The 42,335-nt window shown below is 57.8% G+C and carries 34 protein-coding genes (1 of these 34 only partly in view); 14 read left to right on the top strand and 20 right to left on the bottom strand.

The features are described 5' to 3' along the window. Window positions 1–66: 66 nt before the first annotated feature. The 3 genes from betA to betI are packed head-to-tail and all read right to left on the bottom strand — an operon-like array spanning window position 67 to window position 3,823. On the bottom strand, window positions 67–1,731 hold the full coding sequence (betA, locus tag ABLU80_RS21180; RefSeq protein WP_047063626.1) for a choline dehydrogenase: 1,665 nt from the start codon (window positions 1,729–1,731) through the stop codon (window positions 67–69). 14 nt (window positions 1,732–1,745) lie between these two features. Beyond that, window positions 1,746–3,218 carry a betaine-aldehyde dehydrogenase gene (gene betB, locus ABLU80_RS21175; protein ID WP_260841662.1) on the bottom strand — a complete coding sequence of 491 codons (1,473 nt, stop codon included), beginning with the start codon at window positions 3,216–3,218 and terminating at the stop codon, window positions 1,746–1,748. An 11-nt stretch (window positions 3,219–3,229) separates the two neighbouring features. Beyond that, window positions 3,230–3,823, bottom strand: coding sequence for a transcriptional regulator BetI (gene betI / locus ABLU80_RS21170; RefSeq protein WP_015367796.1), 594 nt, complete (start codon window positions 3,821–3,823; stop codon window positions 3,230–3,232). Between the two features lie 128 nt (window positions 3,824–3,951). Between betI and betT the strand changes: the two genes are divergently transcribed. After that, window positions 3,952–5,985 (top strand): choline BCCT transporter BetT, encoded by a 2,034-nt coding sequence (betT, locus tag ABLU80_RS21165; protein WP_015704693.1) that lies wholly within the window; start codon window positions 3,952–3,954, stop codon window positions 5,983–5,985. 73 nt (window positions 5,986–6,058) lie between these two features. Here the strand turns inward: betT and ABLU80_RS21160 are convergent, their stop codons facing one another. Beyond that, window positions 6,059–6,469 (bottom strand): hypothetical protein, encoded by a 411-nt coding sequence (locus tag ABLU80_RS21160; protein ID WP_047081053.1) that lies wholly within the window; start codon window positions 6,467–6,469, stop codon window positions 6,059–6,061. A gap of 443 nt (window positions 6,470–6,912) precedes the next feature. On the opposite strand from ABLU80_RS21160, the gene ABLU80_RS21155 reads away from it, so the two are divergent. Next, a complete protein-coding gene (locus tag ABLU80_RS21155; protein WP_260841664.1) occupies window positions 6,913–7,278 on the top strand; it encodes a hypothetical protein in 366 nt (121 codons plus the stop codon). Between the two features lie 79 nt (window positions 7,279–7,357). On the opposite strand, the gene ABLU80_RS21150 is transcribed toward ABLU80_RS21155, so the two are convergent. From ABLU80_RS21150 to ABLU80_RS21105, 10 genes are all read right to left on the bottom strand, one after another. Continuing rightward, window positions 7,358–8,389: a methionine synthase gene (locus tag ABLU80_RS21150; RefSeq protein ID WP_015704695.1), complete on the bottom strand. Its 1,032-nt coding sequence runs from the start codon at window positions 8,387–8,389 to the stop codon at window positions 7,358–7,360. A gap of 26 nt (window positions 8,390–8,415) precedes the next feature. Further along, the gene (locus tag ABLU80_RS21145) at window positions 8,416–9,396 is read right to left on the bottom strand and encodes a DUF1852 domain-containing protein (RefSeq protein ID WP_047081055.1); all 981 of its coding nucleotides are present in this window, start codon (window positions 9,394–9,396) and stop codon (window positions 8,416–8,418) included. 307 nt (window positions 9,397–9,703) lie between these two features. Further along, complete coding sequence (locus ABLU80_RS21140) at window positions 9,704–10,489, bottom strand: SDR family oxidoreductase (protein WP_047081056.1); 786 nt, start codon at window positions 10,487–10,489, stop codon at window positions 9,704–9,706. Between the two features lie 88 nt (window positions 10,490–10,577). Beyond that, window positions 10,578–11,375 carry an SDR family oxidoreductase gene (locus ABLU80_RS21135; RefSeq protein ID WP_320944413.1) on the bottom strand — a complete coding sequence of 266 codons (798 nt, stop codon included), beginning with the start codon at window positions 11,373–11,375 and terminating at the stop codon, window positions 10,578–10,580. A 62-nt stretch (window positions 11,376–11,437) separates the two neighbouring features. Beyond that, on the bottom strand, window positions 11,438–12,505 hold the full coding sequence (locus ABLU80_RS21130) for an ABC transporter permease (RefSeq protein ID WP_348850446.1): 1,068 nt from the start codon (window positions 12,503–12,505) through the stop codon (window positions 11,438–11,440). A 17-nt stretch (window positions 12,506–12,522) separates the two neighbouring features. After that, window positions 12,523–14,067 (bottom strand): sugar ABC transporter ATP-binding protein, encoded by a 1,545-nt coding sequence (locus ABLU80_RS21125; protein ID WP_046884120.1) that lies wholly within the window; start codon window positions 14,065–14,067, stop codon window positions 12,523–12,525. 1 nt (window position 14,068) lies between these two features. Continuing rightward, on the bottom strand, window positions 14,069–14,689 hold the full coding sequence (locus ABLU80_RS21120) for a DUF2291 domain-containing protein (protein WP_058674156.1): 621 nt from the start codon (window positions 14,687–14,689) through the stop codon (window positions 14,069–14,071). A 43-nt stretch (window positions 14,690–14,732) separates the two neighbouring features. Beyond that, a complete protein-coding gene (locus tag ABLU80_RS21115; protein ID WP_015367786.1) occupies window positions 14,733–15,668 on the bottom strand; it encodes a D-ribose ABC transporter substrate-binding protein in 936 nt (311 codons plus the stop codon). Between the two features lie 170 nt (window positions 15,669–15,838). Then, on the bottom strand, window positions 15,839–17,359 hold the full coding sequence (locus ABLU80_RS21110) for an FGGY-family carbohydrate kinase (protein ID WP_348850445.1): 1,521 nt from the start codon (window positions 17,357–17,359) through the stop codon (window positions 15,839–15,841). Window positions 17,360–17,707: 348 nt separating this feature from the next. After that, on the bottom strand, window positions 17,708–18,658 hold the full coding sequence (locus ABLU80_RS21105) for a sugar-binding transcriptional regulator (RefSeq protein ID WP_015367784.1): 951 nt from the start codon (window positions 18,656–18,658) through the stop codon (window positions 17,708–17,710). 372 nt (window positions 18,659–19,030) lie between these two features. Between ABLU80_RS21105 and ABLU80_RS21100 the strand changes: the two genes are divergently transcribed. Next, on the top strand, window positions 19,031–19,861 hold the full coding sequence (locus ABLU80_RS21100) for a transketolase (protein ID WP_047739968.1): 831 nt from the start codon (window positions 19,031–19,033) through the stop codon (window positions 19,859–19,861). Continuing rightward, entirely contained in the window at window positions 19,854–20,795 is a 942-nt protein-coding gene (locus tag ABLU80_RS21095) for a transketolase C-terminal domain-containing protein (RefSeq protein WP_047080568.1), read from the top strand. The genes ABLU80_RS21100 and ABLU80_RS21095 overlap by 8 nt, the downstream gene beginning before the upstream one ends. A gap of 44 nt (window positions 20,796–20,839) precedes the next feature. Here ABLU80_RS21095 and fepA read toward each other — a convergent pair whose 3' ends face one another. After that, window positions 20,840–23,068 (bottom strand): siderophore enterobactin receptor FepA, encoded by a 2,229-nt coding sequence (gene fepA, locus ABLU80_RS21090; protein ID WP_348850443.1) that lies wholly within the window; start codon window positions 23,066–23,068, stop codon window positions 20,840–20,842. A 236-nt stretch (window positions 23,069–23,304) separates the two neighbouring features. Between fepA and fes the strand changes: the two genes are divergently transcribed. Genes fes through entF form a run of 3 tightly spaced genes read left to right on the top strand, consistent with a single transcriptional unit; the run spans window position 23,305 to window position 28,672 of the window. Then, window positions 23,305–24,573, top strand: a complete 1,269-nt coding sequence (gene fes, locus ABLU80_RS21085; RefSeq protein ID WP_227505466.1) for an enterochelin esterase — start codon at window positions 23,305–23,307, stop codon at window positions 24,571–24,573. Between the two features lie 3 nt (window positions 24,574–24,576). Continuing rightward, window positions 24,577–24,780 carry an MbtH family NRPS accessory protein gene (locus ABLU80_RS21080; RefSeq protein ID WP_015367778.1) on the top strand — a complete coding sequence of 68 codons (204 nt, stop codon included), beginning with the start codon at window positions 24,577–24,579 and terminating at the stop codon, window positions 24,778–24,780. A 10-nt stretch (window positions 24,781–24,790) separates the two neighbouring features. Continuing rightward, the gene (gene entF, locus ABLU80_RS21075; RefSeq protein ID WP_213795574.1) at window positions 24,791–28,672 is read left to right on the top strand and encodes an enterobactin non-ribosomal peptide synthetase EntF; all 3,882 of its coding nucleotides are present in this window, start codon (window positions 24,791–24,793) and stop codon (window positions 28,670–28,672) included. Window positions 28,673–28,759: 87 nt separating this feature from the next. Here entF and fepC read toward each other — a convergent pair whose 3' ends face one another. Genes fepC through fepD form a run of 3 tightly spaced genes read right to left on the bottom strand, consistent with a single transcriptional unit; the run spans window position 28,760 to window position 31,547 of the window. Next, on the bottom strand, window positions 28,760–29,554 hold the full coding sequence (fepC, locus tag ABLU80_RS21070) for an iron-enterobactin ABC transporter ATP-binding protein (RefSeq protein ID WP_015367776.1): 795 nt from the start codon (window positions 29,552–29,554) through the stop codon (window positions 28,760–28,762). Then, window positions 29,551–30,540, bottom strand: coding sequence for an iron-enterobactin ABC transporter permease (gene fepG / locus ABLU80_RS21065; RefSeq protein ID WP_015704707.1), 990 nt, complete (start codon window positions 30,538–30,540; stop codon window positions 29,551–29,553). The genes fepC and fepG overlap by 4 nt, the downstream gene beginning before the upstream one ends. Further along, entirely contained in the window at window positions 30,540–31,547 is a 1,008-nt protein-coding gene (gene fepD / locus ABLU80_RS21060) for a Fe(3+)-siderophore ABC transporter permease (protein WP_015704708.1), read from the bottom strand. Before fepD ends, fepG begins: the two co-directional genes overlap by 1 nt. Window positions 31,548–31,659: 112 nt before the next feature. Here fepD and entS point away from each other — a divergent pair, with 112 nt between their 5' ends. Further along, on the top strand, window positions 31,660–32,901 hold the full coding sequence (gene entS, locus ABLU80_RS21055) for an enterobactin transporter EntS (RefSeq protein WP_285178151.1): 1,242 nt from the start codon (window positions 31,660–31,662) through the stop codon (window positions 32,899–32,901). Window positions 32,902–32,959: 58 nt separating this feature from the next. On the opposite strand, the gene ABLU80_RS21050 is transcribed toward entS, so the two are convergent. Together ABLU80_RS21050 and fepB are read right to left on the bottom strand one after the other, a co-directional pair. Then, window positions 32,960–35,089 (bottom strand): glycosyl hydrolase family 18 protein, encoded by a 2,130-nt coding sequence (locus ABLU80_RS21050; protein WP_285178152.1) that lies wholly within the window; start codon window positions 35,087–35,089, stop codon window positions 32,960–32,962. 228 nt (window positions 35,090–35,317) lie between these two features. Then, on the bottom strand, window positions 35,318–36,277 hold the full coding sequence (gene fepB, locus ABLU80_RS21045; protein WP_285178153.1) for a Fe2+-enterobactin ABC transporter substrate-binding protein: 960 nt from the start codon (window positions 36,275–36,277) through the stop codon (window positions 35,318–35,320). A 187-nt stretch (window positions 36,278–36,464) separates the two neighbouring features. Between fepB and entC the strand changes: the two genes are divergently transcribed. From entC to cstA, 6 genes are all read left to right on the top strand, one after another. Continuing rightward, window positions 36,465–37,640 (top strand): isochorismate synthase EntC, encoded by a 1,176-nt coding sequence (gene entC / locus ABLU80_RS21040; protein WP_348850441.1) that lies wholly within the window; start codon window positions 36,465–36,467, stop codon window positions 37,638–37,640. Window positions 37,641–37,649: 9 nt separating this feature from the next. After that, window positions 37,650–39,257, top strand: a complete 1,608-nt coding sequence (gene entE / locus ABLU80_RS21035; protein WP_348850440.1) for a (2,3-dihydroxybenzoyl)adenylate synthase EntE — start codon at window positions 37,650–37,652, stop codon at window positions 39,255–39,257. A 13-nt stretch (window positions 39,258–39,270) separates the two neighbouring features. Beyond that, window positions 39,271–40,122, top strand: coding sequence for an enterobactin biosynthesis bifunctional isochorismatase/aryl carrier protein EntB (gene entB, locus ABLU80_RS21030; RefSeq protein WP_015367768.1), 852 nt, complete (start codon window positions 39,271–39,273; stop codon window positions 40,120–40,122). Further along, window positions 40,122–40,877 (top strand): 2,3-dihydro-2,3-dihydroxybenzoate dehydrogenase EntA, encoded by a 756-nt coding sequence (entA, locus tag ABLU80_RS21025; protein WP_063443207.1) that lies wholly within the window; start codon window positions 40,122–40,124, stop codon window positions 40,875–40,877. The genes entB and entA overlap by 1 nt, the downstream gene beginning before the upstream one ends. Continuing rightward, window positions 40,878–41,291 (top strand): proofreading thioesterase EntH, encoded by a 414-nt coding sequence (entH, locus tag ABLU80_RS21020; protein WP_015704714.1) that lies wholly within the window; start codon window positions 40,878–40,880, stop codon window positions 41,289–41,291. It begins immediately after the preceding gene. A 268-nt stretch (window positions 41,292–41,559) separates the two neighbouring features. Then, window positions 41,560–42,335 carry the start of a pyruvate/proton symporter CstA gene (gene cstA, locus ABLU80_RS21015; protein WP_015367765.1) on the top strand. 1,330 nt of this gene lie beyond the right edge of the window, so the window shows 776 of its 2,106 coding nt (coding positions 1–776); its start codon is at window positions 41,560–41,562; the stop codon falls past the right edge of the window.

Here is a 42,335-nt window from a genome sequence, read left to right as displayed (position 1 = left end):
CGGGGCTACAGCGCTGTGCGATTTGGTAGCCCGGATTAGCGCAGCGCAATCCGGGGATCTGCTCGTTTAGCGGCGAACCGGCGCGTCGCCGGCGACATAGTAGGCCGCGGTGCTGCGCGGTAACGGCTGACGCCCGCGAATGGCATCGGCCATCTTCTCGCCAATCATGATAGTGGTGGCGTTCAGGTTGCCGGTAATAATCTGCGGCATAATCGACGCGTCGACGACTCTCAACCCTTCCAGACCGTGGACGCGGCCTTCTCCGTCGACCACCGCCATGTCGTCGTACCCCATCTTACAGGTGCCGCACGGGTGGAACGCGGTCTCGGCGTGATTACGCACAAACTCATCTAACTCTGCATCGCTCTGGCACTCAACGCCAGGACTGATTTCGCGCCCGCGATATTTATCCAGCGCCGGCTGGTTCATGATTTCGCGGGTAATACGGATGGCGTCGCGGAACTCCTGCCAGTCCTGGTCGCTCGACATATAGTTGAACAGGATTGCCGGATGGGCATGCGGATCGCGCGATTTCAGACGCACGTGACCGCGGCTTGGTGAACGCATCGAGCCAACGTGGCACTGGAAACCATGCTCTTTAACCGCATTGGATCCATTGTAGTTAATCGCCACCGGCAGGAAGTGGTACTGAATATTCGGCCAGGCGAATTCCTCGCGGCTGCGGATAAATCCGCCCGCTTCAAACTGGTTGCTGGCGCCGATCCCGGTGCCGCCGAACAGCCATTCCGCGCCGATTTTCGGCTGATTCCACCATTGTAGCGCCGGGTACAGCGATACCGGCTCTTTGCACTCGTACTGCAGGTACATCTCAAGATGGTCCTGCAGATTTTCACCGACGCCGGGCAGGGCGTGGACCAGCGGAATATCAAACTGGCGCAGGAGTTCCGGATTGCCGACCCCGGAACGCTGCAGAATCTGCGGCGAGGCGATGGCGCCGGCGCACAGCAGCACTTCTTTATTGGCCATTGCTTTCGACGGTGCGCTGCTGTCGCCTTCCAGCCACTCGACGCCAACGGCGCGTTTGCCGTCAAAAATAATGTGATCGGTCATGGCATGGGTGCGGATGGTCAGGTTCGCGCGGCTGCGGGCCTGATCGAGATAGCCGCGGGCGGTGCTGGCACGGCGCCCTTGTGGCGTCACGGTGCGATCCATCGGGCCAAACCCTTCCTGCTGATAACCGTTGAGATCGTCAGTACGCGGATAGCCCGCCTGCACGCCGGCTTCCACCATTGCATGAAACAGCGGGTTATTATTCTGTTTCGGCGTAGCGACGCTCACCGGGCCGTCGCCGCCGTGATAGTCGTTAGGGCCGATGTCGCGGGTTTCCGCTTTCCGGTAATAGGGCAGGCAGTCCAGGTAGCTCCAGTGTTCCAGCCCCGGCGCGGCGGCCCAGTTATCAAGGTCCATGGCGTTGCCGCGGATATAACACATGCCGTTAATCAGCGAGGATCCGCCGAGCCCTTTACCGCGTCCGCACTCCATGCGGCGGTTGTTCATATACGGTTCCGGTTCGGTCTCATAGGCCCAGTTGTAGCGTTTGCCCTGCAGCGGGAAAGCCAGCGCGGCGGGCATCTGGGTACGGAAATCAAAACGATAATCCGGGCCGCCCGCTTCCAGCAGCAGGACGGTGGTGTTGGGATCTTCCGTTAAACGCGTCGCGAGGACGTTGCCAGCGGAGCCGGCGCCAATAATGATGTAGTCAAACTGCAAAAATGACCTCCTGGTTAAAATATGGATTGAAACTGACCCATCTCAACCTGGATGGATTTCACTTGGGTGTAGCTTTGTAGCGTCATCACGCCGTTTTCTCGGCCAATGCCGGAGTGCTTATAGCCGCCGACCGGCATTTCCGCCGGCGATTCGCCCCAGCTGTTGATCCAGCAAATGCCGGCTTCCAGCTGGTGGATGATGCGGTGAGCGCGGTTCAGATCCGGCGTGACGACGCCAGCAGCAAGGCCGTACTCGGTGGCGTTAGCGCGGCGAATCACTTCCGCTTCGTCGTCATAGCTAAGAATCGACATCACCGGCCCGAAGATCTCTTCGCGCACGATAGTCATGTCGTCGGTGCAGTCGGTGAAGACCGTCGGAGCGACCCATGCGCCATTATCGAAGCCTTCGCCTTTCAGCACATCGCCGCCGCACAGCAGGCGAGCGCCTTCGCTTTTGCCGCTCTCGATATAGCGCAGGACATTCTGCCGATGCGGGAAGCTGACCAGCGGGCCGAAATTGGTATCATCGGCAAACAGGTCTCCGGCGCGGATACGGCCCACGCGCTCCAGGATCTTGTGTTCAAATTCGGCTTTAAACTTCGCGGGCACAAACACGCGGGTGCCGTTGGTGCAGACCTGTCCGGAGCTGTAGAAATTGGCCATCATGGCGATATCGGCGGCGAGGTCGAGGTTGGCATCTTCCGCGATAATCAGCGGTGATTTACCGCCCAGCTCCATGGTCACCTCTTTTAAAGAAGAGGCGGCGGAGTTGGCCATGACTTTTTTGCCGCTGGCGACACCGCCGGTGAAGGAGATTTTGGCGATATCCGGATGCTCAGTCAGGTACTGGCCGGTTTCGGCGCCGATTCCCGGCAGGACGTTGAAGACCCCTTCCGGTAGACCCGCTTCGCGGTAGATTTCCGCCAGCTTCAGCGCGGTGAGCGGAGTGACTTCGCTCGGTTTAAAGATCATCGCGTTACCGGCGGCCAGCGCCGGGGCCGATTTCCACAGCGCTATCTGGATCGGGTAGTTCCAGGCGCCAATACCGGCCACCACGCCAAGCGGCTCGCGGCGGGTGTAAACAAAAGAACTGTCGCGCAGCGGGATCTGGCTGCCTTCCAGCGCCGGGATCAATCCGGCGTAGTACTCCAGCACATCGGCGCCGGTCACGATATCGACGGCGGCGGTTTCGCTCAGCGGTTTGCCGGTGTCAAGCGTCTCCAGACGCGCCAGCTCATCGTTACGTTCGCGCAGGATATCAACCGCTTTACGCAGGATCCGCGAGCGCGCCATCGCGCTCATCGCCGCCCACACTTTTTGCCCCTGTTGGGCGCTTTTTACCGCGCGGTCGACGTCGTCACGCCCGGCGGCCTGGACGGTTGCCAGCACTTCCCCAGTGGCAGGGTTGATGGTCTCGAAAGTTTTACCGCTGGTGGCGGCGACAAACTTGCCGTGAATATAAAGCTGCTGTTCGGCCATTCGGGACATGGTTTCCTCCATTATTGCGAAGTCGGTGGCAGATACTGACTGATGAAATGGTCGGCGAGGGTTTCGGCACGCGTTTTGTCGAGCGGTTTACCGCTTAACGCCGCCCGCAGCCACAGGCCGTCGATCAGCGCCGCCAGACCGTAACCTGCTTCCTGCGCCTGCTCGCGGGGTAGCTGACGCTGAAACTCATACACGATGTTCGACAACAAACGCTTACTGCTGACCTGCTGCAGGCGATAGAGCATCGGCTGATGCATACTGCTGGCCCAGAAGGCGAGCCAGGCCTTCATCGCCGCGCCGCTTATCTGGCTGTCATCGAAATTGCCGGCGACGATGGCCCGCAGACGTCGTTCAGCGCTGGCGCCGGGCAGCGCCCGCAGCCGCTGTAACACCGCATGGCGTAGTTGGCCGGTGATGTCGCGCATCGTCGCTTCCAGCAGTCCGTTTTTATCCTTGAAATAGTGGCTGATGATGCCCGTCGATACGCCCGCCCGGCGGGCGATCTGCGCGATGGTGGCGTCATGCATGCCGACCTCATTAATCGCCGCCAGCGTGGCGTCGATCAGCTGCCGCTGACGTATCGATTGCATCCCCAGTTTTGGCATTTCCCGGACCCCATTCATCAGATTTGTTTATCTATTAAAGCGGTTTTTGATTGGACGTTCAATATAAAATGTGTCTTAATTGTTGCCGATTTGCTTTTTAATAGTTGCAATAAATGTAAGGAGAATGGATGACAGACCTTTCGCCGAGCAGAGAAAAGGACAAAATCAATCCGGTGGTTTTTTACACTTCCGCAGGACTGATTTTGTTGTTTTCCCTGATGACTATCTTCTTCAGCGATTTTTCCGCGGCCTGGATTGGCCGTACCCTGAACTGGGTTTCTAAGACATTTGGCTGGTATTATTTACTCGCCGCCACGCTGTATATCGTGTTCGTCGTCTGTATTGCCTGTTCGCGCTTTGGCTCGGTGAAGCTGGGGCCGGAACACTCGAAGCCGGAGTTCAGCGTGCTGAGCTGGGCGGCGATGCTGTTTGCCGCCGGTATCGGCATCGACCTGATGTTCTTCTCGGTCGCCGAACCGGTCACGCAGTATATGCAGCCGCCGGAAGGGGCGGGGCAGACTATGGAAGCGGCGCGCCAGGCGATGGTGTGGACGCTATTCCACTACGGCCTCACCGGCTGGTCGATGTACGCCCTGATGGGAATGGCGCTGGGATACTTTAGCTATCGTTATAATTTGCCGCTCACCATCCGCTCCGCGCTCTATCCAATCTTCGGGAAAAAGATTAATGGCCCCATCGGCCACAGCGTCGATATCGCCGCGGTGATCGGTACGATTTTCGGCATCGCCACTACCCTCGGTATCGGCGTGGTGCAGCTCAATTACGGTCTGAGCGTGCTGTTCCATATTCCTGATTCCCTGGGAGCAAAGGCGGCGCTGATTGTATTGTCGGTGATTATCGCCACCATTTCGGTGACCTCCGGCGTGGATAAGGGCATTCGTATTCTTTCCGAGCTCAACGTGGTGCTGGCGCTGGGGCTGATCTTATTCATTCTGTTTATGGGCGATACCGAGTTCCTGCTCAATGCGCTGGTGTTGAACGTCGGGGATTACGTCAATCGCTTTATGGGAATGACGCTGAACAGCTTTGCCTTCGACCGCCCGGTTGAATGGATGAATAACTGGACGTTATTCTTCTGGGCCTGGTGGGTGGCGTGGTCACCGTTCGTCGGTCTGTTCCTGGCGCGTATTTCGCGTGGGCGTACCATTCGCCAGTTTGTGGTCGGTACGCTGATTATTCCGTTCACCTTCACCCTGCTGTGGCTGTCGGTATTCGGCAATAGCGCGTTATATGAAATTATTCATGGCAATGCAGATTTTGCCGCCGAGGCCATCGCTCACCCGGAGCGCGGTTTCTATAACCTGCTGGCGCAGTATCCGGCGTTCACCTTTAGCGCCTCGGTCGCCACCATTACCGGCCTGCTGTTTTACGTCACCTCAGCGGACTCCGGCGCGCTGGTGCTCGGCAACTTCACTTCGAAGCTGAAGGATATTAATAGCGATGCGCCGAACTGGCTGCGCATCTTCTGGTCGGTGGTGATTGGCCTGTTGACCCTCGGTATGTTGATGACTAACGGCATCTCCGCGCTACAGAACGCGACGGTGATCATGGGGCTACCGTTCAGCTTTGTGATTTTCTTCGTGATGGCGGGGTTATATAAGTCATTGAAGGTGGAAGATTATCGCCGCGAAAGCGCCAATCGCGACACTGCGCCGCGCCCGCTGGGCGTGCAGGATCGTCTGAGCTGGAAAAAGCGCTTGTCACGCTTAATGAACTATCCCGGTACGCGCTATACCCGCCAGATGATGGAGACGGTGTGCTTCCCGGCGATGGAAGAGGTGGCGCAGGAGCTGAAGCTGCGCGGCGCTTACGTTGAGCTGAAAAGCCTGCCGCCGGAAGAGGGCGATAACCTTGGTCACCTCGATCTGCTGGTGCATATGGGCGACGAACAAAACTTCGTCTACCAGATTTGGCCGCAGCAGTACTCGATTCCTGGTTTTACCTACCGGGCGCGCAGCGGCAAATCAACCTACTACCGTCTTGAGACTTTCCTGCTGGAGGGGAGCCAGGGCAATGACCTGATGGATTACAGCAAAGAGCAGGTGATCACCGATATTCTCGACCAGTACGAGCGACACCTGAACTTTATTCATCTACACAGGGAAGCGCCGGGGAATAGCGTCACCTTCCCTGGAATGTAAAACTTTCTTTTGCCAGGGCGTCATGTAATAAATGACGCCCTGGTTTCTGGCGGTCTGGGAGCAGAACTTTGGCTTAATGCTGCTGCCCTAAAATGACGGCTAACTGTAGCTGCGCGGTTAATCGTGGATCGCATTCCCACTTACCATCAGTTTTCGTCAGGTCAAGATTCAGGACGCTCGCGTAGGTATTATCAAATAATTTAGCAGCCCCTCTTTTGAACTGGATTTCGACAGGACAATTTACAGTCTGAGTATTTTTACTGTCAGATTTACATTTTTCGAGCTTCTTGACTTTTACAAATGCTAATCGATTAATGTTATTGGCTCTATATTTTGCTGCGCCGTTAAGCAGGGCATCAGTAGCCTTAAAACGCGCGGATATTGCCGCTGAAATATCATCTTCAGAAGGCTGGTTTGTATCATCACATCCTGAAGTGATGAGGCAAGACATAGCTAAAAGAGTCACGTAGATTAATTTACTCATTTTCATTCCTTTGTTTGATATATTTTTATGATAAATATATATCTACCATTGATTTGTTTTGTTAATTATTATCATCCATGAACCAGATTTCGCTGATGTTATCAGTTGTTGTATTAGTCGACCAGAGAAATCTGGCAAGAGAGTGGGCGGGTTATAAATGTTAGTTTTAAATAATAATTGTGTTATCTCTAATATTAGTGCAGCTAACGGCTTTAATTAATAATTGACAATTCAATGCACTATTTGTGATTATTTATTTTTTTTGTCTGCGTTATTACTGGTTGTCATATAGTCATGGGATATATCTACGCTTAAATATGGTTATTTGAAAATAATGGAATGAAGCAATGAGTCCTCCAGGATTGCATACTGTGGCGACAGCGATATTTCGTTTCTAAACTTGCATAAACCGCGCTATTAACAATCATTACATGAGAAATATAATGGGAAAATATTCAGGGATCATCATTTGGGGGCCATTCTATGCCATGATGGCTGCGGTTATCTTCTGTTTTTCCAGAGGTTTTTTCCTCTACTGGATGATCAAAAGGGATCCTGTAGCGACCCGCGCCAGTATCGTGACTTACTACCCTAAAACGCCAAACGATCGTGGTGAGGTGAGTATTGTATTAACGTATAGCTTTAGTGCCGAAGGTAAAATTTATAGTAAGGCCAATCAGTTTATGACTATTAATACGGTGGATCTCGATAAGGTTTATGTGGGAAAAGAGGTACCCGTGATCTACTACCGGGCTAATCCTAAGTTCAGTCAGTTAGATTATTATCATCAGGAGTTAAGACAGAGATGATAACCTTTGTGAAGGGAATAACAGCAGCCAGGTAGGCCCGGCTCCTGTTGTAGTATCAGAGACAATAAATAGCCGATAACTATTTCGCCGCCAGCTCCCGGCGAATAATTTCCGCCCCGGCGCTTAGCGCATGTAGCTTACCGCCGGCGACCTGACGCGATAACGGCGCCATGCCGCAGTTGGTTGATGGATAGAGCTTGTCGGCGTCAACGAACTGCAGGGCTTTGCGTAGCGTGCTGGCCACCTCTTCTGGCGTCTCAACGGCGTTGGTCGCCACATCGATTGCTCCGACCATCACTTTCTTGCCGCGGATGAGTTCCAGCAGGTCCATCGGTACGCGCGAGTTGTGGCACTCCAGCGAAATAATATCGATAGAGGAGGTCTGGAGTTTCGGGAACGCCTCTTCATACTGGCGCCATTCGGAGCCGAGCGTTTTTTTCCAGTCGGTATTGGCCTTAATACCGTAGCCATAGCAGATATGCACGGCGGTTTCGCATTTCAGCCCTTCAACGGCTCTTTCCAGCGCGGCGATCCCCCAGTCATTGACTTCATCAAAGAAGACGTTAAACGCGGGTTCATCAAACTGAATAATATCTACCCCGGCGGCTTCTAATTCCCGGGCTTCCTGGTTGAGAATTTTGGCAAATTCCCACGCCAGCTTTTCACGGCTTTTATAGTGATTGTCATACAGCGTATCGATCATCGTCATTGGCCCAGGCAGGGCCCATTTAATCGGTTTGTTGGTGAGTTGACGCAGGTATTTTGCATCTTCCACAAACACCGGCTGCTGGCGCTCGACGGCGCTGACAACGGTCGGCACGCTGGCGTCATAGCGGTTGCGAATTCTCACCGTTTGCCGTTTCTCAAAATCGACGCCGCTGAGATGTTCAATAAAGGTGGTGACAAAGTGCTGACGCGTCTGCTCGCCATCGCTGACGATATCAATGCCTGCGCGCAGCTGATCGTCGAGCGATAAACGCAGCGCATCGCGCTTTCCTAATACTAACTCTTCATTCTGTAATTTCCACGGTGACCACAGCGTCTCGGGCTGCGCCAGCCAGGTCGGTTTCGGTAAACTGCCTGCGGTGGATGTCGGGAGCAATGTTTTCATACAGGTGACCTTTATTTTTTTATGATTTAGAGAGCGTAATGAGCTGACCATTGCTCAAGAATATGCTGGTACGGCTTAATAAACTGTTGTTCGGTAAATTTGCCCTGTTCAATCGCCAGGCGGCTGCGCTCTTCGCGGTCATAAACAATCCGGGTCAACGAATGATCCTGATTATTCAGGTTCGGCTGATAGCACTGCCCGGCCGCGGAGTTAGCGTTATAAATTTCCGGGCGATAAATCTTCTGGAACGTCTCCATCGTGCTAATGGTGCTGGCAAGCTCAAGGTTGCTGTAATCGCTGAGCAGATCGCCCGAGCAGAAGAAGGCCAGCGGCGCTACGCTATTGGCCGGCATAAAGTAACGCACCTGCAGGCCCATCTTATTGAAATAGGCCTCGGTCAGCGCCACGCCATCCTGCTGGTACTCGACGCCGAGAATAGGGTGCTGATTGCCGGTCCGGCGATAGGTATGCTTATTGGATACGCTCAGGCAGATGACCGGCGACTTTTTAAAACATTCATGGTATTCGGCAGAGCGTATGAAATGTTTGAAAATATTGCCATGCAGAACGCCATAATTTTCCGGCACGCTGAATGTTGCTTTATCTTTATTATATTCCGGCAGTAATACGCTAAAATCATAATCGCGCACATAAGAGGAGAAGTTATTCCCAACAATACCTTCGATTCGCGCGTTGGTGGCTTTATCAATAATATTGGTTTGCAGAATCTCAATCACCGGGAATGCCGCATTCTGGCCGTTATCGCTAATATTCATTTCGACCGAGATGATATCGAGCTCGACGGAGTAGCGGTCGCCGTTCGGGTTGTCCCACTGCACCAGGTTATTAAAGCGATTATCAATCATTGCCAGCGCATTGCGCAGGTTCTGCTGACGGTTTTCGCCCCGCGCCAGGTTGGCAAAATTGGTGGTAATACGCGTATTTTCCGCCGGGTTATAGTGTTCATCAAAACGACTACGTTTAATCGTAAAGGTAAAGTCTGTCATCGTCTCTTTCCACCCTGGGTTCTGATATAAAAATGCAGGTATTTCACATTCCCAGAATGACCTTGCGATTTATCTGGATTTATTATTCAGTAGCATTCATATTGTCTGCAGTTGCTGAAGACTATTTTTGCCAGAGTCATTGAATGAGTGAAAGAGAGTTAATTTCAATACTGCATGAGCCATCTTCATGATCCATCATGTGCTCTGCATAGATGTGCAAGATGGCTTAAGAAAATAGCGCCGGGAGAGGTGCGTGCGGAAAGAAAACGCCCCGGCTTATGCATCGTTAGCCGGGGCAAGACCGGTTTTACCAGCAGACAAACCCACCGTCGACCACCAGATCCACGCCGGTGCAGAATGAGGCGGCGTCGCTGGCGAGGAACAGCGCCGGGCCGGCCATCTCTTCTACCTTCGCCATGCGCTGCATCGGGGTCTGGCTTTCAAACTCGCGGGTCTGATGCACCATCTCCGGGCGGGTATTCATCGGCGTGGCGGTATAGCCGGGGCTGATGGCGTTGACGCGGATCCCTTTATCAACCCACTCCATGGCCAGGCTTTTCGACAGATGAATAACGCCGGCTTTCGAACAGTTGTAATGCGCCTGATCGAGGCCGCGGTTCACGATAATCCCCGACATCGAGGCGATATTGATAATCGACCCGCCGCCGGACTCCAGCATCAATTCCGCTTCTGCTTTGCAGGAGTTCCATACGCCGGTGAGGTTGATATCGATAACCCGCTGCCACTGCTCGCTTTCCATCTCCAGGGCCGGATTGGCGTTGGCGATACCGGCGGCGTTAACGGCGATATCGAGGCGGCCATAACGGCTTTTGGCCAGCGCAACGGCGGCGCGCAGGTCGGCAAGCTGGCGGACATCGCCGGTATAAGAACACGCCTGGCCGCCGATGGATTCAATATGGCTGACCGTTTCCGCCAGCCCGCCGTCGTCGCGAAGATCAAAACAGACCACCCTCGCGCCGGCGCTGGCGAGTGCGCAGGCGATGGTTTGGCCGATACCGCTGCCGGCGCCGGTCACGAAAGCGACGCGCTCCTGCAGGTTAAACAGCTGCTGTGCAAAGTCTTTGCCGATCATAGTCATTACTCTCTTCAATATAGTGTCGAACGTCGGGAGTGCGGTTTCCCGGATGGCGGCGCGTAGCGCCTTATCCGGGCTGCAGGGATTACGACATAATCAAACCGCCATCGATATTGATGGTCTGCCCGGTGAGGTAACGTGCATCGTCGGAGGCGAGGAAGGCCACCAGCCCGGCTACGTCTTCCGGCTTACCGGCGCGCTTCATCGGGATCCCTTCGACCCATTCCGCCATCAGTTCGCCCTTGCCGTAACGCTTTTGCTCGGTGCTGAGAATTTCTCCCCACACGCGATCGTTGTAATCCCACATTTCGCTTTCAATAATGCCGGGGCAGAAGGCGTTGACGGTGATGTTCCACGGCGCCAGTTCGTGGGCCAGGCTTTGGGTAATACCGATCACGCCCATTTTGCTGGCGGCGTAGTGCGGCGTGTAGATAAAGCCCTGACGCCCCTGGCCGGAAGAGGTGTTAATCAGGCTGCCGTGGTTCTGTTTCACCATATATTTAGCGGCCTCGCGGCAGCACAGCCACACGCCGGTGGTGTTAACCGCGAGCACTTTTTCAAAATCGGCTTTTGGCATCCGATCGTAGTAATCGATGGTGATCACCCCGGCGTTCTGAATGGAGACGTCAATGGTGCCGAAGCGCGCGGCGGCCTGCTCATACAGCGACTGTACCTGGGCTTCGTCGGTCACATCGACCTGCAGCGATAAAATATCCGCCTGATAGCGCTGACGCAGGGTTTCGGCGGTCTCGTGAACGCGATCGGCGTTGGAGACCATCACCAGATTAGCGCCGTCGCGGGCAAAGCGCTCCGCAATACCTGCGCCGATGCCGCGGCAGGCGCCGGTGATAACCACCGTTTTATTATGGAAATCTCGTTGCATATTTTTTCCCTTTCGATAAGCCGGGCGCCAGGCCCGGCGGAATACGTGTATACGGTTGCCGATTAGCTGGAGGTGGCGCCGTTCGGCGGGATGGCGGCCAGCTTCTCTTCGTGGCGGCGCATCAGAATGACTTTGTTCTGCAGCTTCTGCTGGAACTGGTCGACGACAACGGCGGTGACGATCACCAGGCCCTTAATGACCATCTGCCAGAAGTCGCTAACGCCCATCATCACCATGCCGTCGGCAAGGAAGACGATCACGAAGGCGCCGATAATAGAGCCGGTCACCCGGCCGCGGCCTCCTGCCAGCGCGGTTCCGCCGAGCACGGTGGCGCCGATGGCGTCCATCTCAAACATATTGCCGGTCATCGGGTGCGCGGTTTGTAGCTGGGAGGCGACGATCAAGCCGACGAAGGCGGCGCACAAGCCGGAGAAGGCGTAGACGAAAATTTTGGCTTTGACGATCGGTACGCCGGCGAGGCGAGCGGCGGATTCGTTGCCGCCGATAGCGTAGATGTAGCGACCAAGCGGCGTTTTGGTGGTCAGCCAGTAGCCCAGTACCAGGAAGCCGATCATCAACCAGATCGGCAGATAAAGTCCAAGCAGGGTACCGGAGCCCAGCGTGGCGAAACCGGTATTGCCCAACGCTTCCATGCCGTTGAGGTTCGGGTAGGTGCTGCCGTTGTTAAACAGCAGGGCGGAGCCGCGGGCGACGTACATCATCCCTAAGGTGCAGATAAACGGCGCGACGCCGAAGCGGGTAATTACCGCGCCGTTAATCAGCCCCACCAGCACGCCGAAGACCGCGACGCAAAGGATCACTTCCGGGACGTTAAAAAATATGATGTCGCCGTTCCATAGCGGTAGCCCGTTGGTCAGCAACGCGCCCGCGACCATCCCGCAGATACCCGCCACCGCGCCGACGGACAGGTCAATGCCGCCGGTGAGGATCACCAGCGTCATACCGATGGCCAACAGGCCGGTAATCGCCACGTGCTGGGTCATGATCAGCAGGTTAGAGGCGGTCAGGAAGTTCGGTACCATCACGCTGAAGAATGCGATCACCAGCAGCAGGGCGATGAAGGTTCTGGCCTTCAGCAGGTACATATAAATCATATATTTCTGGTTCATGATGGATTCCAGCCTGATTAATCTTGAGGTGTTGAAGCCGCGATTAACTTTTCGCGGGTCACCGCATGGCGCGGTAAATCGGCGGTAATGCGGCCATCGGCCATCACCAGGATGCGGTCGGCCAGCGCCATCACTTCATCCAGCTCCGAAGAGGAGAACATGACCGCCAGCCCCTGCTGGGCCATTTTGCCGATCAGGTGATAGACGTCGGTTTTTGCGCCGACGTCGATACCGCGCGTCGGTTCGTCGAGGAACACCACCTGCGGCTGGGTCATCAGCGCCTTACCCAGCACCACTTTTTGTTGATTGCCGCCGCTCAGCGAGGTGATGGGCAAATTGGCGTCGCTCACCTTGATAGCCAATTGCTGAATCATTTCTTTTACGCAGGACTCTTCTTTCTGCGGATTCAGCCAGCGCCAGGCGCGGCGAAAACCCTGCAGGCTAAAATCAGAGAGCGTCATGTTGGATTGAATCGACATCATCTGCACCACGCCTTCGCCCTGACGGTCTTCCGGCACCAGCGCCAGCCCCTTTTTCAGACGGTGTTGAAAGCGAGATTTGCCGATGCTTTCGCCGTTAAGATGTATCTCGCCGTTCTGGCAGGGCATCAAGCCAACCAGCCCTTTAAACAGCTCGGTGCGCCCGGCGCCCAGCAGGCCGTAAATGCCGATCACTTCGCCTTTGCTGAGGGTAAAGGTGACATCATTGAGTTTGTAGCCGCCGCTCGGATGCAGCGCGGTCAGCCCCTTGACGTCAAGCACCGCGTTGCCTTTTGGCGCGGGCTGATAATCAAAGTGCTTTTTCTTATCGCCGACCATCTGCTCGATGATCCACGGCACGCTGGCGTCGCTGACGTTGCGCTCGCTGATAAAGCGACCATCGCGGAAAATGGTGATGTTGTCGCCAATCTCCATCAGCTCTTCGAGGCGATGCGAAATATAGATAATGGTGACGCCGCGGCGCTTAAGCTGCTCGATGACCTTAAACAGCACTTTGACCTCGGACTGGCTCAGCGCCGAGGTGGGTTCATCCATAATCAGCACGCGGGTGTCTTTTGATAGCGCACGGGCGATTTCAACCAACTGCTGATGGCCAATCCCCAGTTCGCCCAGCTGCGTGTAGGGATCGACGTCGAGCTCCAGCCGCTCCAGTAGCGATTTGGCTAACGCATATTGATATTTTTCGTTGATGCGTCCTTTCTGAAAGAATTCATTAGCCATGAATATGTTGTCCATCACATTCATATTGGGGAATAAATTCAGTTCCTGGAAAATAATGCTGATGCCGAATTTCTCTGCCTGATGGGTAGAGTTTAAAGTCACCGCCTCGCCATCGAGAATAATTTGACCGGAGGAGGGCGTTTCAACGCCGGCAAGCATTTTCATCATGGTGGATTTACCCGCACCATTTTCTCCGATCAGAACGTTAACCTTATTTCGATAGACCCGGTAATTCACGTTATCCAGCGCGGTCACGCCGGGATAAATGCGCGAAAGGCCACGGGTTTCGATAATCACTTCAGATTCGACTGGTTGGGGAGCGACGATATCTTGCGGCGTCATATTATTGACCTCCCGGATGAACGATTTTCGCCGGGGTGATTTCCGGAATAGTTTGTGGAATATCCCAGGCCGAAAAGACGCCATACACTTCTACGTTGTCGCCGGTTTTCAGGTTGGCCGCCTGAATCATTTTGACCGCCTGACTATTAATATTTTTGCTGTATTCGCCAAACAGCACCTGGTCGTTAAAGTCCTGGTAGCTGGCGCCGCGGTAACCGTCGCGCAGCAGGGTGCCGCGCAGGGTAGGGCCAATCTGCACCACCACATTACCGATGCTGCCGTCGGCGAGGGTCATCTTGCCGCTACGCGAGGCGCTATCCAGCTTGCTGACGGCGCCTGTCACCTTAACGTAAAAGATGCACGGGTTTTCGTCCTGGGCGCGGTAGCCCAGCGCTTTGCAGGCGCTATCGATATCTTTTTGCGCCTTCAGCGCGCTCATCAACTCCGCCGCCGGGCGGGCGTTGGCGACCACCTGCGGCACGATGCTCTGCTGCCAGGTTTTATCGATGTTCGCCATATGCGGATTGGGCGGGGATTTCAGGTCTGCCAGCTCCTGCTGCGAGACGATGCGGCAGCCGCCAAGCGCCAGAACGGCCAGCGCGAGACAGGTTTTCTTGTACATAATGCTCTCCTCTGCGCCCCCGCAGGGGCGCAACCACCCGAACTCAGGACTTGATGTTGAAGTCCTGAACTTTATCTGCGTTATCCTGGGTAATCAGAATGCCGCGGAACATCACGCGCTGCTTCGCCGGCTTCTCGCCTTTTTGCAGGTAGTTATCCAGATCGGTAACGCCCTGGGCGGCGATGGCCTGCGCCTGGAGCATCACGGTCGCCTGTAGCGTACCGGCCTTCACCGCATCGCGTTCGTCGTTGCTACCGTCGATACCGACGACGATCACATCGTTACGATTGGCCGCTTTTAGCGCCGCGATGGCGCCAAGGGCCACCGGGCCGTTACCGCAGATCACCCCTTTGACATCCGGGTGAGCCTGGAGAATGCTATCCATTATGCGTTTGCCGTCGATCAGGGTGCCTTTGGCATCCTGTTTTGCCACGCTGACCATATCCGGGTACTGGTCAATCACCTGGTGGAAGGATTTAGAACGGGTGACGCAGTTATTATCGGCGAGGTTGCAGGTCAGTTCGGCGTATTTGCCTTTTTCCGCCATTTTCTCAACAAATACGTTGGCGACTTCTGAACCGGCCTGGAAGTTATTGTGGGTAATTTGTTCCAGCGCGACATCATCAACCGGAATTTCACGGTTAATTAATACCACCGGAATGCCCGCTTTTTTGGCTTTTTCAATGGCGGCGACGCTGGCGGTGGAGTCGGCGTTATCGAGAATAATCCCCTGCACCTTTTTACCAATGGCGGTATCAATCAGCTCATTTTGCTTTTTGACATCTTCGCCATGCGAGAGCACGGTCGTTTTATAGCCGAGGGCTTGCGCTTTTTCGCTGGCGCCTTTGGCTTCCGAGGCGTAATAAGGGTTATCCAGCGAGTTAACCATTATCATAATGGTGCCTTTTTCGGCGCTATGCGCGGCAAAGGAAAAGGCAGTCAGGGTCGCAGCGGTTAAAAGAGTTAAACGTAATTTCATGACTCTGTTCCTATATTTTTATATTCGAACAAATGAGCCCCTGAGCGGGCAGGATTTTACGGTCTGAAATTTCCCCAGAATAAATTCGGGGGTGCGATACATCGTTATGGGCCGGGGTTCTCCTGTAGTGGGTTAATAAGGTTCGTCGCTCAATCTGACGCCGATGGGCATCAGGCTGGCGAATCCGGTTTCCATAATGTTCTGTTTACCGCATGGCGCCACTCCCGCCAGCGCTGCTGTAGTCGCTGGTGGCGGGCCATGTCGGGTTGAAAAGCGCTGTGTTCGGTTAAAAAGGCTTGCAGGTCGGCGGTCTCGCCCGGAGTGAGGGCTTTGCGGGCGAGTAGCGCCGCGCCGATGGCGGACAGCTCCGGGATATCGCTGCGCATTACCGGGCAGCCGAGCAGGTCGGCCTGATATTGCATCAGCCAGTTGTTGTTGGTTGGGCCGCCGTCGACCATTAACGCCGTCAGGGTGAATTCATTGTGGTGGCGCATCGCCGCCACCACGTCGGCGATTTGGTAGGTAATGGATTCCAGCGCGGCGCGGATCAGGTGCGCGCGCTTGACCCCGCGGCTAAGGCCGCAGATTACCCCGCGGGCGCTGTCGTCCCACCAGGGCGCGCCGAGCCCGGTCAGCGCCGGCACGAAGTAGACCCCTAAGGTCGAATCGACGGAGGCGGGCAGGGTATTCAGCTCGTGGGCCAAATCGGCTGCTGAGAGTTCGCTCAGCCCGGTGCTGTCAGCCATCCATGCTACCGCATCGCCGGTATGGGAGATGTTACCTTCCAGCCCCCACACCAGTCGGTCGCCATCGTGCCAGGCGACGGTGGTCGCCAGGGCCGCAATATCGCACTGGGCCGATTTGACCGGCGCCATCACCGAGGAGCCGGTGCCGTAAGTGGCTTTCACACAGCCAGCTTCGCCAAGCGCGTGGCCGAAGAGCGCGGCGTGGGAGTCGCCAATCATCGCCATCACCGGAATACCGTCGGGGATCGCCGCCAGCCCTTTGGTGTAGCCGAAGAGTCCGCTCGACGGTTTAATCTCCGGCAGCGCCGCGCGCGGAATACCAAACAGCGTCAGCATTTCGTCATCCCACTCGCCGCGGTGCAGATTCAGCAATTGGGTGCGGGCGGCGTTGGAATAATCGCAGAAGAAGGATTGTCCGCCGGTTAAATTCCACAGCAGCCAGCTGTCGATAGTGCCGAGGCAAATCTCGCCGCGCGCGGCAAGCTGATAACCATCGGGAGTGGCGTCCAGCAGCCAGCGCATTTTGGAGGCGGAAAACAGCGGCGCAATCGGCAGGCCCGTGGCGTGCTTAATGCGCTGCTCCTGACGATCGCGACGCAGCGTGTCGCAGAACGCGGCGCTGCGGGTGCACTGCCAGGTGATAGCGGCGTTAATGGGTTCGCCGCTGGCGCGATACCAGCCGATGGCGGTTTCGCGTTGATTGCTGATAGCCAGCGCCGCAACGTTTTCCGCGCCGACGTGAGCCACCGCTTTGGCGATCACCGCCAGCGAGGCCGCCATCAGCGCCTCGCCGGATTGTTCCACCCAACCTTCGCGCGGGGTTTGGATCGCCAGCGGCTGCGAGAACTTGACGCTAACCTTGCCTTTGCCGTCCAGCACCACGGCTTTCGCGTTGGTGGTGCCTTCATCAAGCGCAATGATGAACTCTTTGGCTGTCGCCTGCATATGATGCTCTCCTCGGTCACCCATTGTCCTGGAACGGCGGAAACAGAGATGGTCTCCGGCCATTGCATGCGTCTATGCAGGCCATGATGTGACATATCGTTATCGCTTTTTAATCACTGAATATATATTCGATAGTGATTATTTATTTGATACCTTAAGCCACAAACCCGGTGATGGGCTACCTGAAAAATCATCAATTGTGCTGGCAATCACATTTCGCAGATTGGGAATATGACACGAAGGTGGGGAGGGTAGTTGTTTAATGCATTGAATTATAATGAGTTATTTTGCAATCCCTGTTGCTGAAAAACAGCCTCAGGGATTGACGAGGCATAAAACTGCGGAGGATTAGTCGCTAACCAGTAGTCTGGCGGTGGGGTAATCGGTGATTAAAACATCGATATAGCCGCCGGTAAGCGCGCCTTTAATTGCCGCGACTTTGTCGGTGCCGCCGGCCAGCGCGACCACGTTCGGACATTTTTTGACTTTCTCCAGCGCCATGCCGATCACCGGATCTTCATCTTCGCGTAACACCGGCTGGCCGTATTTGTCGTAGTAGTGCAGGCAGATATCGCCAACCGCGCCGCGTGCCGCCAGCACCTGCAGCATATCTTCGTGATAATAGTTACCCGACGTTTTCAGCAACTGGGAAGGTTCGAGAATTCCAATGCCGACAATGGCGATATCGACCTCGTCAAAGCGTGAAACCACGTCGGCGACATCTTTGCTGGCCAGCAGGCGATTGCGCTCTTCCATGGAGCCTTCGATGCTCTGCGACGGCAGCAGCCAGGCATCGCAGTTAAGACGCTGGGCCAGCGTCTGGGTGAGGATCGTCGCCTGCACGTTGCCGTTGGGCCCGACGCCGCCAAGCAGTTGGATGACGCCGCTGGCCTTCAGGTTTTGCGCGTGGACCTCATCAACCATCGCGCGGATGGTCGAACTCCATGAAGAGACGCCAATCAGATCTTTTGGCCGCAGGCGGGTTTCCAGGTAGTGCGCGGCGGCGGAGCCAATCGCCCGCTTGATGGTATGGTCGCTGGCCTCTTCTTCGGTATCGACCACCACCGCCTGTTTTAGCCCGTAGCGATCCTCAAGCCCCTTTTCGAGATTGAGAAAGATATTCGATGGCTGCACGACGCTGATTTTGACGACGCCCTCTTTTTGGCAGCGGGTAATCGCACGAGAGACAAATGACTGAGACAGCGAGAGAAGTTGGGCGATATCAGACTGCTTTCGTCCTTCCAGATAGTAAAGCGTGGCAATCTTCACCAATAGCCGTTGTTCATCCTGCTTAGCCATATTTATCCTCGTAAATCATTTATCGCCTTTCTTCAGGCGTTTAGCTGCAGCCATTATCGTAGTGACTTCTATCATACGCGAAAAAAAATCACACTTAAGTGTGATGGTGGTCAAATTTTTACCACTCATCAAAATCGACTATGGACAAAAACAAAACAGTCAGGCCATAATCGAATAAAGAATCATCATTGAATATATATTCAAGGTGGCTTTGAGTCAACGAGTTTATCCGGGCTTGCCTGGAGCGGGAGGCAGAATGTTCCTGAGTACGGCGCAGTGGTGTAAGGCTAACCACCGACATGGGGATATCTGGTTTTTTTAGTTCCTGATGGAATAAATATTCCATATTGAAAATAAATTCAGAGGTATTAAATGAATCCCTACAGATTTGATATCCAGACGCTTGAGCGCAAAGCGCGCGCCGTGCGCCGCCACATTGTCCGCTTAAACGCCAATAGTCCGGCTGGCGGTCACACCGGGGCTGACCTGTCGCAGGTCGAATTGTTAACCGCGCTCTATTTCCGCGTACTCAATGCGGCGCCCGATCGTCTTGACGACCCGCAGCGCGATATCTATATCCAGTCGAAAGGCCATGCGGTGGGCTGCTACTACTGCGTACTGGCGGAAGCCGGTTTCTTCCCGATCGATTGGCTGGAGACCTACCAGCACGCGAACTCGCACCTTCCCGGTCATCCGGTGCGGCAGAAAACGCCGGGCATTGAGCTTAACACCGGCGCGCTGGGTCACGGTTTGCCTGTTGCGGTGGGGCTGGCGCTGGCCGCGAAGAAAAGCAACAGCCACCGCCGCATCTTTTTAATCACCGGCGACGGCGAACTGGCAGAAGGCAGTAACTGGGAGGCGGCGCTGGCGGCGGCCCATTATGGCCTCGATAACCTGGTCATTATTAATGATAAGAACAATCTTCAGCTGGCCGGGCCAACCCGTGAAATTATGAATACCGATCCGCTGGCCGATAAATGGCGCGCCTTCGGCATGGAGGTCAGCGAATGCGACGGCAACGATATGGCCTCGGTGGTCGCGGCTATCGAAGGGCTGCAGCAGAACGGTAAACCTAACGTCATTATTGCCAACACCACGAAGGGCGCGGGCATCTCCTTTATCCAGGGGCGCCCGGAGTGGCACCACCGGGTGCCGAAAGGCGAGGAAATCGCACTGGCGCTGGAGGAACTGAAAGATGAGTAATGCAGAACACCTGGCGAATGTGATGGTCGAGGCGTTTATAGTCGCGGTGGAAAAGGGCGTCGATCTGGTGCCGGTGGTCGCGGACTCCACCTCAACGGCCAAGATCGCTCCCTTTATTAAGCAGTTCCCCGGACGGCTGGTTAACGTCGGTATCGCCGAGCAGAGCATGGTCGGCACCGCCGCGGGGCTGGCGCTCGGCGGTAAAGTGGCGGTGACCTGTAACGCCGCGCCGTTCCTTGTCTCCCGCGCTAACGAGCAGATTAAAGTCGATGTCTGCTACAACAACACCAACGTCAAGCTCTTTGGCCTTAACGCCGGGGCCAGCTATGGCCCATTGGCCAGTACCCACCATGCTATTGACGACCTGGCGGTAATGCGCGGTTTCGGCAATATCCAGATTTTCGCCCCCTCCACGCCGCGCGAATGTCGGCAGATTATCGACTATGCCCTGGCGTATCAGGGGCCGGTTTATATCCGCCTTGACGGCAAGGCGCTGCCGGAGTTGCATGACGAAGCGTACCGTTTTGTGCCCGGCGCGGTGCTGACCCTGCGTGAAGGCGCAGCGGTGGCGCTGGTGGCGACCGGTTCAACCGTGCACGAAGTGGTGGAGGCGGCGCAGCAGCTCGCCGATCTCGGCATTGAGGCGAAAGTGATCAGCGTGCCGTCGATTCGTCCCTGCGATACGGCGGCGCTGCTGGCGGCGCTGCGGTCATGCCGTTCAGTCATTACCGTCGAAGAGCATAACGTTAACGGCGGGTTGGGGAGCCTGGTCGCCGAAGTGCTGGCGGAAGCGGGCGCGGGGATTGCCTTGCAGCGCCTGGGGATCCCGGATGGCGAGTATGCGGCGGCCGCCGATCGCGGATGGCTGCGTCAACATCACGGTTTTGACGCGGCGTCGATTGTCGCGCGGGTACAGAAAATAGCGCAGGGTTGAAAAAAACGCCCTCCCGGCGGGGAGGGCGTCAGACACTGATATTATCAGAAGTGGGTGTTGACACTCATATACCAGGTACGGCCAGATTCGTTATAGGTCTCCGCGCCAGCGCCGTACATACTCCCTTTGTCGCCGCCGGTGGTTTGGGCGTTACCCGCGCGCCAGTGGCGCTTGTCGAAGACGTTATCCACGCCGCCGGTCAGGCTGACGTTTTTGGTCACGTCCCAGGTCGCGCTCAGGCCGAGGATGCTATACGGGCTGACCTCATTCTTCTCGCTGCCGGTGACCGGCTGGCCTTTGTAGTTGTACTTCTTCGGCTCCTGCTTGCCGTACCAGGTGAAGGTCGATTGCACAGAAACGTCCTGATAAACCTGCCAGCTCAGCGTTGAGTTCAGCGTGTATTCCGGAATAATCGACAGGCGATCGCCGGTCTCTTTGTTCTTACTCTGCAGCATGTAGGTGATGTTGTTGGTCCAGTTCACCGTCTCGCTGACCGGCACGTTCAACGTGCCTTCCAGCCCTTCAACTACCGCTTTCGGCACGTTTTCCCACTGGTACAGGTCGGTACCTTTAGTATTGCGATAAACTGGGGCATATCCCGCTTCAATCTTGTTACGGTAGTCGTTACGGAACCAGGTGACGCCCGCCAGCCAGCCGTCGCGTTTGAACTCCAGGCCGATCTCTTTGTTGATGCTGGTCTCTGCTTTTAAATCTTTATTCCCTTGCAGGTAGCAGCCTTCCTGGCTTGCGTAGCAGCCCTGACCTTTACTGTAGAGAATATAGTTGGGGTTGGTTTGATACAGGCTCGGCGCTTTATAGGCGCGAGCGATACCCATTTTCAGGGTAAAGTCGTCGCCCAGACCCTGCGACAGGTTCAGCGACGGGCTCCAGTTATTGCCGACGATGCTGTGGTGATCGAAACGCAGCGCCGGTGTCAGCATGGTGGTATCGGTCACTTCCATGTTGTTCTCGGCGAACAGCGAGAAGATCTCCGCTTTCGAATACGGGCTGCGGCCGGTGCTGTCATAGCCCGGAATTTCGCCGCCAGACAGAGCTTGGGTATTGGAGGCGTTGTCCTTCATGCGCTGCTGGTTCCATTCACTACCCAGCGTCAGGTTCTGGTTAACCCACAGGTCGAACGGAATATTGACTTCGCTGTGCAGCATCACGTCCGACAGGTCGATATCGGTAAACTGGTTGCTGCTGAAGATCCCCTCGGTGCCGCCCGCCAGGCCTTCGCCTTTACGCGAGTTGCGGGTGTGTTCGTACTGCGCCCAGTTGCTGGTGGTCACGCCGTTATCCCAGCCGCCGTTCCAGGTCACGGAGTAAGTATTGCGATAGAGACGGTTGGTCTCTTTACCGTAGTTCTCTTTCACCAGATCGTTGCTGTTGGTGTTTTGCGTATCACCGGCGTACAGGTTGCCCTGGCGGCTATAGCCAGCTTCAAACTCCAGCGACTGCATCGGCGCGAAATCCCAGCGGACCACGCCGTTGATGTTTTTGTTTTCTACCCCTTCACGCCCGGCGGGCAGGGTATCGGCGTAAATGCCGGTACGTTCAGACTGATGGCCCTGGTTGATATCCCAGGCGTCAGCCTGAGTTTTATCGAGGTTGCCGTACATGCGGAAGCTGAAATCGCCGCCCAGCGGGCCGCTGAGGCTAAAGTCGGTACGCTTGGTCGCGCCTTCGTCTTTATGCTCCGGCATGTTCATGTAGGCGTTCCACGAACCATGCCACTGGTTGTCGAATTTTTTCGTAATGATGTTGACCACGCCGCCCGCCGCGCCGTTACCGTAACGCGCCGCCGCCGGGCCGCGGATAACGTCTATACGTTCGATCATTTCCGGCGGTACCCAGCTGGTATCACCGCGGGTGTCGCGTTCGCCGCGCCAGCCGAGACGAACAGAGTTACGGCTGGTCACGGGCTTACCATCAATCAGGATTAAAGTGTTTTCCGGGCCCATACCGCGAATATCAATCTGGCGATTGTTGCCGCGCTGGCCGCTGGTGGAGTTGCCGGTCAGGTTGACGCCCGGCATGGTACGGATGATTTCAGAGACGTCGCGCGCCGGCGGACGTTTGCGAATTTCATCGGCGGTAATGGTGGAAACGCCCGGCGCCTGTAGGTTTTGCACCTCGGCGGTGACCACCATCGTTTCTTCACCGGCGGCTTGTTTACTGTCGGTGGTTTCTTCCGCCGCGCACAGCGGGAATGCCACCCCGTAGATACCCAGATTGACCATTAAGGCCAGGGACTTAATCCTGTTATTCATTGTAAGTCAGTTCCGCTTTTCTTTGCCGCTTTCCCCAGAAGCCCCTTCCCACCGGGAGAGGAGGCGGCATAAATGTAGCCAGTAGAAGGTGAACGCTTTCCGTAGCCGACCGAGCCAAACGCTCTGAAAAGACCCTCTCTGACCTTGATTTAATGTAATGAGAAGACGCGCTACCCATAGGCGCGTTAATACGCTATTGCAAATGCAAATAGTTATCAATAATATTATCAATAAATATTACCTTTGTTGATAAAAATCACGGTAAACATAGGGTTACTGACGGAATGCAAATAACGGGAAGTGACGACTGGTGGCGGGGGATCGCCGGCCCGCAGACAGAGGCGCTGGGCGACGCATATCGGGTGACCTTCTGGTGGCGCGATCCGGCAGGCAGCGAAACCACGTCGCCGATTCGGCGGGTGTGGATTTACATTACCGGCGTCACCGATCATCACCACAACGCGGCGCCGCAAACCCTGCAGCGCATCCCCGGTACCGATGCCTGGTGCTGGCAAACCACGCTCCCCGCCAGCTGGCGCGGCAGCTACTGTTTTATTCCCTCCGAACGCGACGACGATTTTTCCCCGCAGCTCTTTAACGGTGAAGCGCCGGACCGCGCGCTGCTGCGCGAAGGCTGGCGCAAACTGCTGCCGCGGGCGGTTGCCGATCCCCGCAATCCGCAAAGCTGGAAGGGGGGACGCGGCCACGCGGTCTCAGCGCTGGAACTGCCGCAGGCGCCGGAACAGCCGGGTTGGCATTATCGCGAGCCGGTTTCGCCAGCGCCGCGCTGTATTGAATGGCGCAGCCAGCGATTAGGAAACCAGCGACGAGTGTGGATTTACACCACCGGCAGTGGGGCGGATCGCCCGCTGGCGGTCCTGCTTGACGGCCAGTTCTGGGCCGAAAGCATGCCTGTCTTTGCGCCGCTGGCGGGGCTGACGCGGGAAGGCTGCCTGCCGCCGGCGGTCTATGTGCTGATCGACGTTATCGACAATCAACACCGCGGCGTGGAGCTGCCCTGCAATCGTGATTTCTGGCTGGCGGTACAGGAAGAACTGCTGCCACTGGTGCAGGCCGTGGCGCCATTCAGCGATCGCGCCGACCGGACGGTAGTTGCGGGGCAGAGCTTCGGCGGTCTGGCGGCGATGTATGCCGCGCTCCACTGGCCGCAGCGTTTTGGCTGCGTTCTGAGCCAGTCGGGGTCGTACTGGTGGCCGCAGCGCGGCAGTAGCCAGCCGGGAGTGATACTTGAACAACTGCAGCGCGGCGAGCTTCGACCGCAGGGGCTGCGTATCTGGCTGGAAGCCGGCGTGCGCGAGCCGATTATTTTTCGCGCCAACCAGGCGCTTTTCGCGCAACTACGGCAGACCACGCCGTCCGTTTTCTGGCGCCAGGTTGACGGCGGTCATGACGCGCTATGCTGGCGCGGCGGGCTGACGTCCGGGCTTATCCAGCTATGGCAGCCTTTGCGCCGCGGGCAACAACACGCGCTTAATGAGGAGTGAGAGATGCAATTCAGCAACCCCTTCGACAATCCGCAAGGGCAGTTTTACATTCTGCGCAACGCACAGGGGCAATATAGTTTGTGGCCGCATCACTGCGCGCTGCCGACAGGCTGGACGGTGGAGTGTCCGCCGCAGTCATTAGAGGCGTGTAACGCCTGGCTTGCCGCCAACTGGTCAACCCTTATCCCAGCGCACTACGCCTCCTGAGGAGCTTTCGATGAGTACACGTTTACCGCTGGTTGCGGCGCAGCCGGGAATTTGGATGGCTGAACGCCTCTCCACGCTACCCGGCGCCTGGAGCGTTGCCCACTATGTTGAACTGCGCGGCAATCTTGATCCGGCGCTGCTGAGTAAGGCGATCGTCGCCGGGCTTAAGCAGGCCGATACCCTGAGCATGCGATTTTGCGAAGATAATGGCGAAGCGTGGCAGTGGGTTGATGACGCGCGCGAGTTTGCCGAGCCGCAAAGCGTCGACCTGCGCCAGCAGGCCGATCCGCATATGTCCGCGCTGACGCTGATGCAAAGCGATCTCGGGCAGAATCTGCGCGTCGACAGCGGTAATCCGCTGGTCTGCCATCAGCTCATGCGCGTTGGCGACGACTGCTGGTACTGGTATCAGCGCTATCACCATTTACTGGTCGATGGCTTTAGCTTCCCGGCCATTACCCGCCAGATCGCCGCTATTTATCGTGCCTGGCAACGCGGCGAAGAGACGCCGGATTCACCGTTTACGCCGTTCGCCGAAGTGGTGGAAGAGTATCAGCGCTACTACGGCAGCGAGGCGTGGCAGCGCGATAAAGCCTTCTGGCAGGCGCAGCGTCAGGCGTTGCCGTCTCCGGCCTCGCTATCAGACGCGCCGCTGGCCGGGCGGGCGACCAGCAGCGATATCTGGCGCCTGAAACTGGAGGCCGATCCGGCTGTCTTCAGCCAGCTCGCGGCCAGCGCGCCGCAGTGCCAGCGCGCCGATCTGGCGTTGGCGCTGACGACGTTGTGGCTGGGGCGGCTGTGCGGGCGAATGGATTACGCGGCTGGCTTTATCTTTATGCGCCGCATGGGATCGGCGGCGCTGACCGCCACCGGCCCGGTACTCAACGTACTGCCGCTGGCGGTGAATATCGACGCGCAGGAGACGCTGGCGCAACTGGCGACGCGTCTCTCCGGACAACTGAAAAAAATGCGCCGCCATCAGCGCTACGATGCCGAGCAAATTGTCCGCGATAGCGGTAAAGCGGCGGGCGACGAACCGCTGTTTGGCCCGGTGCTGAACATCAAAGTCTTTGATTACCAGTTGGATATCGACGACGTGCAGGCGCAGACGCATACCCTCGCCACCGGCCCGGTGAATGACCTCGAGCTGGCACTGTTCCCGGACGAACGCGGCGGTCTGTCGCTGGAGATCCTCGCCAATAAAGCGCGTTATGATGAGGCGACGCTGAACCGCCACGTGTCGCGGCTGACCGCGCTGCTGGCGCAGTTCGCCGCCAACCCGGCGCTACGCTGTGGCGAGGCGGAGATGCTGTCGGCGGAAGAAGGCGCGCAGCTGGCATTGATCAACAATACCGCGATGCCGCTGCCGACCACTACCCTCAGCGCGCTGGTGGCGGAACAGGCGCGGAAAACGCCGGATGCCCCGGCGCTGGCGGATGCCAACTGGCGCTTTAGCTACCGCGAAATGCGCCAACAGGTGGTGGCGCTGGCCAACCTGCTGCAGCAACGCGGCGTGAAGCCGGGGGATAGCGTGGCGGTTGCCTTACCGCGTTCGGTGTTCCTGACGCTGGCGCTGCACGGCATTGTCGAAGCCGGCGCCGCCTGGCTGCCGCTGGACACCGGCTACCCGGATGACCGTCTGCGGATGATGCTGGAAGATGCGCGGCCTTCGCTGCTGATTACCTCTGACGATCAACTGGCCCGTTTTAGCGATATTCCGGGACTGACCAGCTTGTGTTATGAGCAGCCGCTGGCTGTTGAAGATGATACGCCGCTGGCGCTGTCAAAACCGGAACATACCGCGTATATCATCTTCACCTCCGGTTCCACCGGACGGCCGAAAGGGGTGATGGTCGGGCAGACCGCCATCGTGAACCGCCTGCTGTGGATGCAAAATCACTATCCGTTAACCGCCTCCGATGTGGTGGCGCAGAAGACGCCGTGCAGCTTTGATGTCTCGGTATGGGAATTCTGGTGGCCGTTTATGACCGGCGCCCAGTTGGTGATGGCGGCGCCGGAGGCGCATCGCGATCCACAGGCGATGCAGCGGTTCTTCGCGCAGTACGGCGTGACCACCACCCACTTTGTCCCGTCGATGCTGGCGGCGTTTGTCGCCTCGCTGGATAGCGATAATGTGTCTTCCTGCCGGACGCTAAAACGCGTTTTCTGTAGCGGCGAAGCGCTGCCGACGGAACTGTGTCGCGAATGGGAGCGCTTAACCGGCGCGCCGCTGCATAACCTGTACGGGCCAACGGAAGCGGCGGTGGACGTCAGCTGGTATCCCGCCTGTGGGCCGGAGCTGGCGGCGGTAACCGGCAACAGCGTGCCTATCGGCTGGCCGGTATGGAACACCGGATTACGTATTCTTGATGCCGCCATGCGCCCGGTGCCGCCGGGCGTGGCGGGTGATTTGTACTTAACGGGCATTCAGCTGGCGCAGGGTTATATGGGGCGACCTGATCTCACCGCCAGCCGCTTTATTGCCGACCCGTTTGCCCCCGGCGAGCGCATGTACCGCACCGGCGATGTGGCGCGCTGGCTGGATAACGGGGCGGTAGAGTATCTTGGCCGCAGCGACGATCAGTTGAAAATTCGCGGCCAGCGCATTGAGCTTGGCGAGATCGACCGGGTGATGGCGGCGCTGCCGGACGTCGCGCAGGCGGTGTGCCACGCCTGCGTCTTCAATCAGGCGGCGGCCACCGGCGGCGATGCCCGCCAGCTCGTCGGTTATCTGGTGAGCGAGTCCGGCCAGCCGCTGGACGTGGCGGCGCTGAAGGCGCGTCTTAGCGAACAGCTGCCGCCGCACATGGTGCCGGTGGTGTTAATCCAGCTGGAATCCTTCCCGCTCAGCGCCAACGGTAAGCTGGATCGTAAAGCGCTACCGCTCCCCTCCTTAAGCAGCGAGCGCAGCGGTCGCCCGCCGCAATCGGCTATCGAAATGGCCGTTGCCGCGGCGTTCAGCCAGCTGCTGGGCTGCGAGGTAAATGATATCGACGCCGATTTCTTCGCCCTCGGCGGCCATTCGCTGCTGGCGATGCGGCTGGCGGCGCAGCTTAGCCGCGAGCTGGCGCGGCAGGTGACGCCGGGGCAGGTGATGGTCGCTTCGACCGTCGGCAAGCTGAGCGCGCTGCTGGCTTCCGACCTGAGCGACGAGCAGGCGCAGCGCCTGGGCTTCGATGCGCTGTTGCCGCTGCGCGAGAGCGACGGTCCGACGCTGTTCTGCTTCCATCCGGCCTCCGGTTTTGCCTGGCAGTTCAGCGTGCTGGCGCGTTATCTTAGCCCGCGCTGGTCAATTACCGGTATTCAGTCGCCGCGTCCGACGGGGCCGATGGCTTCCGCCGCCAACCTCGACGAAGTCTGCGAGCACCATCTGCGCACGCTTTTAGCGCAGCAGCCGCATGGGCCTTACTATCTGTTTGGTTATTCGCTCGGCGGAACGCTGGCGCAGGGGATTGCCGCCCGTTTACGCCAGCGCGGCGAAGAGGTGGCGTTCCTCGGCCTGCTGGATACCTGGCCGCCGGAGACGCAAAACTGGGCGGAGAAAGAGGCGAACGGTCTGGATCCCGAAGTGCTGGCGGAAATCGCCCGCGAGCGCGAAGCGTTTCTCGCTGCTCAGCAGGGGCAGGCTTCCGGCGAGCTGTTCAGCGCGATCGAAGGTAACTACGCCGATGCGGTGCGCCTGTTGACGACCGCGCACAGCGCGAAGTTTGACGGCAAGGCAACGCTATTTGTGGCGGAGAAAACGCGCCAGAAAGGGATGGATCCGCAGGTCGCATGGGGGCCATGGGTTGGCGAGCTGGAGGTGTTCAGCCAGAACTGCGCCCACGTTGAGATTATCTCGCCGCAGGCCTTTGAAGCGATAGGCCCGGTAGTGCGGGAGATTCTGGGGTAACGGTAGAGCTCGGGCTACCCGTTTTTGGTAGCCCGGCTCAGCGCAGCGCATGCCGGGAATGCGATGGTTGAGATGGTATAGAAAAGATTATCGGCGACCCAGCGGCACTACCAGCGGCGTATGCGCCACCGGATCGTCGATGATCGTGCAGCGCAGACCGTAGATACGCTCAATTAGATCCGCCGTGACGATCTCTTTCGGCGCGCCTTCGGCAACGATCTTACCGTCGCGCAGGGCGATCAGATGGGTGGCGTAACGACAGGCCTGATTGAGATCGTGCAGTACCGCCGCCAGCGTATATCCCTTCTCGCGATTCAGCTCGCTTAACAGTTCCAGTAGGTCGATCTGATGGCTGATATCCAGCCAGGTCGTCGGCTCATCAAGCAGCATAATCGCCGTCTCCTGCGCCAGTACCATCGCAATCCACGCCCGCTGGCGCTGGCCGCCGGAGAGGGTATCCACGCTCTGCAGCGCGAGGTCGACAATACCCGTTGCCCGCATCGCGTTATTTACCGCTGCTTCGTCCTCTTTACGCCAACGGGTAAACATCGGCTGGTGCGGATAGCGCCCGCGCGCCACCAGCTCCTGTACGGTGATATCGCCGGGCGTGGTGGCATTCTGCGCCAGCAGGCCAATCCGCTTTGCCACCTCTTTGCTGGCGTAGTGTTGGATCTGCTCGCCATCGAGATAAACGTGGCCGCTGGACGGGGTCATCAGGCGGCTGAGGGTGCGCAGCAGGGTTGATTTACCACAGCCGTTGGGGCCGATAATCGCCGTGAAATGGCCGTCAGGAATCGTGACGTTCAGCGATTCGGCGATGGTCTTTTTGCCGTAGGCCAGGGTCAACTGGTCGCCGCGCAAACGGGAAGTTACAGCGGTCATTTTTTGCGGGACTCCTGAATTAATAACGCGATGAGGTAGATACCGCCAAGACTGACGGTGACCACCCCTACCGGTAACTGATAAGGCATGAACAGGCGCTGGGCGCAGTAATCGGCCAGCGCCAGCAGCAGCGCGCCGCACAGCGCCGACTGGGTTAACCCCCAGCGTGCGGTGCCGCTTATCCGCCGGGCGATATGCGGGGCTACCAGCGCGACGAAAGAAATAGGCCCGGCCAGCGCGGTGGCGGAAGCGGTCAGCAGCACCGCCACCAGCATCAGCAGCAGGCGTGAACGTTCGACTCGAACCCCCAGCGCGCAGGCGGTATCGTCGCCCATCTCCAGCAGTCGCATCCGCCGCGCCAGCAGCGCGCCGCACGCTAACATCAGCAGGATCAGCGGCGCCGATGGCCAGGTTTTGCCCCACGTCAGGCCGTTGAGCGAACCGGCATTCCACAACCCGGCGGAAAGGGCAGTCTCAAGCGACGCGCGCAGCAGCAGCCAGGTATTGAATGCCACCAGCATGGCGCGCACGCCGATGCCGATAATGATCAGGCGGAAGGTTTCAATGCCGTTGCGCCACGCCAGCAGCCACACCACCAGCGAGGTCAGCACGCCGCCAAGCATCGCCGCCAGCGCGATGGCGGTCAGGTTCTGGCCGAACATCACCATCGCCACCAGCACGCCGCTCCAGGCGCCGGTGTTGAAGCCCATCACGTCCGGGCTACCCAGCGGGTTACGCATTAATGACTGAAAAATGGCGCCGCTGACGCCAAGCCCGGCGCCGATCAGCAGCGCCATCAGCACGCGCGGCAAGCGCCATTCGGTGACCACCATGCTGACGTTGCGCGGGGCGTCGCCGAGCAGCGCGGAAACCACCTGTTCAATGCTGAGCGGCACCAGGCCATTACCCAGACCGAGCAGGGACACCAGCAGACTGGCGGCGATCAGCAGCAGGCAGCAGAACATCAGGCGGCGGGAGGGAGCCATCACAGCGCACCTCCTCGCGGCTGACGGCGAACCAGCCAGATCAACACCGGCGCGCCGATAAAGGCGCTGACCACCGAAACGCGCAGTTCACCAGGCACCAACAGGCGGCCAAGCACGTCGGCAAACAGCAACAGGGCGGGGGTGGCGAGCAGCGTAACCGGCAATGACCAGCGGTGATCCGCCCCCACCAGCCAGCGGGCCATATGCGGCATCATCAGGCCGATAAAGGCGATAGGGCCGACCAGCGCCGTCGCGCTGCCGCACAGGACGGTAATTGCCAGCAGGCCGATAAGCTGGGTGCGCGCGACCCGGCTACCGAGCGCGGTGGCGGTGTCGGCGCCGAGGCTCAGGCTGTTCAGCGCCCGGCTAAGAAACAGAGTTACCACGGCGGCAATCAGCACCGGCAGCAGGACGATTTTCAGCGTTTGCAGGGTGCGAATATCCAGCGAGCCGGCCTGCCAGAAGCGCAGCTGGTCATACACGTCCGGGTTGAGCAGGGCGATGCCGTTAGATAAGCCTTCCAGTACCGCCGCTAGCGCCACGCCCGCGAGGGTCAGGCGCACCGGGCTAAGCTGGCCGCCGCCCTGGCTGCCGGTAAACGCGACCAGTAGCGACGCGGCGAAGGCGCCGCAAAAGGCCATCAGCAACTGCTCCTGTGGCGAAGTGATGCCCAACAGCGCCGCACCGAGCACGATGGCGAAGCTGGCGCCGGAGTTGACGCCGAGCAGGCCCGGGTCGGCCAACGGGTTACGGGTGAGGGTTTGCATTAGCGCGCCGGCGAGACCGAGCGCGCAGCCGGCCAGCAATCCGGCCAGCGTACGCGGCAGGCGGGCATCCAGTACGATAGTGCAGTCGGCGCTCTGACAACTGCCGGAGAAGGCATCGACAATCACCGAAGGCGGCAGAGGTTTGGCGCCGATAAGCAGGCTGAGCGCAATCGCGAGAGCTAAAAGTAACAAGAGACCAGGCACGGCGACGGCGCGCACCGTGGTCGTAGAAAACGACATAATTCAAATCCCTGACATGATAATGATATTAATTATCGTTATCGATTTTATTCAGGTATGTTACCATGAGAAACCATAAAAATGGTATGAAAAATAACGACAAGGCCCTTGCATGAACCGACCTTCCCGGCTGCTTGATGTCAGCCTCCTGCGCACCCATCCGGCGTTCCGCGCCGTCTTTATCGCTCGCTTTATCTCTATCCTGTCGCTTGGCCTGCTGGGCGTGGCGATCCCGGTACAAATCCAGATGATGACCCATTCGACCTGGCAGGTGGGGCTCTCGGTGATGCTGACCGGCTGTTCGATGTTCATTGGGCTGATGGTCGGCGGCGTGCTGGCCGACCGTTATGAACGCAAACGCCTGATCCTGCTGGCGCGTGGCACCTGCGGCGTGGGCTTCGTCGGCCTGTGCCTGAACGCTATGCTACCGGAACCCTCGCTGGCGGCAATTTACCTGCTGGGGATCTGGGATGGCTTCTTCGCCTCTTTGGGCGTGACCGCGCTTCTGGCGGCAACGCCGGCTTTAGTCGGCCGCGAAAACCTGATGCAGGCCGGAGCGATCACCATGCTGACCGTGCGTCTCGGTTCGGTGATATCGCCGATGATCGGCGGGTTATTGCTGGCGACCGGCGGCGTGGTATGGAACTATGGCCTGGCGGCGGCGGGGACGTTCATTACCACCCTGACGCTGCTACGCCTGCCGCTGCTGCCGCCACCGCCGCAGCCGCGCGAGCATCCGCTGAAATCGTTGCTGGCGGGGCTGAAATTTCTCTTTAATAGCCCGCTTATTGGCGGCATTGCGCTGCTCGGCGGCCTGTTGACGATGGCCAGCGCGGTGCGGGTGCTTTATCCGGCGCTGGCGGAAGGCTGGCAGATGTCAAATTCGCAGATTGGCCTGTTGTATGCCGCCATTCCGCTTGGCGCGGCGCTGGGGGCGTTAACCAGCGGACAACTGGCGCATACCGCGAAGCCGGGGGCGTTGATGCTGATAACGACGGTAGGGTCGTTTGTGGCGATTGCGCTGTTCAGCGTGATGCCGTTCTGGGCGCTGGGCGCGCTCTGTCTGGCGCTGTTTGGTTGGCTGAGCGCGATAAGCTCGCTGCTCCAATACACGCTGATCCAGACCCAAACGCCGGAAAATATGCTGGGGCGCATTAATGGCCTGTGGACCGCGCAGAACGTGACCGGCGATGCTATTGGCGCGGCGCTGCTGGGGGGATTAGGGGCGGTTATGACCCCGGTGGCTTCAGCCAGCGCCAGCGGCTGGGCACTGGTGATTGTTGGCGTATTACTGATTGGCTTATTGCGCGAGCTACGTCGTTTTCAGCGTCCGGAGATGGTCAGCGAAAGTTAAGCGCGACAATAGCAAAAAGGCCCCGGATTGCTCCGGGGCCTGGCTTCACTTATAACACTTAGTATGCGCCGAGGTCTTTCCAGACGTCGAACTGGCCGCAGTTCAGGTCTGGCTGGTTGCCCTGAGACCACCATTTCACCTGATAGTTGTGACCTTTCCAGCTCACGGTTTCAAAGGTACCCCAGTTGCCGCCATAAACGGTTTTGGCATCCCACAGCGGGTAAGGCGTGGTTTCGTCAGATGGTACAACATCGTCTTCCTGTGCCGGCACGTCATCGGCGTCTTTTTCATCGTCAGCCGCTTCATCAGCAGGCTCATCGGCTGGCTCGTCAGCGCTTGGTTCACCCTGGGAGGCGACGACCACCGACAGAATAAAGCGCTGCTGGGTTGACGGTTCGCCCCAGGTATCGCGAACGAACAGAGTGAAAGTGAACTCGGTATCCGCGGTGACTTCCGGAACATCGAACTCAATAACCGCGGCGGTTTTATCTGCAACATCAATCGCTGCCGGCACGCCCCAGCTGTAGCTCAACTCGTCGCTATCTTCATCAGACGATTTTTCCCCGGACAGGCGTACGCGGGAGCCGCCTACGACCATCATTTCAATTGCCGCTTCCGGCGCATGGTTTACCGTTGGTTCAGTTGGCTCATCTTCTGACTTATCGTCTTCTTGTTCATCAGCAGGCACAACGTTGATGCCTTCGAAATAGAACGGCTCCATATCGATAACTTCAGAGGCGATTTCATAGCCCAGACCTTCACGGGCGGCGTTAACCAGCACGCCGTTATCATGGTCGATAGTCCAGGTAAACAGGCCGCCTAAGCCCAGGCTGGCAGCGTATTCCCCTTTGGCTTTGACGGTGCGCGGGGTATCCAGCGACATAAACAGTTTGGATTCCGGATTGTAGAGGAAATCAGCGTCAGCCACCTGGTCGGTATAAACGTTAAAGCCGTTACGCCCTTTCTGGTTTTCCAGATCCAGGTAGTTATAAATGACGTCATACCATTCGTTGGTACCGGATTCAAAGGTACCGACGGTGGTGCCGTTACCCGGGTTATAGGTGCCTTTGAGTGGAGACAGGGATTCCAGCTCGGCGTTGCGGCCGTTACGGGTATAACCGGCGTAACCGATGTTGATGCGCTCAGCCGGGAAACCTTCCGCCAGCAGATGTTCAACGATGGTGTTAATCGCCCAGCCGCCTTGCTCAATGGCTTTCAGGTTGGTGTGGTGGGTGATGCTTTCCGCCCACGGGGTGCCGAAGAAGTCATAGGTCATGACGTTGATGCCGTACAGACCGGCATTCATCAGCGCTTTGACGTTGGAATAATCAAAGGTCTTCACCACGGCGGAGCTGGCGATAGAGATTTTGACATCGCTCAGGCCGGCAGAATCCAGCTGCTTACGCAGTTCGGCAATAAGTAACGCATAGTTTTCACCATCTTCCGGGCCGTAGGGGTTGCCGGCGCCTTCGGCATTCGGGTATTCCCAATCGATATCCACTTCGCTGAACATCGGGAACTGTTTGAACAGCTTCACCACGCCTTTAGCGAAGATTTTACGCGAGGAATCAGATGCCGCGGTTTCATGAAAACCGTTGCTCATGCTCCAGCCGCCGATGCTCATGGACAGCACCAGGTTGTGGCCCTGCTGTTTGGCTTTCGCTTGCAGGTCGCGCAGACCGCCGAGCAGGCCTTTGGTGTTTGTCTGGGTTACGGTTTTCGGATCGACATCCCAGCCGCTGACGCTGTGGCCAACGTTAACGTAAGACTGGAAGTCGCCCCACGGGTCGAGGAAAGTCGGTTCATATTTGACTTTGCCGCACTGCTCAGCCCCTTCGGCCACCACATCACGCCACAGGCCATCCACTTTATGGAAGCCGGTCACGCCGACGAAACCGAAGATAATTTTATCGTAAGCGGTAGGGGAGACGTTGGTCAGGTCGTAGCCGCGTCCGCGGTTATCTTTCGCATCGCTGCCCTGCAGACGGCCATCGTACTGAGACCAGTCGGTGTAGTAACCAAAGACCTTTGGTTTGGTGGTCGCACTTTTGTATTTGTTATAGACCGGTTTAGCGACGCGGTCTGACGTATAGCTGTAGTTGCTGACTTCAGTTGCCGGGTTAAAACCATCTGCGGCGTTGCTGGTTTCGGTCAGGGTATCGCCCTTGATCAATTTGCTAGTGGTCACGGTAAGTTCCTTCTGAGTTGAATGTCCACCTCAAGTGGTGTGGGGCAGATACTCGGGGAAGGCGGCGACGATGGCTAATCACAAAACAACATTTGAAACGATGATGATTCGCGTGAGGCGCCGATGAGGTATCAAGAGGGGAAAGAAATAAAAAATACTTTTATAACAAAAGGATGATGTTGTTGATGATGTGAAATGAGATCCCGGCGCAGGGCGCCGGGGAGAGAATCAGGCAAAGAGCGCCGATAAACGCTGCAGCACCAGCATGGCGCTGTAGTAGTCCAGACGGAAGGTTTCGGTCCCCAGCGGATAAACGCGCTTAGCGGCAACCGACGGCAGGTGCGCCAGCAGCGGGTTGGCGTAAATGGCCTCGGCGTCTTTCTGGTCGCCGGCGAACAGGAACAGGCTTTCGCCGTTGATACCCGCCGCCAGATTCTCGCCGCCCAACTGCACGATGTCGTGACGCTTACCCTGGCTCTGGCTGGCGTGCAGGTTACCCGGCAGCGTCGCCAGCTTAAAGCCTAACTGTTCCAGCATCTGACCCTGCGCTGATTCCGGCGTCCAGATATTGGCGCTGTGCGCCGCGGCGGTATAAACCAGCGCGGTGACCGGCTGCGGCGGCAACTTTAGTTTCTCTTTTAACGAAACGAGCTGTTTATTGAATTCGGCAATGCGCGCGTCCGCCTGCTTTTCGTGACCGGTAATATGCCCTAATTGGGTAAGAAGCGTCTGCCAGCTTTTATCGTCGTAGTTGATGATAAGCGTCGGCGCGATAGTCGACAGCTGGTCGTACAGGGCCAGCGCGGAATCTCCCCCGGTGGCGCTTATCAGAATCAGATCCGGCATCTGCGCCGCCACCGCTTCGGCGCTGGGTTCGCCAATATAGAGTCGCGTCAGGTTGCGCTTTTTAGCGACATCGCCCCACTGGCGCAGAAAGCCCTGCGCATCTGCCACGCGGTTATTCGGCGTGGTCGCGCCGCTGGCGACCACCGGCGCATCAATAGCCAGCAGCGAGCCGGTGAGGGTGACGCTGGTCGAGACGATGCGCTGCGGTTGGCTTTCCAGCGTATGAGTGCCGCGGCTATCGACGATCTGACGCGGCCAGTCTGCCGCCAGCGCTGAGGTAATTCCTAAAAGGCACAGCCCGCTGGCGAGTAAAGTACGACGACAAAAAGTGGCAAAATTCACGAATTCGCATCCTGAGTAAGTTGTAGTAAATACGTCTCATTTTCAACATTGTATTGTCCGGATGCAAGTGTAAGTCGCATAACCTGCTGTTTGTGCGGTTGACAAGGAGAGCAATACCTTTTAGGTTAGCCAACAAAAATATAAATGATAATTATTCTTAATATCTTTATCGTTTTTGGAGGATGATATGGAAACGTCACTGGCTGAGGATGTACAGGAAAAAACGCAGACCCTGTCGCCGCAAAGCTTCTTCTTTATGTCGCCGTACCGCAGCTTCAGCACCACCGGCTGTTTTAGCCGTTTTTCCCAACCTGCCGTCGGCGGTGATTCGCTGAACGGCGAGTTCCAGCAGAAAATGGCGGCCGCTTTTGCCGAGGCCCGCGCGGCGGGGATCCGCAAGCCGGTCATGGTCGGGGCGATCCCGTTCGACACCAATCAGCCTTCCGAGCTCTATATTCCCGAACGCTGGGAAACCTTCTCCCGTACCGACAAACAGCAGTCCGCGCGTTATGCGGCGCCGCTCAAGGCGATGGATGTTGTCGATCGTCAGGAGATCCCGGAACAGGACGAGTTTTTGGCGATGGTGGAACGCGCCGCCGCGCTAACGGCGACTCCGGAAGTCGACAAAGTGGTGCTATCAAGGCTGATTGATATTACGACCCGCGACCGGGTTGATAGCGGCGCGCTGCTGGAACGGCTGATCGCCCAGAACCCGGCGAGCTTTAATTTCCATGTCCCGCTATCTGATGGCGGGGTATTGTTGGGCGCCAGCCCGGAACTGCTACTGCGTAAAGAAGGACTGCACTTCAGTTCGCTGCCGCTGGCCGGCTCCGCCCGCCGCCAGCCTGACGATGTGCTGGACCGGGAAGCGGGTAACAAGCTACTGGCGTCAGGCAAAGATCGCCATGAGCACGAGCTGGTGACGCAGGCGATGAAGAGCGTGCTGGGCCCGCGCAGTAGCCAATTGTCGCTACCGGAATCGCCGCAGCTGATTACCACCCCGACGCTCTGGCATCTGGCGACGCCGATCGAAGGTACGGCGCTGACGGAAGAAAACGCCATGTCGCTGGCCTGCCTGCTGCACCCGACCCCGGCGCTGAGCGGCTTCCCGCACCAGGTGGCGAAGCGGCTGATTGCCGAGCTCGAACCCTTCGATCGCCAGCTGTTTGGCGGCATTGTCGGCTGGTGCGATGACGAAGGCAACGGCGAATGGGTAGTGACCATCCGCTGCGCGCGCTTACATCAACGCTCGCTGCGCTTGTTTGCCGGCGCGGGTATCGTCCCGGCCTCTTCGCCGCTGGGCGAATGGCGTGAAACCGGCGTCAAACTCACCACCATGCTCAACGTATTTGGCTTGAATTAAGAGGCAAGGATGATTGCATTTACCCGTTGGCCGGAAGAGTTTGCGGCCCGCTATCGTCAAAAAGGCTACTGGCAGGATCTGCCGTTAACCAATCTGATTACTCGTCATGCGGACAATGACGCCGTGGCGATTATCGACGGCGAGCGGCAGATTAGCTACCACCAGTTTAACCAACTGGTGGATAACCTCGCGTCCTCCCTGCAGCATCAGGGACTCAAGCGCGGAGAAACCGCGCTGGTGCAGCTTGGCAACGTCGCCGAGTTCTACATTACTTTCTTTGCGCTGCTGCGCATCGGCGTCGCACCGGTTAACGCTTTGTTTAGCCATCAGCGCAGCGAACTTAACGCCTATGCCGCGCAGATTAAACCGGTGCTGCTGATTGCCGATCGCGAGCACGCGCTGTTTGCTGACGATAGTTTCCTTAATGGTTTTATCGCTGAGCATCCTTCGCTGCGTGTCGCGCTGCTGCGTAACGATGGCGGCGAGCGCGACCTGGCAACGGAAATTAACCGCACGGCGGATAACTTTGTCGCCAATCCGACGCCGGCTGACGAAGTGGCTTTTTTCCAGCTCTCCGGCGGCAGCACCGGGACGCCGAAGCTTATTCCGCGAACCCATAACGATTACGACTACAGTATCCGCCGCAGCAACGAGATCTGCGGTATTAACGCCGACACGCGCTATCTCAACGCGCTGCCGGCGGCGCACAACTATGCGATGAGCTCGCCGGGATCGCTGGGCGTCTTCCTCGCCGGCGGCCGGGTGATCTTGGCCGCCGACCCGAGCGCCACGTTGTGTTTCCCGCTGATCGAAAAACATCAGATTAACGTCGCGTCACTGGTGCCGCCGGCGGTCAGCCTGTGGCTGCAGGCTATTCATGAATGGGGCAGCAACGCGCAACTGCAATCGCTGCAGCTGCTGCAGGTTGGCGGAGCGCGCCTGTCCGCGACGCTCGCCGCGCGTATCCCGGCGGAAATCGGCTGCCAGCTGCAGCAGGTGTTCGGCATGGCGGAAGGGCTGGTTAACTACACCCGCCTCAACGATAGCCCGCAGCGAATTATCAACACCCAGGGTTGCCCGATGTGTCCTGACGACGAAGTGTGGGTGGCGGATGCCGACGGTAACCCGCTACCGCGCGGCGAAGTGGGCCGTCTGATGACCCGCGGCCCTTATACCTTCCGCGGCTATTACAACAGTCCGCAACATAACGCTGAAGCCTTTGATGCCGATGGATTTTACTGCTCCGGCGATCTGATTTCGATCGATGAAGATGGCTATATCACCGTCCAGGGGCGGGAAAAAGATCAGATCAACCGCGGCGGCGAGAAGATCGCCGCTGAGGAGATTGAAAACCTGCTGCTGCGCCATGAGGCGGTGATCCACGCCGCGCTGGTTAGCATTGAAGACAATCTGCTGGGCGAGAAGAGCTGCGCTTATCTGGTGGTGACATCGCCGCTGCGCGCCGTCGCGGTGCGCCGTTTCCTGCGCGAGCAGGGCGTGGCGGAATTTAAATTGCCGGATCGCGTGGAGTGCGTTGCCGCGCTGCCGCTGACGCCGGTGGGCAAAGTCGATAAAAAACAATTACGTCAGTGGCTGGCCGAAGGCAAGCTGGGCTGAAGGAGAACAGAAAATGGCAATCCCTAAATTACAGGCTTACGCGCTGCCGGAAGCCAGCGATATTCCGGCCAACAAAGTTAACTGGGCCTTTGAGCCGTCGCGCGCCGCGCTGCTGATCCACGATATGCAGGAGTATTTCCTCAACTTCTGGGGCGAAAACAGCGCGATGATGGAGAAAGTGGTGGCTAATATCGCCGCCCTGCGCGACTTCTGCAAACAAAACGGCATTCCGGTGTACTACACCGCCCAGCCGAAAGAGCAGAGCGATGAAGACCGCGCCCTGTTGAATGATATGTGGGGGCCGGGGTTGACCCGCTCGCCGGAACAGCAGCAGGTGATTGCCGCGCTGGCGCCGGATGAACAGGATACGGTGCTGGTGAAATGGCGCTACAGCGCGTTTCATCGCTCACCGCTTGAAGAGATGCTGAAAGAGACCGGCCGCGATCAGCTGATCATCACCGGTGTTTACGCCCATATCGGCTGCATGACCACCGCCACCGACGCTTTTATGCGCGATATCAAACCGTTCTTTGTCGCCGACGCGCTGGCAGATTTCAGCCGCGAAGAGCATTTGATGGCGCTGAAATACGTCGCCGGCCGTTCTGGACGCGTGGTGATGACCGAAGAATTGTTGCCGCTGCCGGCCTCCAAAGCGGCGCTGCGCGCACTAATTCTGCCGCTGCTCGACGAATCCGACGAACCGCTGGATGATGAAAACCTGATCGACTACGGTCTGGATTCGGTGCGTATGATGGCGCTGGCCGCCCGCTGGCGCAAAGTACACGGCGATATCGACTTCGTGATGCTGGCGAAAAACCCGACCATCGACGCCTGGTGGGCGCTGCTCTCCCGCGAGGTGAAATAATGGCGGCGCTGGATTTTCACGGCCAGACCGTGTGGGTGACTGGCGCAGGTAAAGGCATTGGCTATGCCACCGCGTTGGCTTTCGTCGAGGCCGGGGCCAACGTCACCGGTTTCGACCTTGCCTTTGACGGCGAAGGTTATCCGTTTGCCACCGAAATGCTCGACGTCGCCGATGCCGACCAGGTACGCGACGTTTGCGCGCGTCTGCTCAACGATATCGAACGACTGGACGTGCTGGTGAATGCCGCCGGGATCCTGCGCATGGGGGCGACCGATCAATTGAGCGCGGAGGACTGGCAGCAGACTTTCGCTGTGAACGTCGGCGGCGCGTTTAATCTGTTTCAGCAGACGATGGCGCAGTTCCGCCGTCAGCGGGGCGGGGCGATCGTCACCGTCGCCTCCGATGCCGCGCATACGCCGCGTATCGGCATGAGCGCCTATGGCGCCTCGAAAGCGGCGCTGAAAAGCCTGGCGTTGACCGTCGGGCTTGAGCTGGCAGGCAGCGGCGTGCGCTGCAACCTGGTATCGCCGGGCTCCACCGACACCGATATGCAACGTACCCTGTGGGTCAATGACGATGCTGAACAGCAGCGGATCCGCGGATTTGGCGAGCAGTTTAAGCTTGGCATCCCGCTGGGCAAAATCGCCCGCCCGCAGGAGATCGCCAATACTATTTTGTTCCTCGCCTCTTCTCACGCCAGCCATATTACGCTGCAGGATATTGTGGTCGATGGCGGCTCGACGCTGGGGGCGTAGATGGCCTGGAAACGAGAGCTCACGCTTGCGGCGCTGAACGCCAGTAGCGAAAACACCATGGTGGCGCATCTGGGTATTGTCTACACCCGGCTGGAGGAGGCGCTGCTGGAGGCGGAGATGCCGGTGGATGCGCGCACGCATCAGCCGTTTGGTCTGCTGCACGGCGGCGCTTCCGCGGCGCTGGCGGAGACGCTGGGCTCGATGGCCGGTTGGCTGATGACCGAAGAAGGGCAATGTGTGGTGGGTACCGAGCTTAACGCTACCCACCATCGTCCGGTCTCCAGCGGTAAAGTGCGCGGCGAATGCCGACCGCTGCATCTTGGCCGCCAGAGTCAGAGCTGGGAAATTGTGGTGTATGACGAAAAAGGGCGGCGCTGCTGCACCTGTCGTCTGGGAACCGCGGTGCTTGGCTAAGACGCTGCTATTTCCCCGGCTTGCGCTGCGCTAAGCCGGGCTACGGATCTGTAGGTCGGGTAAGGCGTTAGCCGCCACCCGACAAAAAAACGGCACCGTTCACGGTAATCCTTTCATTTATTTTCCTGTCTTAAGTGATCTCGCTAGCAATGTGAGACAAATCTCCGCCGCGGCATGGCATCTGCGCTGTTTCGAAGTTGTTAAACTCTGCGTTGTGTTCTAGAAACAAACTGTAACATCCTGATTACCCTACCGGTGGACCACAACAATGAATAATTCAGGGAAATACCTTATCTGGACACTGCTCTCCGTGATCGGAGCCTTTGCCCTCGGCTATATCGCCTTAAACCGGGGTGAGCAGATAAATGCGCTGTGGATTGTTGTCGCGGCGGTCTGCGTTTATCTGATCGCGTATCGTTTCTACGGCCTGTATATCGCCAAAACCGTCCTCGGCGTTGACCCAACGCGGATGACGCCGGCGGTACGACATAACGACGGCCTCGATTATGTTCCGACTGACAAAAAAGTGCTGTTCGGTCACCATTTTGCGGCGATTGCTGGCGCAGGGCCGCTGGTTGGCCCGGTGCTTGCCGCGCAGATGGGCTACCTGCCGGGGATGATCTGGATCCTCGCCGGCGTGGTGCTGGCCGGCGCCGTGCAGGACTTTATGGTGCTGTTTGTTTCGACCCGTCGCGATGGCCGTTCGCTTGGCGAACTGGTTAAAGAGGAGATGGGGCCAACCGCTGGCGTACTGGCGCTGGTGGCCTGTTTTATGATCATGGTGATCATCCTCGCGGTACTGGCGATGATCGTGGTGAAAGCATTGACCCACAGTCCGTGGGGGACATACACCGTCGCCTTTACCATCCCGCTGGCGATTTTTATGGGCATCTATATTCGCTATCTGCGCCCGGGGCGCATCGGCGAGGTGTCGGTGATAGGCCTGGTGATGCTGGTGTTCGCGATCATTTCCGGCGGCTGGGTGGCGGAAAGCCCGACCTGGGCGCCGTGGTTTGATTACACCGGCGTACAGCTGACGTGGAT

The organism is Klebsiella sp. CN_Kp104, assembly GCF_040064515.1.
In the GTDB taxonomy this organism is placed as follows: domain Bacteria; phylum Pseudomonadota; class Gammaproteobacteria; order Enterobacterales; family Enterobacteriaceae; genus Klebsiella; species Klebsiella aerogenes.
Note: the sequence above shows the minus strand (reverse complement) of the source record. Positions and strands in the feature narration are given on the sequence as shown.

Coding starts and splice junctions, on each gene's coding strand:
- entA (WP_063443207.1), top strand. CDS start 40,122: ATGGCGGCGCTGGATTTTCACGGCCAGACCGTGTGGGTGACTGGCGCA.
- ABLU80_RS21120 (WP_058674156.1), bottom strand. CDS start 14,689: ATGTACAAGAAAACCTGTCTCGCGCTGGCCGTTCTGGCGCTTGGCGGC.
- ABLU80_RS21105 (WP_015367784.1), bottom strand. CDS start 18,658: ATGGCTAAGCAGGATGAACAACGGCTATTGGTGAAGATTGCCACGCTT.
- betI (WP_015367796.1), bottom strand. CDS start 3,823: ATGCCAAAACTGGGGATGCAATCGATACGTCAGCGGCAGCTGATCGAC.
- entF (WP_213795574.1), top strand. CDS start 24,791: ATGAGTACACGTTTACCGCTGGTTGCGGCGCAGCCGGGAATTTGGATG.
- ABLU80_RS21110 (WP_348850445.1), bottom strand. CDS start 17,359: ATGCAGGCGACAGCCAAAGAGTTCATCATTGCGCTTGATGAAGGCACC.
- betB (WP_260841662.1), bottom strand. CDS start 3,218: ATGTCCCGAATGGCCGAACAGCAGCTTTATATTCACGGCAAGTTTGTC.
- ABLU80_RS21130 (WP_348850446.1), bottom strand. CDS start 12,505: ATGAACCAGAAATATATGATTTATATGTACCTGCTGAAGGCCAGAACC.
- ABLU80_RS21145 (WP_047081055.1), bottom strand. CDS start 9,396: ATGACAGACTTTACCTTTACGATTAAACGTAGTCGTTTTGATGAACAC.
- fepC (WP_015367776.1), bottom strand. CDS start 29,554: ATGACCGCTGTAACTTCCCGTTTGCGCGGCGACCAGTTGACCCTGGCC.
- ABLU80_RS21140 (WP_047081056.1), bottom strand. CDS start 10,489: ATGATCGGCAAAGACTTTGCACAGCAGCTGTTTAACCTGCAGGAGCGC.
- fepG (WP_015704707.1), bottom strand. CDS start 30,540: ATGGCTCCCTCCCGCCGCCTGATGTTCTGCTGCCTGCTGCTGATCGCC.
- entE (WP_348850440.1), top strand. CDS start 37,650: ATGATTGCATTTACCCGTTGGCCGGAAGAGTTTGCGGCCCGCTATCGT.
- betT (WP_015704693.1), top strand. CDS start 3,952: ATGACAGACCTTTCGCCGAGCAGAGAAAAGGACAAAATCAATCCGGTG.
- ABLU80_RS21115 (WP_015367786.1), bottom strand. CDS start 15,668: ATGAAATTACGTTTAACTCTTTTAACCGCTGCGACCCTGACTGCCTTT.
- ABLU80_RS21095 (WP_047080568.1), top strand. CDS start 19,854: ATGAGTAATGCAGAACACCTGGCGAATGTGATGGTCGAGGCGTTTATA.
- fepA (WP_348850443.1), bottom strand. CDS start 23,068: ATGAATAACAGGATTAAGTCCCTGGCCTTAATGGTCAATCTGGGTATC.
- ABLU80_RS21080 (WP_015367778.1), top strand. CDS start 24,577: ATGCAATTCAGCAACCCCTTCGACAATCCGCAAGGGCAGTTTTACATT.
- ABLU80_RS21155 (WP_260841664.1), top strand. CDS start 6,913: ATGGGAAAATATTCAGGGATCATCATTTGGGGGCCATTCTATGCCATG.
- entS (WP_285178151.1), top strand. CDS start 31,660: ATGAACCGACCTTCCCGGCTGCTTGATGTCAGCCTCCTGCGCACCCAT.
- ABLU80_RS21125 (WP_046884120.1), bottom strand. CDS start 14,067: ATGACGCCGCAAGATATCGTCGCTCCCCAACCAGTCGAATCTGAAGTG.
- ABLU80_RS21135 (WP_320944413.1), bottom strand. CDS start 11,375: ATGCAACGAGATTTCCATAATAAAACGGTGGTTATCACCGGCGCCTGC.
- ABLU80_RS21160 (WP_047081053.1), bottom strand. CDS start 6,469: ATGAGTAAATTAATCTACGTGACTCTTTTAGCTATGTCTTGCCTCATC.
- entB (WP_015367768.1), top strand. CDS start 39,271: ATGGCAATCCCTAAATTACAGGCTTACGCGCTGCCGGAAGCCAGCGAT.
- entC (WP_348850441.1), top strand. CDS start 36,465: ATGGAAACGTCACTGGCTGAGGATGTACAGGAAAAAACGCAGACCCTG.
- ABLU80_RS21150 (WP_015704695.1), bottom strand. CDS start 8,389: ATGAAAACATTGCTCCCGACATCCACCGCAGGCAGTTTACCGAAACCG.
- ABLU80_RS21100 (WP_047739968.1), top strand. CDS start 19,031: ATGAATCCCTACAGATTTGATATCCAGACGCTTGAGCGCAAAGCGCGC.
- entH (WP_015704714.1), top strand. CDS start 40,878: ATGGCCTGGAAACGAGAGCTCACGCTTGCGGCGCTGAACGCCAGTAGC.
- fepD (WP_015704708.1), bottom strand. CDS start 31,547: ATGTCGTTTTCTACGACCACGGTGCGCGCCGTCGCCGTGCCTGGTCTC.